This is a genomic window from Cypionkella psychrotolerans, assembly GCF_001294535.1.
Lineage (GTDB): Bacteria > Pseudomonadota > Alphaproteobacteria > Rhodobacterales > Rhodobacteraceae > Cypionkella > Cypionkella psychrotolerans.
On sequence record NZ_LGIC01000088.1, the window covers coordinates 112,755 to 169,019 of the forward strand.

The 56,265-nt window shown below is 60.4% G+C and carries 53 protein-coding genes and 3 pseudogenes (1 of these 56 cut by a window edge); 29 read left to right on the top strand and 27 right to left on the bottom strand.

The genetic code is table 11. From position 1 onward, the window contains the following. On the bottom strand, positions 1-143 hold the 5' end (the start) of the coding sequence (locus tag AKV04_RS23085) for a PspA/IM30 family protein (protein ID WP_054008761.1). Its footprint begins 526 nt before the window's first position; only the first 143 of its 669 coding nucleotides appear in the window; its start codon is at positions 141-143; the stop codon falls past the left edge of the window. Positions 144-249: 106 nt separating this feature from the next. Between AKV04_RS23085 and AKV04_RS23090 the strand changes: the two genes are divergently transcribed. Beyond that, positions 250-864 (top strand): TetR/AcrR family transcriptional regulator, encoded by a 615-nt coding sequence (locus AKV04_RS23090; protein WP_054008822.1) that lies wholly within the window; start codon positions 250-252, stop codon positions 862-864. Here the strand turns inward: AKV04_RS23090 and AKV04_RS23095 are convergent. Together AKV04_RS23095 and AKV04_RS23100 are read right to left on the bottom strand one after the other, a co-directional pair. Continuing rightward, positions 861-1,733, bottom strand: coding sequence for a DMT family transporter (locus tag AKV04_RS23095; protein ID WP_054008762.1), 873 nt, complete (start codon positions 1,731-1,733; stop codon positions 861-863). The two genes, AKV04_RS23090 and AKV04_RS23095, sit on opposite strands and share 4 nt — an antisense overlap. Then, entirely contained in the window at positions 1,730-3,220 is a 1,491-nt protein-coding gene (locus AKV04_RS23100) for a GMC oxidoreductase (RefSeq protein WP_054008763.1), read from the bottom strand. The genes AKV04_RS23095 and AKV04_RS23100 overlap by 4 nt, the downstream gene beginning before the upstream one ends. A gap of 808 nt (positions 3,221-4,028) precedes the next feature. On the opposite strand from AKV04_RS23100, the gene AKV04_RS23105 reads away from it, so the two are divergent. The 3 genes from AKV04_RS23105 to AKV04_RS23115 are packed head-to-tail and all read left to right on the top strand — an operon-like array spanning position 4,029 to position 7,110. Beyond that, a complete protein-coding gene (locus tag AKV04_RS23105; protein WP_054008764.1) occupies positions 4,029-5,225 on the top strand; it encodes an efflux RND transporter periplasmic adaptor subunit in 1,197 nt (398 codons plus the stop codon). Continuing rightward, on the top strand, positions 5,225-6,433 hold the full coding sequence (locus tag AKV04_RS23110; protein ID WP_054008765.1) for an ABC transporter permease: 1,209 nt from the start codon (positions 5,225-5,227) through the stop codon (positions 6,431-6,433). The genes AKV04_RS23105 and AKV04_RS23110 overlap by 1 nt, the downstream gene beginning before the upstream one ends. Then, positions 6,430-7,110: an ABC transporter ATP-binding protein gene (locus AKV04_RS23115; RefSeq protein ID WP_054008766.1), complete on the top strand. Its 681-nt coding sequence runs from the start codon at positions 6,430-6,432 to the stop codon at positions 7,108-7,110. Before AKV04_RS23110 ends, AKV04_RS23115 begins: the two co-directional genes overlap by 4 nt. Before the next feature lie 38 nt (positions 7,111-7,148). On the opposite strand, the gene AKV04_RS23120 is transcribed toward AKV04_RS23115, so the two are convergent. Genes AKV04_RS23120 through AKV04_RS23130 form a run of 3 tightly spaced genes read right to left on the bottom strand, consistent with a single transcriptional unit; the run spans position 7,149 to position 11,895 of the window. Continuing rightward, positions 7,149-8,009, bottom strand: coding sequence for a DUF6920 family protein (locus AKV04_RS23120; protein ID WP_054008767.1), 861 nt, complete (start codon positions 8,007-8,009; stop codon positions 7,149-7,151). 16 nt (positions 8,010-8,025) lie between these two features. After that, positions 8,026-9,222: an Acg family FMN-binding oxidoreductase gene (locus AKV04_RS23125; protein WP_202905673.1), complete on the bottom strand. Its 1,197-nt coding sequence runs from the start codon at positions 9,220-9,222 to the stop codon at positions 8,026-8,028. A gap of 54 nt (positions 9,223-9,276) precedes the next feature. Continuing rightward, the gene (locus AKV04_RS23130; protein WP_054008768.1) at positions 9,277-11,895 is read right to left on the bottom strand and encodes a cation-translocating P-type ATPase; all 2,619 of its coding nucleotides are present in this window, start codon (positions 11,893-11,895) and stop codon (positions 9,277-9,279) included. A gap of 187 nt (positions 11,896-12,082) precedes the next feature. Between AKV04_RS23130 and AKV04_RS23135 the strand changes: the two genes are divergently transcribed. From AKV04_RS23135 to AKV04_RS23155, 5 genes are read left to right on the top strand one after another with little or no spacing between them, the layout of a single operon-like run. Continuing rightward, on the top strand, positions 12,083-13,531 hold the full coding sequence (locus tag AKV04_RS23135) for a YfcC family protein (protein WP_054008769.1): 1,449 nt from the start codon (positions 12,083-12,085) through the stop codon (positions 13,529-13,531). 8 nt (positions 13,532-13,539) lie between these two features. Then, positions 13,540-14,763, top strand: coding sequence for an arginine deiminase (locus AKV04_RS23140; protein ID WP_054008770.1), 1,224 nt, complete (start codon positions 13,540-13,542; stop codon positions 14,761-14,763). 9 nt (positions 14,764-14,772) lie between these two features. Continuing rightward, positions 14,773-15,771: an ornithine carbamoyltransferase gene (argF, locus tag AKV04_RS23145; protein ID WP_054008771.1), complete on the top strand. Its 999-nt coding sequence runs from the start codon at positions 14,773-14,775 to the stop codon at positions 15,769-15,771. Positions 15,772-15,807: 36 nt separating this feature from the next. Beyond that, complete coding sequence (gene arcC / locus AKV04_RS23150; RefSeq protein ID WP_054008772.1) at positions 15,808-16,794, top strand: carbamate kinase; 987 nt, start codon at positions 15,808-15,810, stop codon at positions 16,792-16,794. 59 nt (positions 16,795-16,853) lie between these two features. Next, positions 16,854-17,891 carry a zinc-dependent alcohol dehydrogenase family protein gene (locus AKV04_RS23155; protein ID WP_054008773.1) on the top strand — a complete coding sequence of 346 codons (1,038 nt, stop codon included), beginning with the start codon at positions 16,854-16,856 and terminating at the stop codon, positions 17,889-17,891. Positions 17,892-17,918: 27 nt separating this feature from the next. On the opposite strand, the pseudogene AKV04_RS23160 reads toward AKV04_RS23155, so the two are convergent. Beyond that, positions 17,919-18,644: pseudogene (locus tag AKV04_RS23160) on the bottom strand (Crp/Fnr family transcriptional regulator). Between the two features lie 195 nt (positions 18,645-18,839). Between AKV04_RS23160 and AKV04_RS23165 the strand changes: the two are divergent. Next, positions 18,840-19,079: a hypothetical protein gene (locus tag AKV04_RS23165; RefSeq protein WP_054008774.1), complete on the top strand. Its 240-nt coding sequence runs from the start codon at positions 18,840-18,842 to the stop codon at positions 19,077-19,079. Between the two features lie 12 nt (positions 19,080-19,091). Here AKV04_RS23165 and AKV04_RS23170 read toward each other — a convergent pair whose 3' ends face one another. Both AKV04_RS23170 and AKV04_RS23175 read right to left on the bottom strand, forming a co-directional pair. Next, complete coding sequence (locus AKV04_RS23170; protein WP_054008775.1) at positions 19,092-19,448, bottom strand: hypothetical protein; 357 nt, start codon at positions 19,446-19,448, stop codon at positions 19,092-19,094. After that, positions 19,445-20,383: a DnaJ C-terminal domain-containing protein gene (locus AKV04_RS23175; protein WP_054008776.1), complete on the bottom strand. Its 939-nt coding sequence runs from the start codon at positions 20,381-20,383 to the stop codon at positions 19,445-19,447. The genes AKV04_RS23170 and AKV04_RS23175 overlap by 4 nt, the downstream gene beginning before the upstream one ends. An 832-nt stretch (positions 20,384-21,215) precedes the next feature. On the opposite strand from AKV04_RS23175, the gene AKV04_RS23180 reads away from it, so the two are divergent. The 4 genes from AKV04_RS23180 (at position 21,216) to AKV04_RS23195 (ending at position 25,676) form a co-directional block, all read left to right on the top strand. After that, the gene (locus AKV04_RS23180; RefSeq protein WP_054008777.1) at positions 21,216-22,859 is read left to right on the top strand and encodes a flavin monoamine oxidase family protein; all 1,644 of its coding nucleotides are present in this window, start codon (positions 21,216-21,218) and stop codon (positions 22,857-22,859) included. A gap of 399 nt (positions 22,860-23,258) precedes the next feature. Next, positions 23,259-24,038: an SDR family NAD(P)-dependent oxidoreductase gene (locus AKV04_RS23185; RefSeq protein WP_054008778.1), complete on the top strand. Its 780-nt coding sequence runs from the start codon at positions 23,259-23,261 to the stop codon at positions 24,036-24,038. An 18-nt stretch (positions 24,039-24,056) separates the two neighbouring features. After that, the gene (locus AKV04_RS23190) at positions 24,057-24,797 is read left to right on the top strand and encodes an SDR family NAD(P)-dependent oxidoreductase (protein ID WP_202905674.1); all 741 of its coding nucleotides are present in this window, start codon (positions 24,057-24,059) and stop codon (positions 24,795-24,797) included. Positions 24,798-24,938: 141 nt separating this feature from the next. After that, the gene (locus tag AKV04_RS23195; protein ID WP_054008780.1) at positions 24,939-25,676 is read left to right on the top strand and encodes a GntR family transcriptional regulator; all 738 of its coding nucleotides are present in this window, start codon (positions 24,939-24,941) and stop codon (positions 25,674-25,676) included. A gap of 31 nt (positions 25,677-25,707) precedes the next feature. On the opposite strand, the gene AKV04_RS23200 is transcribed toward AKV04_RS23195, so the two are convergent. The 6 genes from AKV04_RS23200 to AKV04_RS23225 all read right to left on the bottom strand — a co-directional run bounded on the left by AKV04_RS23200 (position 25,708) and on the right by AKV04_RS23225 (position 31,577). After that, on the bottom strand, positions 25,708-26,475 hold the full coding sequence (locus AKV04_RS23200; RefSeq protein ID WP_054008781.1) for an amino acid ABC transporter ATP-binding protein: 768 nt from the start codon (positions 26,473-26,475) through the stop codon (positions 25,708-25,710). After that, positions 26,472-27,440, bottom strand: a complete 969-nt coding sequence (locus tag AKV04_RS23205; protein WP_082351815.1) for an amino acid ABC transporter permease — start codon at positions 27,438-27,440, stop codon at positions 26,472-26,474. Before AKV04_RS23205 ends, AKV04_RS23200 begins: the two co-directional genes overlap by 4 nt. 5 nt (positions 27,441-27,445) lie before the next feature. Beyond that, on the bottom strand, positions 27,446-28,747 hold the full coding sequence (locus AKV04_RS23210; protein ID WP_082351816.1) for an NAD(P)/FAD-dependent oxidoreductase: 1,302 nt from the start codon (positions 28,745-28,747) through the stop codon (positions 27,446-27,448). Positions 28,748-28,824: 77 nt separating this feature from the next. After that, complete coding sequence (locus AKV04_RS23215; protein ID WP_054008782.1) at positions 28,825-29,640, bottom strand: transporter substrate-binding domain-containing protein; 816 nt, start codon at positions 29,638-29,640, stop codon at positions 28,825-28,827. 98 nt (positions 29,641-29,738) lie between these two features. After that, entirely contained in the window at positions 29,739-30,542 is an 804-nt protein-coding gene (locus tag AKV04_RS23220; protein WP_054008783.1) for a PfkB family carbohydrate kinase, read from the bottom strand. A gap of 21 nt (positions 30,543-30,563) precedes the next feature. Continuing rightward, positions 30,564-31,577 (bottom strand): SIS domain-containing protein, encoded by a 1,014-nt coding sequence (locus AKV04_RS23225; RefSeq protein WP_054008784.1) that lies wholly within the window; start codon positions 31,575-31,577, stop codon positions 30,564-30,566. A gap of 365 nt (positions 31,578-31,942) precedes the next feature. On the opposite strand from AKV04_RS23225, the gene AKV04_RS23230 reads away from it, so the two are divergent. Continuing rightward, complete coding sequence (locus tag AKV04_RS23230) at positions 31,943-33,499, top strand: D-aminopeptidase (protein ID WP_054008785.1); 1,557 nt, start codon at positions 31,943-31,945, stop codon at positions 33,497-33,499. 384 nt (positions 33,500-33,883) lie between these two features. On the opposite strand, the gene AKV04_RS23235 is transcribed toward AKV04_RS23230, so the two are convergent. From AKV04_RS23235 to AKV04_RS25810, 8 genes and pseudogenes are all read right to left on the bottom strand, one after another. Next, positions 33,884-34,555, bottom strand: a complete 672-nt coding sequence (locus tag AKV04_RS23235; protein ID WP_054008786.1) for a metallophosphoesterase family protein — start codon at positions 34,553-34,555, stop codon at positions 33,884-33,886. 79 nt (positions 34,556-34,634) lie between these two features. After that, positions 34,635-34,982, bottom strand: coding sequence for a DUF6634 family protein (locus tag AKV04_RS23240; protein WP_328287166.1), 348 nt, complete (start codon positions 34,980-34,982; stop codon positions 34,635-34,637). A gap of 316 nt (positions 34,983-35,298) precedes the next feature. Further along, entirely contained in the window at positions 35,299-36,324 is a 1,026-nt protein-coding gene (locus AKV04_RS23245) for an AAA family ATPase (RefSeq protein ID WP_082351817.1), read from the bottom strand. Next, a pseudogene (locus AKV04_RS27945) lies at positions 36,218-36,583 on the bottom strand (AAA family ATPase); the annotation flags it as partial. The gene AKV04_RS23245 and the pseudogene AKV04_RS27945, both read right to left, overlap by 107 nt. Before the next feature lie 69 nt (positions 36,584-36,652). Beyond that, complete coding sequence (locus tag AKV04_RS23250) at positions 36,653-37,096, bottom strand: hypothetical protein (RefSeq protein WP_156317785.1); 444 nt, start codon at positions 37,094-37,096, stop codon at positions 36,653-36,655. After that, a complete protein-coding gene (locus AKV04_RS23255; RefSeq protein ID WP_156317787.1) occupies positions 37,090-37,641 on the bottom strand; it encodes a hypothetical protein in 552 nt (183 codons plus the stop codon). Before AKV04_RS23255 ends, AKV04_RS23250 begins: the two co-directional genes overlap by 7 nt. 393 nt (positions 37,642-38,034) lie before the next feature. Further along, positions 38,035-38,370: a hypothetical protein gene (locus AKV04_RS23260; RefSeq protein WP_054008791.1), complete on the bottom strand. Its 336-nt coding sequence runs from the start codon at positions 38,368-38,370 to the stop codon at positions 38,035-38,037. 338 nt (positions 38,371-38,708) lie between these two features. After that, a pseudogene (locus AKV04_RS25810) lies at positions 38,709-39,639 on the bottom strand (IS5 family transposase). Positions 39,640-39,845: 206 nt separating this feature from the next. Between AKV04_RS25810 and AKV04_RS23280 the strand changes: the two are divergent. The 4 genes from AKV04_RS23280 (at position 39,846) to AKV04_RS23295 (ending at position 43,425) form a co-directional block, all read left to right on the top strand. Next, positions 39,846-40,643 (top strand): ferredoxin--NADP reductase, encoded by a 798-nt coding sequence (locus tag AKV04_RS23280; RefSeq protein WP_202905675.1) that lies wholly within the window; start codon positions 39,846-39,848, stop codon positions 40,641-40,643. 29 nt (positions 40,644-40,672) lie between these two features. Next, the gene (locus AKV04_RS23285) at positions 40,673-42,169 is read left to right on the top strand and encodes a hypothetical protein (protein WP_054008796.1); all 1,497 of its coding nucleotides are present in this window, start codon (positions 40,673-40,675) and stop codon (positions 42,167-42,169) included. A gap of 90 nt (positions 42,170-42,259) precedes the next feature. Further along, on the top strand, positions 42,260-42,844 hold the full coding sequence (locus tag AKV04_RS23290; protein WP_054008797.1) for an amino acid synthesis family protein: 585 nt from the start codon (positions 42,260-42,262) through the stop codon (positions 42,842-42,844). Then, positions 42,841-43,425 (top strand): amino acid synthesis family protein, encoded by a 585-nt coding sequence (locus AKV04_RS23295; RefSeq protein ID WP_054008798.1) that lies wholly within the window; start codon positions 42,841-42,843, stop codon positions 43,423-43,425. Before AKV04_RS23290 ends, AKV04_RS23295 begins: the two co-directional genes overlap by 4 nt. A gap of 30 nt (positions 43,426-43,455) precedes the next feature. Here the strand turns inward: AKV04_RS23295 and AKV04_RS23300 are convergent, their stop codons facing one another. Both AKV04_RS23300 and AKV04_RS23305 read right to left on the bottom strand, forming a co-directional pair. Then, on the bottom strand, positions 43,456-43,893 hold the full coding sequence (locus tag AKV04_RS23300) for a MarR family winged helix-turn-helix transcriptional regulator (RefSeq protein WP_054008799.1): 438 nt from the start codon (positions 43,891-43,893) through the stop codon (positions 43,456-43,458). Positions 43,894-44,012: 119 nt separating this feature from the next. Continuing rightward, the gene (locus AKV04_RS23305) at positions 44,013-44,540 is read right to left on the bottom strand and encodes a MarR family winged helix-turn-helix transcriptional regulator (RefSeq protein ID WP_054008800.1); all 528 of its coding nucleotides are present in this window, start codon (positions 44,538-44,540) and stop codon (positions 44,013-44,015) included. 100 nt (positions 44,541-44,640) lie between these two features. On the opposite strand from AKV04_RS23305, the gene AKV04_RS23310 reads away from it, so the two are divergent. From AKV04_RS23310 to AKV04_RS23355, 10 genes are all read left to right on the top strand, one after another. Then, positions 44,641-45,285 (top strand): cysteine hydrolase family protein, encoded by a 645-nt coding sequence (locus AKV04_RS23310; RefSeq protein ID WP_054008801.1) that lies wholly within the window; start codon positions 44,641-44,643, stop codon positions 45,283-45,285. A gap of 131 nt (positions 45,286-45,416) precedes the next feature. Further along, positions 45,417-46,508 carry a substrate-binding protein gene (locus tag AKV04_RS23315; RefSeq protein ID WP_235815746.1) on the top strand — a complete coding sequence of 364 codons (1,092 nt, stop codon included), beginning with the start codon at positions 45,417-45,419 and terminating at the stop codon, positions 46,506-46,508. Between the two features lie 9 nt (positions 46,509-46,517). Next, on the top strand, positions 46,518-47,273 hold the full coding sequence (locus tag AKV04_RS23320) for an ATP-binding cassette domain-containing protein (RefSeq protein WP_054008803.1): 756 nt from the start codon (positions 46,518-46,520) through the stop codon (positions 47,271-47,273). Further along, on the top strand, positions 47,270-47,980 hold the full coding sequence (locus AKV04_RS23325; protein ID WP_156317789.1) for an ABC transporter ATP-binding protein: 711 nt from the start codon (positions 47,270-47,272) through the stop codon (positions 47,978-47,980). The genes AKV04_RS23320 and AKV04_RS23325 overlap by 4 nt, the downstream gene beginning before the upstream one ends. 15 nt (positions 47,981-47,995) lie before the next feature. Continuing rightward, entirely contained in the window at positions 47,996-48,850 is an 855-nt protein-coding gene (locus tag AKV04_RS23330; protein ID WP_054008804.1) for a branched-chain amino acid ABC transporter permease, read from the top strand. Beyond that, a complete protein-coding gene (locus AKV04_RS23335; RefSeq protein WP_054008805.1) occupies positions 48,850-49,812 on the top strand; it encodes a branched-chain amino acid ABC transporter permease in 963 nt (320 codons plus the stop codon). Before AKV04_RS23330 ends, AKV04_RS23335 begins: the two co-directional genes overlap by 1 nt. A gap of 121 nt (positions 49,813-49,933) precedes the next feature. Beyond that, on the top strand, positions 49,934-50,266 hold the full coding sequence (gene fdxA, locus AKV04_RS23340; RefSeq protein WP_054008806.1) for a ferredoxin FdxA: 333 nt from the start codon (positions 49,934-49,936) through the stop codon (positions 50,264-50,266). Positions 50,267-50,552: 286 nt separating this feature from the next. Further along, positions 50,553-51,623 (top strand): aromatic ring-hydroxylating dioxygenase subunit alpha, encoded by a 1,071-nt coding sequence (locus AKV04_RS23345; protein WP_054008807.1) that lies wholly within the window; start codon positions 50,553-50,555, stop codon positions 51,621-51,623. A 154-nt stretch (positions 51,624-51,777) separates the two neighbouring features. Beyond that, the gene (locus tag AKV04_RS23350) at positions 51,778-52,839 is read left to right on the top strand and encodes a 2Fe-2S iron-sulfur cluster-binding protein (protein WP_054008808.1); all 1,062 of its coding nucleotides are present in this window, start codon (positions 51,778-51,780) and stop codon (positions 52,837-52,839) included. A gap of 73 nt (positions 52,840-52,912) precedes the next feature. Then, positions 52,913-53,635 carry a cysteine hydrolase family protein gene (locus AKV04_RS23355; protein ID WP_054008809.1) on the top strand — a complete coding sequence of 241 codons (723 nt, stop codon included), beginning with the start codon at positions 52,913-52,915 and terminating at the stop codon, positions 53,633-53,635. 493 nt (positions 53,636-54,128) lie between these two features. Here the strand turns inward: AKV04_RS23355 and AKV04_RS23360 are convergent, their stop codons facing one another. Beyond that, positions 54,129-54,551, bottom strand: coding sequence for a glyoxalase superfamily protein (locus AKV04_RS23360; RefSeq protein WP_054008810.1), 423 nt, complete (start codon positions 54,549-54,551; stop codon positions 54,129-54,131). Next, positions 54,548-55,930: an MATE family efflux transporter gene (locus tag AKV04_RS23365; RefSeq protein WP_054008811.1), complete on the bottom strand. Its 1,383-nt coding sequence runs from the start codon at positions 55,928-55,930 to the stop codon at positions 54,548-54,550. The genes AKV04_RS23360 and AKV04_RS23365 overlap by 4 nt, the downstream gene beginning before the upstream one ends. Positions 55,931-56,265 lie beyond the last annotated feature (335 nt).

Genomic DNA, 56,265 nt, shown 5'->3' on the forward strand with positions numbered 1-56,265 from the left:
GCCACAGCGCGGCGGGCGGCCTCGACACCATCGGCGCAATCGCGCAGCTGTTGGCGCAGGATCGGCAGCGCCAGCGTATCGGTCAAAGCGTCGGCCGCATCGGCGTTGCGACCGCGCAGCAGGGTGACAAACAGTTTGAACATTTCAATCTCCCTTGTTATGAACCGCGTTCATGAACTCTGTATGGCAGAAGCGTGAACGCCGTTCAAGAATATAATGAACATCGTTCATGAAACAATTGAGGGCGAAATGCGCAACAATCGCGAAGAACAGCGCGAAGGACTGAAGCAACGGCTGATCGACGCTGCCGAGGCCAGAATCGCTTTGGGTGGTCTGAACGGGCTGAAGGCGCGCGATGTGACGGCGGATGCGGGCTGTGCTTTGGGTGCGCTCTATACCGCGTTTGAGGATTTGGATCGGTTGATCCTGCAGGTGAACTCGCGAACCCTCGCACGGCTAGGGGTGGCGTTGCAGGCGGCGGTGGTGCCGGGGCATGGGCCGCGCGCGGTGATGGCCGAACTGGCGCAGGGTTATGTTGGCTTTGCCTTGCAGAACTTCCGGCTGTGGGCGGCTTTGTTCACCCATCGCTTGCCGGAAGGCATCGAGGCCCCGGATTGGCACCGGGATGAACATGCGGTGCTGATTGCGCAAATTATAGCGCCGCTGTCAAAGCTGCGCCCCGATCTGGCGGGGGCAGCCCTGCGCCAGCGCGCACTGACGGTGTTTGCCGCCGTGCATGGCGTGGTGATGCTGGCGCTGACTGCGCGCTTTGTCGCCACCCCGCGCGAGCAGTTGCCGGGCGAGGTCGCGGCTTTGGTCGAGGCGATGACGCGGGGGTTGGAGGGTCGGGGGCTGGAGGGTTAAACGCGCTTGGCCCGGATGGCATTGGCGATACCCGAGGTGCAGACCAGCGCCATGCCGACCAGGCTGATCGCATCCGGCGTATGGCCAAAGATCACCACGCCAAACCCTGCCGCCCAGACTAGATGCAGATAGTTCACCGGGGCGAGCAGCGAGGCCGGGGCTTCACGATAAGCGGCGGTGAATAGGAAATGCCCCAGCGTCGCCAGCACGCCCAAAGCTGCCATCCATGCCAGATCGGGGGCTGTGAAATGCAGCTGATCCAAGGATGTTAGCGAACCGATCCCGAAGAACACCGAACCCACCAGTGCGGTGTGAAACAGCATTGCCATCATGCTTTCATGGCCCGCCAGTTTGCGGGTCAGCAGCTGATAGCCGGTGGCAAGGCAGGCGTTCATCAGCGCGAAGGCTACACCCCAAGGGTCAAGACCGCCACCGGGGCGTAGGATCAGCAAAACGCCGGCAAAGCCAAGCGCAGCCCAGAGCCATCCCATCGGGCTGACCTTCTCGCCCAGCAATGGGATCGCCAGCAACATCACGGCAAAGGGGGACAGATAGACAATCGCCACCGTCTCGCCGACCGGCATCAGCCGCAGCGCAAGGCCCATGGTCAGCGAGGCCAGTGCAAGGCAAAACCCGCGCACAAACACCAGTTTGAAGTTTTGCACGCGCCAAAGCTGCGGCCCGATACGGGGATACAGGAACAGCAACAGTAAGCCCAGATTGACCAGATAGCGCACCGCAATCACCACCGGGATCGGGTGGTTTTGCGTCAACCTTTTGGTCAGCACATCAGCACTGGCAAAGGCCAGTGTCGCCAGCACCACCAGCAGAATGCCTTTCAGCGGGCGGGCAGGGCCTAAGCTGTTCACTCCTGCGCCTGCAAGATATGCCGCGCGGTGCGCAACGCCAAAGCCGCAACGGTCAGTGAGGGATTGGCCGCCGCAGACGTCGGCAGCACCGAGGCATCGACGATGAACAGGTTCGCCAGATCATGGCTACGGCAGAACGGGTTGACCACGCTTGTGCTAGGGTCCGCCCCCATCCGCGCCGTGCCGCATTGGTGGCTGGGGGTGCGTTTCTCAAAGGTCTTGGTCAGCACCAGCGGCCAGCCCGCCTTTTTCAGCACAGCTTTCAGCTTGGCGTTCAGCGCCACATGCGCCTGCCAGTTGGAGCGTTGCCATTTCAACACGATCTTGCCATCGCGCAGGAACACCCGGCTTTCGGGGTTCGGCAGGTCTTCCGACATCGTCATCAGATGCACCGAATGATCCGCCAGCCAGCGCGAGATTGGCAAAGGTAGGCCGGATTCCGCCGCCATGATCTCGCCGGTGATCCGCCCCAGCATTTGCACATTGCCCAGAGGCTCACCCTTCGGGCCACCCGTCAGATACCAGTCGTTCATCTGGATGGTCTTTTCATAGACCGAGCGGTTGCGGCGGAACGGGTTGACCCCCAGCACAGCAGTAATATTGTGGTTCATAAAGTTTCGCCCAACCTGATCCGAGCTATTTGCCAATCCAGTCGGATGCGAGCTGTCTGCCGAGGCCAAAAGCAAACAAGCCGATTTCACCGCGCCCGCGCACAGGCAGACAAGCGGGGCCGAAATTCGCAGCGTAGCACCGTCCTGTTCATATTCTACCGCTGTGATCTTGCCGGCCTCAGCGATCAAGCGCGTCACCTTCGCCTTGGTGATCAACGTCACATTCGGGTGTTTCAAGGCGGCGGCAAGCCCAATGGTCTCTGCATCGCTTTTGCCGCCACGGGTGTTGGGAAAGCCGTCAAAGGTCAGCGGGCCTCCTTTGAGCCACAGATCAATATCGACACCCAACGGCAGCGGTCCCGGATGTAAACCCAGCGCTTTCAGACGGTTGCACAAATTGAGCATATCGGGCTCATGCGGCACCGGCGGGAAAGGGTAGGGGCGGGAATGGTGCGGCTCGGTCGGATCTTCACCCATTCTGCCGCGCACTTCGTACATTTCCTCCGCCGCCTGATAGTCGGGCTCAAACTCATCATAAGACATCGGCCAGCCGGGAGCGGTGCCGCCCATGTGCCGCAGGGGTTGGAAATCTTCTGCGCGGTAGCGCATCAGCACCGCGCCATAGAATTTCGAATTGCCGCCGGGATAGTAGTAATTGTTCGGGGTAAACGTGCCGCCATCGGCATCATACCACGTCTCTTTTGGGCTGAAATGCCCCGAGCCAAACACCGCCCAAGGATCGCGTGCCTCGGGGCAATCGGCCAACCAATCGCCGCGCTCAAGGATCACAATCCGCTTGCCCGAGGGTGCCAAAGCCGCCGCCAGCGTCGCCCCGCCCATGCCAGAGCCGATGATCAAAATGTCAGGGGAAGTCATGCGGGCCTTGCCTTTGTTGCGGGACCGTGGACAAAAGCCCGATCCACCGAAACGGCAAGGGTTTGATCCACCCGCATCCGCGTGGTGACAAAGACGACAGCCCCACCGCGCACCGCGTCATCATAGCGAATGTGTCAGAGCTGCCAAGCAGCGTCACCCCAAATCGCCGATGGCTGGGAAAGGAAATCGAGATTTTCGGCTGTGAAAGACGATCGTTACCGCAAACACACAGGAAAATCCGTGGAAATCGCTGAAAACTCAGAAAAATCTATAGGCTGAATGAAGGAGATGCGCCGCGCTCCCACAGCATGAGATCGCGCATATGACCTCTGCATTCTGATAAAAGGCCTCGCCGCGCACTGCCTAACAAACAAGATTGCCCGCCCGGTGCTGCAACAAGGGGGGCAGGCGCACCGGGCATGGCGGTCTTGCGCCAACGCGCCTGGGGATAGACATGCGTTGGCAGGTCGTGGCTGATGATTGCGCAGATGCGCTGTCTCGGCACTGCTTCAGGTTGGTTTTTGACCGCAGGGCAGATATTTTTTAGCGCTTGGCCGTTGTGCCAAACTGAAACGACAGACGGCTACGCATGTGCCCCGCATCCTGCAATGACCGCACCCTCGGTGTTGCGGCGGCGCGCTGATCCAGATCAACGCGCTTCAGGTTCGGCTTAGCTATGCTGCCCAGAGTGCAACTTTCGTTTGCAGGAAAGATCCCGTGAAACCAACTCAGCCATCGTTTCGGTGCTGCCCGTCTGCCGCGCGGATGGTGGCGGTGGAACGTCTTGCGGTGTCGCAGTGGTGGGCGGATGTCTGATACCAAAACACCCAGCAGCGCAGCACTCAGCACGGGCGTCGACCTCGCGACGCCAAACACGGGCGGTCAGTTGACAGTGTCGCCGCAAAAGCCGCCGTCGCCGACGCTCAGCCCGAGGCAAACCCCCAAGCGGTGGATCTGGGCGGGTCTGGTGGCGCTTTTCCTCGTCGCGGCGACGCTTTGGTATGTTCAGCCTTGGGCGAGCAAGGGGCTGGCTGTGACCGTTGAGACGGCCACGCCTGCGCCGCTGATCTTGGTTCTGGCGGTGAACGGGCGATTGGCCCCGCAACATCTGGTCGCTGTGAAACCCACCGCTGCTGGCACGGTGACAGCGGTGCTGGTCGAGGCGGGTGCTGTCGTTCAGCAAGGCGAGATTCTGGCGCAGATGGATGCCTCGGGGCAGCAGGCGCAGGTGCGTCAGGCCATCGCGGGGTTGGATGCAGGCTTGGCCGCGCAAGCGCAAGCCGAGGCCAATCTTGCGCGGGCCGTGGCTTTGGGCGGCAACATCACCCGCACGGCGCTGGGCGATGCCAGAACAGCGCAGCAGACCGCCACGCAAGAGGTGGCCCGCCTGACGGCCTTGCTGGATCAGGCGCAGATCGGTCTTGAAAAATACACGATTGCGGCTCCGGTCGCGGGCAAAGTGTTAAGCCGGAACGCCGAAGTGGGGCAAGTCGTCGATGTCACAACCGCGTTGTTTTCCATAGCTGACCTTGGAAAGCTGGTAGTTGAGACTGATGTAGATGAGGGCTATGCCGCGCGCATCACTCTGGGCTTGCCCGCCGTCTTGCAGTTGAAGGGCGATAGCGCCAAGCGGGATGGCCGCGTCAGCTTTGTGGCGGCGCAGGTCGATGCGGCGACGGGTGGTCTGGCGGTGAAGATCGCCTTTGATGATCCGGTGGCGGCACCCGTCGGCCTGACAGTGACGGCGAATATCATCGTTGAGACGCAGGCGGCGGCAATCGCCGTGCCGCGCGCCGCAGTGATCACCGATGCCACGGGTGCGGCGGTGTTCGTCGCGGTGGCAGGCCGGGCCGTGCGACGGGAGGTCAGCGTGGTGGATTGGCCCGCAGACCGGGTGCAAGTGACCAGCGGGCTTGCGGCGGGCGATGTGGTCATCATCGATGCGACGGGACTTTTGGATGGGTTGGCGATCAGCGTGCCCGCCGCCGCCAAGGTCGATCCCTGATGCTTTACGCGCTCAAAATCGCTTTCCGCTATCTGTTGTCCAGCAAGGCGCAATCCGCGCTGTTGGTGCTGGGAGTCGCCTTGGGCGTGTTCATCTTTATCTTCATGAGCGCGTTGATCGGCGGTCTGGCGAACTTCATCCTTGCCAGCATCGCGGGCGATCTCAGCCATGTCAGCATTGTCGCCGAGGTTGAAGACCCGGTGCTTTTGCTGGATCAAAACTTGGGACACATCCTGCTCGCACAGGAAAAATCCGCCCTCCGGCAGGCATTTCTGCGCGACGCGGCGATTTATGTGCCGATGATTGCCGCCTTGCCGGGGGTGGTGGCGGTATCGCCCCAGATCACCGGCAGCGGTTTCATCACCCGAGGTGGCCAAGTGGCGCAGGTGGCAATCAACGGTGTCGAGCCGGGCAAGGAATCTGCGATTGTGCAACTGGACAGCTACATTGTCGCAGGCTCTGTCCGGCTTGGCACCGGGCTTACCATCATCGGGCAGACGCTGGCCGATGATCTTGATCTGACGGTGGGCGATACCATCCGGCTCGATTCAGCCCAAGGGGTCAACGCTCTGCTGACTGTATCGGGCATCTACAAGATCGGGCAGGGCGGCTTTGACCGTGCGACTGCCTATGTCAGCCTTGATACCGCCCGCACCCTGATGGCGCTGCCGCAGGGGGTGACGCGGATCGAGATCAAGCTTAGCGATCTGATGGCGGCGGATGCCACCGCGCTGCGGATCACCGCGATCACCGGCCTGAAGGCAAAGTCTTGGACCGAGCAAGGAGCGCAAGTGATGTCAGCGCTGCAGGCGCAGGGCCAGACCGGGCTGCTGTTGAAGACATTTGCCATGGTGTCGATCGTGATCGGCATCGCGTCGTCACTGTTGCTGTCGACCTATCGCCGCAAGGCCGAGATTGGCATCATGCGGGCGATGGGGGCCAGCCGTCGCTTCGTGGTGTTCGTTTTCGTCAGTCAGGGCGCGTTGGTAGGCTTGCTGGGCGGGCTGTTGGGTGCGGGGTTGGGCTATGTCGTGCTACAGGCGTTTCCGCCCCGCGATGCGGCCCACCCTTCTGTGATGCCGATTGATATCCACGAAGGCGCGTTCGGGTTGGCGGTGTTGTTGACCGTCACCATCGCCACCTTGGCTGCGATCCTGCCAGCACGCGCGGCGGCGCGGGTGGACCCTGTCACGGCCATCGGACAATGACCGAAGCCCTATTGCAGGTTGAGGGTTTGGTGAAAACCTTCGGCGCGGGTGAGGCCGAAACCCGTGTGCTGCGCGGCTTGTCGCTGCGGATGGACAAGGGCGAGTTGTCGGCTCTGCTCGGGCCGTCCGGCTCGGGCAAAAGCACGCTGTTGACCATTCTGGGCACGCTGATGCAACCGACATCGGGCAGCCACATGATGTTGGGGGTGGATCTGACCACGGCCAATGACCGCGCCCTGACCGATTTTCGCAACCGCCACATCGGCTTTGTGTTTCAGTTTCACAACCTGCTGCCTGACTTTACCGCGCTTGAGAACGTGATCTTTCCCACCGCCGTGCGCGAGGGCCGCGAAACCGCTGCGGCGCGGGCGCGGGGGCGGGATCTGCTGAGTCGGATGGGGCTGGCAGATCGGGTGGATTTTCCGTCAACCAACCTGTCAGGCGGCCAGAAACAACGTGTCGCCGTGGCGCGTGCGCTGATGAACTCCCCCGAACTGGTGCTGGCGGACGAGCCCACTGGCAATCTTGACCGAGCCTCTGCCATTCAGGTGATGGAGCTGATCGGCCAGATCAACCGCGATGAAGGCACCACCTTCCTGATCTCGACCCATGATGAGAAGATCGCGGCAACCTGCTGTCGGCAGATCGTGGTGGGCGAGGGCGTGGTGACGGGGTGACGGCCAGTGTCTTGCGTCAACACCTTCACGCCTGTTGATCATTGCGCGAACGTATAGGCCAACCGCGTGATCTTGCCGCGATAATACGGTTTCTCGCCCTGCGGGGTCTGCCAGATCACTACTCCCGTGACAGGCACTAGCATACCGTCTTGCCGCCGATACTCTGACATCCGGCAGTCCCACGGCATCATCACCACGCTCTTGCCCACCATGCCGCCGCGCGCGTCGGCATGGACCTCGGCCACCAGCCCATCCGCGCCAAACCGAAACAGCAGGGTCAGGCTGACCTCGCCATCGCTGATCGTGGCGCGGGCAGAGCTGTCATCCGCCGCCTGCCAGACCACACCCTGACTGGGCAAAAGTGCTGTCGGATACCAGACCGCTTCGGCGAAATACCGCATCAATTCGCCGCGCGCGATCTCGCCCTTGCCCCGCACTGCCCCCAAGGGAAACAACCCGAGGATCGCGGGGCGCAGCATGCCCTCGCCCGCGATATAGGCATCCACAACCCGGACCGCCACGGCAGGAAACATCAGGATCGTGGCGTCCCAGACAAAGCCGGGGCGGGCGGTGGTGACCTGCTGGCGGGCTGTGAACGGCTTCCACTGCGGGGTGACAAGGCTCAGGTTGAAGGTGCCGCTTTGGCTGAGGTCAACCGCGCGGATGATCGGCTGGCCGTGGCGCAGCGCCCGTTCAAAATAACGGTGCACTGGGGCGGGCAGGCCCACAATCTCTGCCGCATCGTAACGCGTGACCCCACCCTCCAGCCGCCTCGCACCCAGCGCTGCCACAAGCGCCCGCATCGCCGCCTTCCAGCGCCACGCGCCAAAAGCAGTCAGGCCCGCGTAGCTCAGCGTGAGCACGGCAAGGCTGACGGCAAACCATTTCAGGATATCCATGCGGTGTTCCTTTGCATCATGGTGTGGGCTTCCCACTTAGCGAGACCAAGAGGGCCGCAATACCAGACCACCCTTCTGTGCCGGACGCTCCACTGCCCGGTCGCAACAACACGGCATCAACTGACCTGCGCGCCGCATAGGGCATTACGGCCCCCCGCCCGAACCGCATCACCAGATCAGGCCTGCGCCCCGGCACACCGATCAGCGCTGCAAGCTCAGGTCGCAGAGCCGCCACCTCGACCGGCTGGTTCAGGAAAGCCTGTTTCAAACCCATCGCCGTCGCTTGCAAGGCAAAGCGCTGACAGACGCGGCCAGCCTGAACCCAGTGTTCTGCATCCTCTTTGGCCGCCACAAACACCGCCAGCCCGGCAGAGGAGGTGATCTTAGCCGTATTCGTCTTGTTCTCGGCCTCCGCCGTATAGGCCCAATCCAGCACCAACCGGCCCAGCCAATTAGGCATCACCGGATTGCCGCTGGTGGCACTGAACAGACCATCGCCTGGGTCCAAGGCATGGCGCGGAGTGAACCGCATCCACTGTTTCAACTCGGCCATGAAGGCCGGATCGGCGATCTGGGCAGTATTGCCTGTCGCTATCAGATCACCGAGTTGAGCCATCTGGCCGGGGTCCGTGATCAGGATCAGATCAACCCCCGGCATGCGGGCGGCCTCTGCCAGGCGGCTAAGCTCCGCCGGGCTCACGGCTGATCCATCATACATCCCCCGCGTCGATTGCCGCAGCGGGATGGCATCCGACAAGGCGGTGTCGGTCGTCGCTCCGGCAGCGTACGAAAAGCTGAGCGTACCGCCGGCGTCTCGATCAAACCGAACCTCGCCCTGCATCCCGCGTGAGGCGGCGGCGATGCACAGGTTTTCGGCGGCACAGCCCAGACTGACGAACAGGTGGTGATTGTCAGGGTCCACCACCGGTGTTGCGCGGGTAAGATCGGGCAGGAGGGTGATGCTGTTGCCCGCCGCCCGAAAATCCCAAGCTTGGGTGTTGTGGCTGTTGGCGGCCAAAGTGGCAAAGCGGATCAAATCCCGCGCCTCTGGATTGGCGGGCAGCGGCCTGCGCAGGGCGGTCACGGCGGCGGTATAGTCCGCCATCGAGCCGATCTGACGCAGGCCAAACCCCGCAGCGCCTGCTCCGGCAATCAGGGTCGCGCCGCCCGCGATCAGGAGATTGCGCCGCTTTAGCATTGATTGGTTTAGCATGGACGGCCTTCCTGTGCCGTGTTGCGATGACCTGCATCGCGGCGTTGATCAAGATCAGGCAACGGGGCGATCCGCAGAAAGCGGCGGTGCCCTGCGCGCGGCTCCGCTGATCAGGGCCGCGTGCCGCCAGATCGGCTTTAGCATTTCCAAGATCAGCAAAACCAGCACCCCCGCACCTAAGGGCACCACCAGCCACTGCGGCTCTAGCGCGCCAAAGCTGAACAGATCGCGGGCAGGGGCCCAGAACACCGTCACCGCCAGCAGCACCGCCACGATCAGCAAAGCCACCGCCAACGCGCGGTTGGGTCGGGTGATCGCAGTGACAATGGATGATGAAATCGAGCGGTTGACGAAGATCAGCGCCACCACGCAGAGCACAAGCGCATGAAAGCTCAAGGCGCGCACCTGATCGGTATCGAAGCCATAATTTGGGGCAAGAAACAGGATCGTGGTGACAATCCCCAGCACCAATGTGCCTTGCAGCAGGCCCCACAGAATTGTCGGCGGCGAAAACAGCGGCTCGGCCACCGGGCGGGGTGGGCGGGTCATCACGTTATCTTCCTCGGTTTCCGCCTCGAACACCAAGGAACACACCGGGTCGATGACCATTTCCAGAAAGGCGATATGCACCGGGCCGAACAGCAGCGGCATGCCGAATGCCAGCGGGATCAGGGCTAGGCCCGCAATCGGCACATGCACCGCCAGAATGAACGCCATCGCCTTGCGCAGGTTGTCATAAATCCGCCGCCCCAGCCGCACCGTGGTGACGATGGCGCCGAAATCATCGTCGAGCAGCACGATCGCCGCAGCCTCCCGCGCCACATCAGTGCCCCGTCCGCCCATCGCAACGCCAATATCGGCGGCTTTCAGCGAGGGCGCATCATTCACCCCGTCACCCGTCATCGCCACAATCGCGCCACTGGCCTGCAACGCGCGCACAATGCGCAGCTTTTGCTCTGGCTGGATGCGGGCGAAAACGGTGGCGGTCTGTATGGCCATGGCGAGATCGGTGTCGGTCATCGCGACGAGTGCGGTGCCGTCAATCACCGTATCCCCACCAATCCCCGCAGCTTGCGCAATCGCGAGTGCGGTGGCCGGGTAATCTCCGGTGATCATGATCACTTTGATCCCTGCTGATTTGCATTGCGCAACGGCTGCGGGGGCCGAAACCCGCAACGGGTCGGCAAGCCCGACAAGCCCCAGAAAGCGAAAGTTGAAATCATGCTGATCGGCAGGCAGGTTTGGGCCTGCAAAGCCCGCCTCCGCCACGCCGAGGATGCGCAGGCCTTTGCCGGCCATGCTGTTCACGGCCTGCATCATCGCTTGCCGCGCTGTCGCCGACAGATGGCAGAGATCAGCAATCGCCTCGGGCGCGCCCTTGGCGGCGACCATGTGGCTGCCCTTGCCATCAGCACGGTCCCACACTTGCGACATTGCCAGCAGTTTGGCCGACAGCGGATAGGATCGGATCAGCGTGCGGCCCTCGCCGGGCAGAGTCTCGCCCTTGCGCAGATCCCTTGATGCGAGACTGTGAAACGCCTTTTCCATCGGGTCATGCGGCTGCGGTGACGAGGCCATCACCCCCGCCGCCGCCAGTTCGCGAAAGGCATCTGGCACAGGGTCAGGCCCGATCAGAAACGCTTGGCCCTCTGGCAGATGCAGCGCCGTCAGCGTCATGCGGTTTTCGGTCAGCGTGCCGGTCTTGTCGGTGCACAGCACCGAGGCCGCCCCGAGCGATTCAATCGCCGAGGCCCGGCGTGTCAGCACCCGCGCCTTGGAAATCCGCCATGCCCCCATCGCCATGAACACCGCCAGCACCATCGGAAATTCTTCCGGCAACATCGCCATGCCGACCGCAATCCCCGCCAGAACCCCGTCCAACCAATCGCCGCGCTGCCAGCCGTACAGCGCCACGACCAACAGCGCCACCGCCCCGCCGATCAGTGCAAAGGCCAGCACCAAGCGCCGCGTCTGGCGTTGCAAATGCGGCGTGCCGCTTTCCAACCGGTCCAGCGCCGTGCCGATCTTGCCGATTTCGCTCGCAGCACCCGTTGCGGTGATCTCGGCCAGCCCCTGACCCCGCACGATCAACGTGCCGGAGAACACCAGCGGTTGATCCTCGCCGCCCGGACGGGCGGTGGCCCCCGCAGCGCCCACCGCCTTGCGCACCGGCACCGCCTCCCCCGTCAGCAGGGATTCGTCCGCTGACAAGTCTGCTGCCTGCAACAGCCGCGCATCGGCGGGCACTCGGTCGCCCTCGGCCAACACGATCAGATCGCCGCGCACCACATCGGTGCCCGCGATGCGCAGCCGTTCGCCACCGCGTATCACCAGCGCGCGCGGGCTGGTCAGATCGCGCAGCGCATCGAGCACACGTTCCGTGCGCGCCTCTTGCACGACGGTGATGGTGATCGACATGCAGGCGAAGGCCAGCAGGATCAGCGCCTCGGCCCGGCTGCCCAGCAACAGATAGACTACGCCGCCGCCCAGCAGCAGCGCCAGCATCGGTTCGCGCAGCACATTCAGGATGATGCGCAACGGCGCGCGGCGCTTGGCGCGGGGCAGGGCGTTGGCTCCTTCGGCGGTCAGGCGAGTGGCGGCCTCAACCGGGGAAAGCCCTGACAAAGCGGCGGGGTTTGGCAAAGTCGCGGGGCTCGGCAGGGCGCTGTCCATAGATCGTCTCCGCGAAGGGCGGCCACCGACGCGTCGGACATGGGCGGCATCGCGGCGAGCCATGCGCGTTTTTTGCAGGCCACGCATTGATCTGCATCAGGGCGGGCCGGGATCAGCGGCCCTATGGCTCAAAGCAGCGTCAAGGCGGGCCAGTTGGCGCTGCGCGGCGCGCGAAAGGGGCGACCTCATGCCACTGACATCTGATCCTGCACCCGTTCCAGCGCCGCCCGCCACGGGCTTCCGCTTTCCCTCTGCCTTCACCATCCTATTCGCGCTGATCATTCTGGTGGCGGCGCTGACTTGGATCATCCCGGCGGGGCAATATGCCCGCGTCGCTTCCGAGGCTTTGGGCAAGGATGTGCCCGTGGCGGGCACATATGCGCTCACGGAGGCAAATCCGCAGGGCGTGTTTGATGTGATCCTCGCTCCCATCGCCGGGTTTTACGACCCCGACAGCTATGCGGCCAACGCCATCGACGTGTCGCTGTTCGTGCTGATCATCGGTGGCTTCATCGGCGTGGTCACAGCCACTGGAGCGATAGATGCAGGCATCGCGCGGGCCATGATCAAGCTCAAGGGCCGCGAGAACTGGATGATCCCGTTCCTGATGGCACTGTTTGCGCTGGGCGGCACCACCTATGGCATGGCCGAGGAGACACTGGCGTTTTACGTCCTGCTGATCCCGGTGATGATTGCGGCGGGCTATGACGCCGTAGTGGCGGTGGCGGTGATCCTGCTGGGCGCGGGGGTTGGCGTGCTCGGCTCCACCATCAACGCATTCTCGACAGTGATTGCGTCGGATGCGGCGGGGGTGACCTTTGCCGATGGCCTGGCGCTGCGGCTGATCATCCTAGGGCTGTGCTGGCTGGTCACTGTGGCGTTCGTGATGCGCTATGCTGCACGGGTGAAGGCGGACCCATCCAAGTCATTGGTCTATGACAAAAAGGCCGCGAACGAGGCGCATTTTCTGGGCGGCAAGGCCGCAGCGGGAACCGCGTTCACCGGGCTTCATCAGATAGCCCTGATCCTGTTCGCGCTGACCTTTGCAGTGATGATCTGGGGCGTCTCCAGCCAAGGCTGGTGGATGGCGCAGATGTCAGGCCTGTTCCTGATCGCCGCCATCCTGATCGGCCTGATCGCCCGTCTCGGCGAAGCTCGGCTGGTTGAGGCGTTTCTGAACGGCGCGCGGGACCTGCTGGGCGTGGCGTTGATCATCGGGCTTGCGCGCGGTATCGTGGTGGTGATGGATGCAGGCCATATCACCGATACCATCCTGCACGCGGCGGAAACCACGGTGGCCGGGTTGCCAAAGGTCGCCTTCATCAATGTGATCTACTGGATCGAGGTCGGCATGTCGTTCCTTGTGCCCTCCACCTCGGGCCTCGCCGTGCTGTCGATGCCGATCCTTGCCCCGGTCGCCGATTTCGCGGGTGTGAAACGCGACTTAGTGGTGACAGCCTTCGCCACCGGCAGCGGCATCGTCAACCTGATCACCCCCACATCCGCCGTCGTCATGGGCGGCCTCGCCATCGGCCGGGTGCCCTATGAACGCTGGCTGCGCTTCATCGCACCGCTGCTGCTCGCCCTGACCGTGATCATCATGGCGGCGCTCAGCCTCGCCGTCGTTATAGCATAGGAAACCGCATGGCACTCACCTACGGCGTTCATTCCGAAGCCGGCCCGTTGCGCCGCGTCATGGTGCATCGTCCGGGCACCGAGATGGCGCGGCTGACCCCGGAAAACCGCGAGGAACTGCTGTTCGACGATGTGATCTGGGTGAAACAGGCGCGGGTCGAACATATGACCTTCTGCGATGTATTGCGTGAGCGCGGCGTCGATGTGGTCTTTCTGCGCGCCCTGCTGACCGAAACCTTGCGCGATATGGAAGCCCGCAGATGGCTGCTGTCGGCGCGGATCAATGACAATACCGTCGGCGTCGGTCTGTCGGAGGATCTGTTCGCCTGCCTGATGGAAATGGAGGCGGATGCGCTGTCGTCGATCCTGATCGGCGGCATGAACCGCGCTGAATTGCCGATCCCGCGCGCAGGCGTGCTGATCCCGATGCTGCGGCCGCAGGATTTCGTGCTGGCCCCACTGCCGAACCATATCTTCACCCGTGACACCACCTGTTGGATTTACGGCGGCGTCACGCTGAACCCGATGCACTGGGCGGCGCGGCGGCTGGAGACGCTGAACCTAGCCGCCATCTACAGGTTCCACCCGGATTTCAAGGATGCGGGCTTTCCGATGTGGTGGGGCGATCCGCTGTTGGATCACGGCCCGGCTACGTTGGAGGGCGGTGATGTGATGCCGATCGGCAATGGCGTGGTGCTGATCGGCATGGGCGAACGCAGCACGCCGCAGGCGGTGGGGCAGGTGGCGCAGGCCTTGTTTGCGCAGGGGGCGGCGAGCCGGGTGATTGCCTGCCAGTTTCCGCGCAGCCGATCTGCGATGCATCTGGATACGGTGTTCAGCTTCTGCGACCGCGATCTGGTGACGGTGTTTGCCGAAGTCACCGATGCGATCCAGAGCTATTCCCTGCGCCCCGGCAAGGCGGGCAAGATCGACGTCACCGAGGAAACCCAACCGTTTCTGGCCGTGGTGGCCGAGGCTTTGGCTCTGAAATCCCTCCGCTCTGTGCCGACAGGCGGCGATTCGTATGAGTCGCAGCGTGAACAATGGGATGATGCCAACAACCTGCTCTGCCTCAGCCCCGGCGTGGTGGTCGGCTATGAACGCAACACCCATTCCAACACTCTGCTGCGCAAGGCGGGCGTCGAAGTGATCACCATTCCTGGGGCCGAATTGGGTCGGGGCAGGGGAGGCTCGCATTGCATGACCTGCCCGCTGATCCGCGACGCGGTATAGGAGGAAAACATGCCCGAAAACCTGCATGGTCGCAGCTTTCTGAAGCTGCTGGATTTTACCCCCAGCGAGATTCGCCACCTGTTGCAGCTTGCCGCCAGTCTCAAGGCGGCGAAGGCGGCGGGCACCGAACAGCCACGGCTTCGCGGCAAAAACATCGCGCTGATCTTTGAGAAAGACAGTACCCGCACCCGCTCAGGCTTCGAGGTCGCGGCCTATGATCAGGGCGCGCATGTCAGCTATATCGGCCCCTCTGGCAGCCATATCGGCCATAAGGAAAGTATGAAAGACACCGCCCGCGTGCTGGGCCGGTTCTATGATGGCATCGAATATCGTGGCTTTGCGCAAAACGATGCCGAAACCCTCGCCGCATTTTCCGGCGTGCCGGTTTACAACGGGCTGACCGATGATTTCCACCCGACGCAGGTGCTGGCCGATCTGATGACGATGCATGAATTCACCCATAAGCATCTGTCGGATATCAGCTTTTGCTTCATGGGCGATGTCGGCGGCAATATGGCGGCGTCTTTGATGGTGGGGGCGGCGCTGATCGGGATGGATATCCGGCTTTGCGGACCGCACAGCCTGTGGCCGGACAAAGCGCTGCTGGAACAGTGCGAAGCCATCGCCAAAACCAACGGCGGGCAGATCACCCTGACCGAGGATGTGGCGCAGGCGGTCAAGCACTGCGATTTCATCTACACCGACGTTTGGGTCTCGATGGGCGAGCCGGATACGGTCTGGGCCGAGCGGATCAAACTGCTCACACCTTACCGCGTCACCGCCGCCGTGATGGCCGCCACTGGCAATCTGCACAGCAAATTCATGCACTGCCTGCCCGCGTTTCACAACCGCGATACCGAGGTGGGTGAGGCGACGTTCCAAGCCCATGGCATCGACTGTATGGAAGTGACGGACGAGGTGTTCGAATCGCGCGCCTCGGTGGTGTTCGATCAGGCGGAAAACCGGATGCATACGATCAAGGCGGTGCTGGTCGCCACGTTGGGATAGTAAGATTGGCCCAATAAAATTGGAAGGAACCTGAAAATGCGCATCGTTGTAGCTCTTGGTGGCAATGCCCTGCTGAAACACGGCGAGCCGATGACCTATCAGGCGCAGCGCACCAACGTGCGGATCGCGGCACTGGCTTTGGCGGATCTGGCAAAGGATCACCAGATCATTGTGGCGCATGGCAACGGCCCGCAAGTGGGCCTGCTGGCTCTGCAGGCGGCCTCTTACGCACCGCAAGCTCTGTGGCCGCTGGATGTGCTGGGGGCGGAAACCGAAGGCATGATCGGCTATCTGATCGAGCAAGAACTGATGAACGCCCTGCCTGCGGGGGTGGAATGTGCGACCTTGCTCACGCGGGTCGAAGTCGACCGCGCGGACCCTGCCTTTGATCAGCCGACCAAACCGATCGGGCCGATCTATACTGCGAAAGAAGGCAAGCTGATCAAAGCCGAACATCTATGGTCGATGGTGGCAGACCCGAAAGGTGGTCTACGCCGCGTGGTGCCATCGCCGCTGCCGCAGCGGATTTTGGGGCTGGCGGCGATTAAGCTGCTCGTCGAGGCGGGTGTCTGCGTGATTTGCGCGGGCGGCGGCGGTATTCCAGTGGTCCGCAATGATACAGCTGGGATGGAAGGCGTCGAAGCGGTGATCGACAAAGACCGCACCGCCGCTTTGTTGGCGCAAGAGTTGAAGGCCGATGCCCTGCTGATGCTGACCGATGTGGTCGCGGTGATGCGCGACTGGGGCACCAAGGCGGAGGCCGCGATCCGCACGATCACCCCCGACGCGCTGGACAAGATGAACTTTGCGCCCGGTTCGATGGCCCCGAAAGTCGCCGCTGCCTGTGCCTTTGTGCGGTCGGGCGGCGCAATGGCCGGGATCGGCACCTTGCAAGATGCTCGCGCCATTCTGGAAGGCCGGGCTGGCACCCGGATCACGACAGTTTCACCGATAACCCGCGCAAGCGCCAAGGATGCAACACACCAGCAGCCCGCAGACCAACCTGGATCAGTGCGGGCATAGGCCGCTTGCGCGACACCTGTTCAAGCGCAGCCCACCGCGCGATATAAAAGGACGCTACGATGAAAGCTCTGATCTATACCGAAAAAGGCAAGATGGCGCTGCAAGATCGGCCCAAGCCGGAAATCATCGCCCCCACCGATGCAATCGTGCGCGTGACCAAGACCACGATCTGCGGCACCGATCTGCATATCATCAAGGGCGATGTGCCCACCTGCGCGCCGGGGCGGATTCTGGGTCATGAAGGCGTTGGCGTCATTGATCAGGTCGGACCAGCCGTGACATCCTTCAAGAAGGGCGACCATGTGCTGATCTCTTGCATCAGTGCTTGCGGGAAATGCGACTATTGCCGCCGCCAGATGTACTCGCATTGCACCACCGGCGGCTGGATCTTGGGCAACAAGATCGACGGCACGCAGGCCGAGTTTGTCCGCACGCCCCATGCCGACCTTAGCCTTTACCACATTCCCAAAGGGGCTGATGAGGAAGCGCTGGTGATGCTGAGTGACATTCTGCCCACAGGTTTTGAATGTGGCGTGCTGAATGGCAAGGTGGCCCCGGGTTCTGCGGTGGCGATCATCGGCGCTGGGCCGATCGGGCTCGCCGCTTTGCTGACCGCGCAATTCTATTCGCCCGGCCAGATCATCATGATTGACCTGGACGACAACCGCTTGGAGGTTGCCAAAAATTTTGGTGCGACCTCGACCATCAACAGCGCCGATGGCAAGGCGGTAGCGGCGGTGATGGCGCTGACCGAGGGGCGCGGCGCGGATACAGTGATCGAAGCGGTGGGTATCCCCGCCACGTTTGAGCTGTGTCAGGACCTGATCGCCCCCGGTGGCATCATCGCCAACATCGGCGTGCATGGCAAAAAGGTCGATCTGCATTTGGAAACCCTGTGGGATCGCAACATCGCCATCACCACCCGTCTGGTCGATACCGCGACGATCCCGATGCTGTTCAAAACGGTGGCGGCCAAAAAGATCGATCCGACTCTGCTGATCACCCACCATTTCAAACTGGCGGATATTCTGGAGGCCTATGCCACCTTCGGCAATGCCGCCAAGACCAAGGCGCTGAAGGTGATCATTACAAACTGATCAACTATGCCATGGCGGGCTGTCGCCTCAGCGTAGCAACAGCCCGTCCTGATCCAAATACGTCTTGTCGAAATCGGCCAAAGCCACCAGCCCATCAAAATCATCGAACGTCACACGGCCTTTTTGAAGGGTAAGAAGCCCTTTCTCACGCAACTGGCGCAATACGCGGTTCACCTGCACGGCACTTAGCCCCAGCGCATCGGCCAGCATGTATTGCGAAAGCGGGCAATCGTAACCATTTTTAGTCGCCAATCCCATTCGTTTCATACGCGCGCCAAACTCCAGCAGGTAATGCGCGGTACGTTCCAGCGCAGCTCTCCGCCCGATGCCGACCAGGTGTTCAACCGCCATCGCCTCGTCGCGCGAGGCCGCCCACAACACGGCGGTCGCCAAACGCGGGTGTTGGCAAAGGCGTCTAGCAGGTCGGCTGCAATCACCTCCGATGCTTCGACCGGCGTGAACGGCTCAATATTCCGGTCAGCGGCGCGAAACAAACCGAGCGCAGGCCGAGAAAATCACCCGGTATCTGGAAATCGACAATCTGGCGGTCGCCATCGGGCGTATTTTATGCGAGCAAACCCACCCCTTGGCCAAGATGTAGGCTGCCTGATCGACCTGCCCCTGATGCACCAGATCAACCCCGGTCACAAATCGGCGACGGCGTTGGTGCAGGCGCTCAAGCGTGCTCAGGCCTTCATTTGACAACACGACGAAAGCCGCAAGTTTGCGCGCAAGGGGGCTGGTTTTGATCATTGGTTAGGTCTCATCCGAGCTCTGAGGCAGACTCTCACATTTTGTCCATTTAAGCGTCCCATTTTGACGGTTGAAGCGCGCGGCAAAGCTGATGTTGATCAGTCCGCAATAAATTAATTCTGTCAGATTGAAGGAAGTGCCCGCATCCTTGGCGTCCCTGTCCGGGGCAGCGCAACATTGGAAAGATAATCTCAGATGGCCCAACCGAACGATGTTTCCGGCACTGCAGCGCTTGCTATATGCGAATCCCTGCTGCTGGCCCTGAATGACCGCAATATCCTGCCGGAATCCGAGATCATCGGCATCCTGAAAGACGCAGCGGCGGCACATCATCACGCGCCAAAAGGCGAGAATGGCATCTCTGAATTGCACGCTGCCGTCGCCAATTTGATCAACGGCATCCTTGCCGGCGGCAATTCGGTGCGCAGACGCTAGCGGCCAGCCGCCTCACACAGCAAGTAAACCGATAAACCGCGCACCGACCCGCGCACGCAGATCTTGCGGTTCAACTTCCAGCGCCTGCGCCATGGCGCGCAGGTGTTGGCGGGTGGAGTGCAACTGGTCGATCAACTCGATCACCACAGCCAAAGCATCGCCTTCCAGATCGAAATGCTCGGCAAGATCACACAGCAGAGCAAGACGCGCCACATCGACGGCGCGAAACATTGCACCTTCGGGCGAGGGGTGAGCGGCAATAAGCCCCTCTGCCAGAAACACATCAAGTTGGGAATGTGACAGACTTGGTACAGCGGCGAGGGTTTGAGTTTCGCTGAAATATTGCGTTTCGTTGAAATACTCGATCATTCTGCTGCCTCCTGCATCATCGCCTTGCGCGGATCATTGGCATGGCTCTTGCGCCATTCAGCCAGAAAATCGGAAAGTGCGGCGTCAATGGCGGGCGGCGTCACGATGCGCAATTCGATCAGCGCATCCCCTGCAGGACCGCTCGCGCGCGCAACGCCGCGCCCGCGCAGGCGCAGGATACGCCCGCTGTTTGCTCCCTTGGGAATGTTCACACTGACGGGCCCGTCGATGGTCGGCGCGGTAACTTTGCCGCCCAAGACAGCCTCATCTATGGTGATCGGCAGCGTGATCAGAATGTCATCGCCCTCCCGCCGGAACACCGGATGCGGGCGGATTTGCACTGTGACAAGCGCGTCCCCCGCAGGGCCGCCGTCATAGCCCGCGCCGCCGCGCCCACGCAGCCGCAGGCTTTGGCCGTCTTGCATGCCTTTGGGGATACGCACCTCAAGATTGCCGCCTTCGGGTAGGCTGATCCGGGTCTTGCTGCCAAGCACCGCATCCAGAAACGCCACCTCCAACGAATAACGCAGATCCGGGCCGGGTTGCGGGTAACCGCCATCACCGCCACGGGCGCGCTGCCGCAGGATATGGGCGAAAATATCAGATGGATCGCCGAAATCGCCAAAGCCCGAAGTTGGCCCCGACCTTTGGCCAAACCCTTGTCCCCCCGCATCGGCATGATCTCGGTAATACGTGCGGGGCGGACGCTCCGCCCCGGTCGCATCAATCTCGCCCGCATCAAACCGGGCGCGCAGTGCCGGGTCCTTCAGTAGATCATGCGCTGCAGTGATCACCTTGAACCGCGCCTCGGCCCCGGCATCATCGGGGTGCAGATCAGGGTGCGACGTGCGCACCAGCTTGCGGTAAGCCTTCTTGATCTCCGCCGCCGAGGCGGATTTGCTCAGACCAAGGGCAGAATACGGATCGTCGCTCATCTGGTCCCCGAAACGGAATTTTGCCTGAGCCTACAACAGTTCCAGCGATGCACCTTGACCCAGATCAGCCTGGGCCCCAAACGGGCCTGCATCTTTGACAAGCCAGTGCGAAGCCACGTCCGTAGCTTGTAAGGTGCGTACACCGGGCGGATAAGAAATGAATAAGGGGTCAGCTATTTCGAGCTAACCCCTTGATTTTTCGGCTCCGGCGGTAGGGATCGGGGTCAATTTTTAAACGCCGTAACACATTGAAATATATAGGGAGAAGCTTTGTCTGTCCGTGGGTTTATGCCACAGTATGATGGAATACTTTTAGGCCCACTAATTCGGTCTGGCAATTCCGTTTACGGGACAGTTCGATGAGTCCGTCAGGGGAAAGGAAATACCAACCTCGGGCTAGTTCTTGCAGAGACGGATGCGCACTCACGGAGCGCGCCGTCATCCCGCAACGTGGTGCAAAACGCCAAACCTTGGAGACCATGGGGCGGTGTTCATATTTCTCCACCACGCCACAGAATGAGCGCACCCGCGATTTCCTCAGCAAGGTATTGCAGCATTGGTCGCGCCAAATTTTTGCGATTTCGAATGAAATGATGTGCCGCAACAGCGCGTAAACGACGAAGGTTTTTCTGTCGCGCGTGTTGGTGCGGACGCGCGCGCGCGACGATGGTGGTCTGGTTGGCCGCAAACGGCTTCTCCGAGGTCCGAAATGGGACCTTAGGAACTGTCGAACTTTTAGCGTGGCTATTCATAAGTTTTTTTCATAGCACTGCACCAACTCCATGGCGCTGTGTTAGTCATGGCCCAAGATTATTTCCAGTAGGCAGCCCGAATGACAGAACTCTCCGCCTTTGGCCCCGACTTTCCCTTTGCCTATGACCAATGGTTGGCCCACCCAGCGGGCCTCGGCAAGATCCCCGCAAACCGTCACGGCGAAAACGTCGCAATCATTGGCGCAGGGGCGGCGGGCGTCACGGCTGGGCATGAGCTGATGAAGCTGGGCCTGCGCCCGATCCTGTATGAATCGGGGAAATTCGGGGGCCGCCTGCGCTCCGAAATCTTTGAAAGCACCGAAGACGTTATCGCCGAACTGGGCGGGATGCGCTTTCCGGTGTCGTCCAAGGCCTTTTATCATTACGTTGACCTCGTCGGCTGCGAAAGCGCGCCCTTTCCAAATCCGCTGACCGAGGCCGCAGGCTCGACCGTCATTGATCTGGAGGGGGAAACGCTGTTCGCCCGCACGCTTGCGGATCTGCCAGAGCTCTACCGCGAGGTCGCGCAGGCCTATGATGCGGCGCTGCAAGAGGGCGCGCGCTTTTCCGATCTACAAGCCGCGATGAAGGCAAAGGATGCCAAGCGCGTCAAGGAAATCTGGGATCCGCTTGTTGCGGTCTGGGATGAACGGACCTTCTATGATTTCATCACCTCATCCAAATCCTTCGGCGCCTTGTCATTTCGCCACCGAGAGGTCTTTGGTCAGGTTGGTTTTGGCACTGGCGGCTGGGACAGTGATTTCCCGAATTCAATGCTGGAAATCCTGCGCGTCAACCTTTGCGGGCTGGACGACAATCAGCGCTATATCAAGGGCGGTGTCGAGACGGTTTTGCAGCGGCTGTGGCGGCAATCCGCCGCTTGCGCGCATTGGCCTGAGGGCACAACACTGGCCGGGCTGAATGGTGGCGCGACACGGGCGCGCGCGGTCAAAATCGCCCGTGATCCTTCCGGGGCGATTGCGGTGACCGATTGCTGGGGGCGCAAGGATCTCTACGATGCCGTGCTGGTGACCTGTCAAAGCCACCTGTTGACCACCTCGATCGAGACGGACGAGTCCCTTTTTGCGCAACCTTTGTGGATGGCGCTCGACCGCACGCGGTATATGCAAGCGGCCAAGACCTTTGTTATGGTGGACCGGCCGTTCTGGAACGACATCAGCCCCGAGACCGGCCGCCCGCTTTTGTCGATGACGCTGACCGACCGTATCACCCGCGGCACTTATTTCTTCGACAACGGCCCCGACAGGCCCGCAGTGATCTGCCTGTCCTACAGTTGGATGACGGATGCGCTGAAGGTGCTGCCGCACGGTGCGGAAAAGCGGGTCAAGCTGGCGCTTTCGGCGCTCGGGCAGACCTATCCAAACATCGATATCGCCAGCCATATCCGCGGCAATCCGATTTGTGTCAGCTGGGAGGCGGACGAGAATTTTCTCGGTGCGTTCAAAGGCGCGCTGCCCGGTCATTACCGCTATAATCACCGCATGTATGGGCATTTTGTCCAGGATGACCTGCCCGCGCAGCAACGCGGCATCTTTTTGGCGGGCGATGGCATCAGCTGGACGCCGGCCTGGGTCGAGGGCGCCGTGCAGACGGCGTTGAATGCTGTCTGGGGGATCATGCACCATTTCGGCGGCACATCTTCAGAGGCAAACTGCGGACCCGGGGATGTCTATGCGGATCTGGGGCCCATTTCACTGGACTAGAGTTAGGACTTTGGTAACGGGCATATCACTCATCCCCATCGATCTTGATCGGTCGCGCTATGGAGCGCTGCAACAACGGTTTGAGGCGGCCAGATGAGCTTCGCTTTCTTGGCTAAAATGCTGTATTAACAGTGAAATTCAGGAATTCAATGCAAAGATCGAACGCTTGGAACTTGTCGTTGCGAACACAGATACACTGAGCTAATGGGATGAACTGCCTTGCTACCCAACCGCAGCTATCGTTGCGCAGATCGGTTTCAGAGAAAAGAGTAGTCCGATGGACATCACCGTTCTTGGGATTGCTCTGGTCAAGCCTGTCTGCAGCCTGGCGTGCACCATTCTGTCAAAGACGTTGGTAGCGGGTATGGTAATAATCGAGACAACCGAAGGATCCGACGGATGAATGAACAAGACGAGCGGCCGGTTGCTTTGATCGCTGGGGGGGCTGGCGGCATGGGGAGTGCTATCTCCGCGACATTTGCCCGACAGGGCTATCGGGTCGCAATCGCGGATTTGGCCTCGACAGCGCTTGATCAAGCTATTCTCCGGCTTGGCACTGACACCCGGAGCGCGCTTGCGGTGTCGCTCAATCTGCGCCAACCGGGGTCTTGTGAAGATGCAGTCTCGCAAGTGATCGCTTGGGCGGGCAGGGTGGATGTGCTGGTCAATGCTGCGGGTGTCTGGCGCGAAGGCGATGCGGTCAACGTGACGGAAGCCGATTGGGATCTGGTGATGGACGTGAACCTGAAGGGCGCGTTCTTTCTGATCCAAGCTGTTTTGCCGCATCTGCAGGCGGGCGCATCAATCATTAATATTGCATCGGATGCAGGCTTGGTTGGCAATGCGGGGGCCGCGCTCTATTGCGCATCGAAAGGCGGGCTGGTGCTTTTGACAAAGGCGCTAGCGCTGGAGTTGGCACCGCAGCAAATCCGGGTGAATGCGGTATGTCCGGGCGATGTTGCAACCCCGATGATCGAATTCCAGGCTCAGCAATATGGCATGGGCGATCCAGAGGGCTACAAACGCCGGTTGCTGTCGCATTATCCGCAGGGTGCAGCGGCACGATTCATTACCGCTGATGAAGTAGCGCGGTTTGTTGCCTATCTTTGTGCGCCGGAAGCCGCCCCTATTACCGGTGCGGCGTTGTCGATGGATTTTGGCGTCACGGCTGGGTATTAAGCGATGGCGGGAGATCTGATGACTGCCGTGATTACTGGCGCCGGGGCTTTGGATGGCATTGGCATGGCGTGCGCGCGCGGGCTTGTTGCCGAAGGCTTTGACGTGCATCTGGTGGCAACCAGCGACAGAATTTTGGATCGGGCGGCCGAATTGCGGTCCGAGGGACATCGCGCCACTGGGCATCTTTGCGACTTGACCGATGGCGCGGCGGTGTTGCGCCTGCGCCAAGCAACTGGGCCTGCAACAGTCTTGGTGAACAACGCTGGAATGGGAAATCAGAGCCAGCCAGCTTTGCAGCGATTGTTCGTCGATCTCGCGGAAGCCGACTGGGATCGCGGCATTTCGGTCACCCTGAAGACGACCTTCCTTGCCACCCGTGCCTATCTGCCCGACATGATCGCGTCAGGTTATGGCCGCGTGGTGAATGTGGCTTCGGTGACCGGCCCCTGCGTCGCCAATCCGGGCGAAACGGCCTATTCGGCGGCAAAGGCGGGCATGGTCGGCCTGACAAAGGCTTTGGCGTTGGAGGCGGGTCCGCATGGTGTGACAGTCAATGCCGTGGCCCCCGGATGGATCGAAACCGGCGCGTCTACGCAAGACGAGCGGCGGGCGGCGACCGCCACGCCGCCTGGCCGCGCGGGACGGCCCGAAGAGGTTGCCGCGGCCGTGGTTTTTCTGGCATCTGCCAAGGCAAGTTACATCAATGGCGCCATGCTGGTGGTAGATGGCGGCAACATTTTGCAAGAGCGCAAGGCCTAGGCGGTGCTGGTGCATATTTTCTAGGCATCGATGCTGATTTTGCGGCGCGGCAAGCGGTTCGGCCCGCCAGTGCGCTTGCCGGAGGCTTCTCGGCTGTTGTAAGATGACTGACAAAAATGTGGTCACCGGGGTAGGGGCGCAATGCTGACGACCAAACCGCTGCGGTCAAAGAAGAAAATGGCCGAGCAGGTGCGCGACGCGGTCAGCGACTATATCCGCGAACATGGGCTGAAAGCCGGGGATCGGATTCCCACCGAGGCCGAGTTATGCGCGGCGTTTGGGGTGTCGCGTCCTTCCGTCCGCGAGGCGTTGCGGCTTTTGGAACAGGAAAGGCTTGTCGTCACCGCGCATGGACGCGGGCGATTTGTCACCGCAGTTGCGGCCCTGAATGTGGCGCGCCCGATCACTGTGTTTGAAAGCATCACCAAGATGTTGGCAGCGTTGGGCTATGCGGCCAATACCCGGGTGCTTTCTGCCAAGACCATACTTGCCGCGTCTGACCCTTTGGCGGCGGTCGCGCTTGGCCTGCAACCGGGCGCGCAGATCTTTGTGCTTGAACGGCTGCGCGAGGCCGGAGGGCAGGTTCTGGTCTATTCCATTGATGTGATACCGCAGGCGCTGCTTGGCGAGTTGCCGGGTGGGATGGAGTTGGAAGGCTCGGTCAATGAGTTTCTGGCCAGTGCTGACCAAAAACCGGTGATGTCGAGTGCCAATGTCGCGGCGGTGTTCCTGCCGGAAGGCGTGTTGAGCGGGCCTGCGGTCACCGAGCCGTGGTTGCTGGTTTCGGAGACCTGCCTGTCCGAGATTGGCACCCCGGTGCTTTACGCCCGGGATTATCACCGCGGGTCGCTGATTTCATTTAATTTCTCGCGCCAATAGGCGTGACGGCCCGATAGCGGCGCGACCCGGTTCAGTGCAGCACTTGCTGCAGGAACGCCTTTGTCCGCTCGCTTTTCGGCGCGGTGAAGAAGGTGGAGGGCGGACCTTGTTCCACGATCCGGCCTGCATCCATGAAAATCACCCGATCCGCGACTTGGCGGGCAAAGCCCATCTCATGCGTCACCACCGCCATCGTCATGCCTTCTTCGGCAAGCGTCACCATCACGTCGAGGACTTCCTTGACCATTTCCGGGTCCAGCGCCGAGGTCGGCTCGTCAAACAGCATCACCTCGGGCTGCATCGCCACGGCGCGGGCGATGGCGACGCGCTGTTGCTGGCCCCCCGAAAGCTGGGCGGGGTATTTCAAAGCCTGTTCGGGGATGCGCACTTTCGAGAGGTAATGCATCGCGCGGTCCCGCGCCTCTGCCGCAGACAAGCCGCGCACCAAGCGCAAAGGAAGGGCGCAGTTTTCCAGCACCGTCAGATGCGGAAACAGGTTGAACTGCTGGAACACCATACCGACCTTGCGGCGAATATCCTCGACCACCTGCTGATCCCGGTTCAGCGTGATGCCCGCCACCTTGATCTGACCGTTCTGGAAGCCTTCCAATGCGTTGATCGTGCGGATCAGCGTGGATTTGCCAGAGCCAGAAGGGCCGCAGATCACCAGTCTTTCGCCCTGCGCAATCGTCAAGTTGATGTCATGCAGCACTTGCAGGCTGCCATACCATTTGTTCAAGCCGGTGATTTCAATGGTCGGGGCGGCGGTTTCGGCTGCCGGGGCTTTTGCAAAGGTCATCGCGTTGCCGCCTTGTTGAAATGGGTCTCAATGCGTTTTTGCGCCAATTCCAGCACGATCGACATCAGCCAGTAGATCAGCGAAGCCGTCACCATCATTTCGATATGGCGGAATTCGGTCTGGCCTTGGGTGCGCGCCAGATACATCAGCTCCCACACTCCGACGACAGAGACGAGCGAGCTGTCTTTCAGCATCGAGATAAACTGGTTGCCGGTCGGCGGAATGATCACCCGCATGGATTGCGGCAGGATGATCCGGGTCATCACCGAGGTGGGCCGCATGCCGAGGGCGCGGGCGGCCTCCCACTGGCCCTTGGGAATGCTTTCGATCCCGGCGCGGAAAATCTCGGTCATATAGGCACCATAGCACAGCGACAGCGCCGCGATCCCGGTCGGCACCGCATCGACGACGTAGCCCAGTTGCGGCAGGCCCAGATAGATCATGTAAATCTGCATCAGCAGCGGCAGGCCGCGAAACAGCGAGGTGTAAAAGTGCGCGATGCCCTGCGCGATGCCGTTGGAGGACAGTTTCGCCACCGCCCCCATCAGCGCCAATACCGTGGCGATGGCGATCGACACTGCCGAGATATACAGTGTGGTCACCAGACCTTGGGTGATCAGAAAGCCGATCTTGCGCTGAATGAAGGCAAAGCTGAGATCAAAGGAATAGAAGAACAGCAAGATCAGGGCTGCCAATTCTCCCCAGACCAGCCAGACCTGCTGGCGCAGCGGCAGCCGCATCACCACGAAGATGTTAAAGCCAACCAGCACTGTCACAAAGGCGGCGGTCAACAGGTTCAGCGGGTTGCCCTCGGCCCAGGGTGCCATACCCAGAACCAGCCGCCCGATGGCGCTGTTGCCCGCCTGAAACCACCATAAGCCGCCAAAGATCGCGGTCAGCAGCGGCACGAACACCGTTGGCCGGGTCAACATCGGGGGATAGTCGATATTGTCTCTGAAATGCATCTCGCTTAGCCTTTGCGTTCGCGCCAGGCATCCATTGCCTGATACCGCCAATACGTCAGTTGCACCGCCGCCATGCCGACGATGCCGCCGGTCCACTCCAGCCCGAACGGGGCAAAGCTGCGGTAGCGCTCGGATTGGCCAAGGATGCCCTCGGCAACCACACGGCCACCGATTGCGGTGGCGTTCATGCCATGGCCGCCAAACGCCGTGCAGTGCCATAGACCAGAGGGTAGCTTGCCGATCTGTGGCATCCGGTGGCGGGCGTAGGACATCAGCCCGGTCCAAACCGTGTCGATTTCCAGCCCGGCAAGCTGCGGATAGGTATCGGTCATGGTTTGGTGCAGAAGCTTGCCCAGATCGCGCGGCTCGGTGGTGCGGGTGGTGATCTTGCCGCCCCACAACACGCGCTTGCCATCATCGACCAGCCGATAATAATCGCCAGCCCGGCGGTCATCGCCGATGGCCGAGCGGGTGTGGATGGCGCTGGCGATCAGTTCGGGGGCTGCGCGGCTGATCATCACATAGGTGGCAATCGGCAGGAAGGCGCGGTGCAGGTCAGGCACCAGCCGGTCGGTATAGCCGCCAGTGGTGACAACCACCTCGCGCGCCGAAATCCGGCCCTGCGGGGTGGTGACGGTCCAGCCGCCTTTGGCCGCCTCGATCTTGTCAGCGCTGGTGGTTTCATAGATCACCGCACCTGCCGCCTCTGCCGCGCGGGCGACGCCAAGGCAATAGGCCAGCGGATCAAAATGGAAGGCGTTCTGATCATGCAGCGCCTGATGGTAGCGCGGCGAGCTTAGATGTTCGGCAAGTGCTGCGCGATCCAGATGTGCCACCTGATAGTCAAATTCCCGCGCCAGCCAGTCGCGGTGATCTGCAAGACCCCGGCCTGCATTATAGCGCACAGCACCAAGGATGCCGGGGCAGGGGTTGGCGGCGGTGATGCCAAGCGCGCGGATATTGTCAGCCACGATCTGCACGCCTTCTACCGACATGCGAAACAGATCTTTCGCGGCAGCCGCGCCGACGCGGGCGGCGATGCCTTCATAGCCGAGCGAGAAACCGGGGCTGCAAAATCCGCCGTTACGCCCCGATGCGCCCCAGCCAATGCGGCGGGCCTCGACCACAGCCACCTGACGCCCGGCCTTGGCCAGATGATACGCCGTGGTCAGTCCGGCAAGCCCGCCACCGATGATGCAGACATCGGTTTCAATCCGCTGGTTCAGGGCAGGTTGGAGCGGAATGTCGGAAGGGGCTTGGCGGCGATACCAGACATCAGCGTAATCGGTCGAAGGCGTTGTGATCATTGCGGTCTCTTGGGAATACACGGGTCTGGGCGGGGATGAAGAACGGCGCGCGGGGTCTGCTGCGCGCCGTTCGTGGATTATTTGCTGTAGTCTTTGCCATACCATTTGGTGGTCAACTGACCCAAAGTGCCATCGGCTTTCATCGCATCAATCGTCGCGCCAATTTTGGCGGTCCAGTCCGCATCGCCCTTGTCGGCGACAATCGCCAGCGGCTCGCGGAAGGCGTAATCGCCCGGCAGAATCTTGATCGGATAGCCGTTCTTGATCGCACCCAGAACGGTCTGCTCGCCTGCAATTACCGCATCAACCCGCACGCCATCGCCCAGACGCAGATCGTCAAACGGCAGCATCGAATCGGCGTAGGTTTTCACCTCGCCGGGTTCCAGCCAGTATTCGACAGGTGCCACGCCCGGCGCGTCGATCACCAGACTGCGGTTGACGTATTCTTCCGAAGTGGTCGCGGTTTCGACGCCGATCTTCTTGCCATTCAGCTGTTTCGGATCGGTAACTTTGCTGTCGGCATTCACCGCGAAAACATAGGGCGTGTAATAATAGATCGCGGCGAAATCCAGAACCTCTGAGCGTGGCTTGGTCGGCGTGATCGAGCCCACGGCCACATCCCAACGTCCGCCCCAACGCCCGCCGGTCATCACGCCCCATTCCGGAGTGTCGAATTCCGCCGTCACGCCAAGCCGCTTGGCAATCTCGTTGGCGACATCAATGTCAAAGCCGACAAGCTGGTTGCTGTCATCAAGATAGCTTTGCGGAGGCCAGCCAGCATTGGTGGCCACCTTCAGCACTTTGGTCGAATCGACCCGGTCCAGCGTTTCCCCTGCAAAGACGGCAGGGGCCATCAACACGGCGGCAAGCGCGCCGATCAAAGCCAGTTTCATCTCAGTCTCCTCCTCGTGAAATTTCTGCGGACTCCCGCAGCCTCGGCTTCAGTGGACACATGTTGTCATACGTCTGTCAACATTGATCTGGCGGCGGGTCATAGCGCCCGCAGGGTCTGGGGAAAGCCACCGACATGGCCGCAAGTCCGCGCCGCGGAATCGCGTCCAGAGGCGAGGCAAGCGGCGAGAGGTTGCGCGCGTTTCCACGCCGAAAGAAAGCTCGCGATAAAAGTATCACCTGCCCCAGTGGTATCCACGACAGACGGCAAAGCGCGAATACCGGTTGCCACCACATCGCCGCCGTCGCTGGCCATGCTGCCCATCGCGCCACAGGTCACCACCGCCACCCGACAGCCCAAGCCAAGCAATCGCTGCAATGCCGCCCGCGCCAAAACCTCGGATGGGCCGACGGATTCAAAGCCGATCTCCAGCCCGGAGGCATCGGGATTGACGGCAACGTCCTGCGAGAAACTCACGCCACTTGCCGCCAGCACCTGACGCAGCGCGGCCGCGCCTTTGAACCAGCCGATATGGATGTGATCCATCTCCGCCAGCGCCGAAATATCCTGCGGCGTTGGGTAGTAAAGCGCCGAGGTGCCGAATTCTTCAAAGCCGATGATCCGCTCCCCCGTCGTATCGACATCAATGTTAGTATAGGCAGTGGGCGCGTCCAACTCTTGCAGATGACGCACGTTGACGCTGTTGTCGATCAGCGCTTCGCGGGTCCAACGTCCGGCCTGATCCCGGCCCACCGCGCCGAAATAACTGCAATGCTCACCCGCCAGCGCCAGTTGCACCGCGACATTGATCGCATTGCCGCCCACCGTCGCCTGCGCCAGCGGCAGATAGCGGTCAATGCAATTGTCGCCCAAACTGGCAAAGCGGGGAGATATTTGGGTCATGGCAGGCTCCCCTCACTGGCCTTAATAGGCGACGCGCTTGTAGTAGCGCCGGGTCACCAGCGGGTGATTGCGCATCACCTCCAGATGGGCCGAGAGCCGCTCCAGGATCGTTGCCATGAAAGCCGGAGAAAGCAGCGCCCGCAAGCGGGGAGAGGTCGCTTCGGGCACGAAGTCTGCGGTGTCGAGCACGGTGAAATGGTCGGTATATTGCGGCGCAAAGCTGGCCACCCGATCAGCCAACGCGCCCGCTTCATCCTCGCCGCGCAGCAGGATCAGGCTGACGCTTTTGTCGATCAGCTCCAGCGGGCCGTGGAAGAAATCGGCGGCATGGACCGGGCGGGTGCGGATCCATTGCATCTCTTCCAGAATGCAGGTCGCGTAGTAGTTGGTGGCTGGCCACATGTTTCCGGCGGCGGTGAACATATGGTAATCGGCCCTGGCGATGATGCGGGCGAAGTCATCGGCCTTCGGCTCAAAGCCGCGTTTGGTGGCCAAAAGTGCTTGCGGCAGGCCCTGCATCTCGGCCAGCACCGCGTCGTAATCGTCGATCTCAGCCCGGGCTTTCATGACTGAAAGCGCCACCAGCAGCGCCTGAATGTAGAACGATTCGCTGGAGGTATCATCCGCCGCAAAGTTCACCAAGGCCGGATTGCCGCCCAGACCCAGCGGGGTGTCGGCATGACCGATCAGGGTGATCACCTGCGCGCCAATCTGTTTCAGCTGGTTCAGCATCGCCACGCTTTCCTTGGTGGTGCCGGACAGCGACGGCATGATAACGATCGAACGCGCCGTCAGATTGCGATTGCCGGACACCAGCAGTTCTGCGGGGTAGTCGCGGAACACCGGAAAGCCCGAGTTGCGCTGCAAAAGCTGGATGGCGGGTTCCATCAGGTAAGCAACACCGCCGGTGCCGAGAAAGAACAGATTCTCCGCCCCCGCGGCAATCGCCGCAGAGATCGCGGCGTCGATGCGAGGGGCAAGGGCCACGGCGCCCTGCTGGATGTTCAGAAAGCGGGTTTCGTCGAAATTGAGCATGGCTGGTCCTGCTGATGCTGCCCCAACGGGGCTGTTTCATGTTGTCTTACAACAATGTTGTCTGACAACATGAAACACCAACAAATTAGTCTGTCAACGGGAAAGGCCGCCCAGATTTACCAACGGATGAGGCTTGAAGGCGGCGAGCGCGCCAGCTTGTACGCACCGTAGAGCAAGTGCTGTTTGGTGCTTTATATCTGTTCAAGGTCAGCATCGTCCGCAACCGACCCAATGCGAACGGTTAGAAGTTGCTGCTGCGGACCAACATGGGGCCTGGAATTATGATTAAGTAGCCAAACAGCAATAGCCCCAATGGGTTTCATCTCAACCCCAACCCACTGCCGAACTGGAACAGGTGACGTGCCATGACGAAGATCGACCTTGATGCCGTGACTGCGACGCTTGATAAGCTGCCAAAGCTCTATTCCGGCCCGGGTGGTGTGGCGGGGGTGATGCTGGATGGCAAGGTGATTGCTGCCCGCGCGTGGGGGTATGTGAATGTTGATACCGCGCAGCCGATGACCATCGGCACGCGGCTGCCGATCTGCTCGATCTCCAAGCAATTCACCTGTCAGGTGCTTTTGGCCACTCTGGGCGAGCCTGCTAGGCTGGATGGCAAAGTGTCTGCGTTCTTGCCGCAGTTCACCGGACCACTGCCAACTGTCAAACAGATGTGCGACAACCAGTCTGGCCTGCGCGATTATTGGGCCTTGACGGTCTTGCAGGGCGCTTTTGCCGAACAGCCGTTCCGGCGCGAGGATGCGCTGCCGCTGATCGCGCGGATGAAGACCGGGCATTTCCCGCCCGGCACGCAATACTCCTACTGCAATTGCAACTTCCGCATCTTGTCCGAGATGCTTGAGGCCGAAACCGGCTTGGCGCTGGATGTGCTTTACAAGCAGCACATCTGGGGTCCGGCACAGATGAAAACCGCCGTGCTGACCGCCGACACCAGCCGCCCAGAAGACGGGGTGGTCGGCTATGAGGGCAGCGACGCGACCGGGTTTTTCCCCGCCGAGAATGCAATCTATTGGGTGGGTGATGCGGGGATTTCCGCCTCGCTCTCGGACATGCTTGCCTATGAGGCTTGGATTGATGCCACACGCGACGATGAAAACAGTCTTTATCGCCGAGTTTCGGCCCCCCCATGTTTCGCGGATGGTACGCCCGCCGCTTATGGCTACGGGCTTTCGCGTGAAATGATCGCCGGGCTTGAGTTCAGCGGTCATGGCGGGGCCTTGCGCGGGTTCCGGGTGCATCGATTAAATGCCCGCACGGCGCGGTTGTCAGTGGTGGTGATATTCAACCACGAGGCCGATGCCCATGGCGCGGCAGAAGCTTTGGTTCAGGCGGCGATGGCCCAAAATCCTCCGGCAGAGCCGCCGTTGCCCGATGGCTGGGATGGCCAGTGGATCGGTCCCAATGGGCTTCTCACGCGCTTGGAATGTGGACGCAACTTTGCCAAATTACGCCATGCCAGCGGGGTCGAGCGACTCACGCTGGCCGCGGACGGCGCGCTGTCTTCGCCGGGGGCGGTGCTTGCGCGCGGGGCGACGGGCGTGACTCTGACGCGCCCGAAGGACAACACCGAAGCCATGTTAACGCCTTTGGCGGTTCTCGACAGCGCCAACGCAGCCGAGATTGCCGGGCACTACCATTCGCCCGAGTTGGACGCCTCGATGGAAATTGAGGCACGGGATGGTGCTGCTTATGCGCGGTTCACTGGCCTGCTGGGCAGCGGACGGATGGAGCGGATGGCACCCGCAGGCCTTGATGTGTGGACAGTTGCCACCCGCCGTTCCATGGACGCGCCCGCACCGGGTGACTGGACGATGGTGATACAGCGAGATGCCAAAGGTGGGGTTGGCGGGCTCACTTTAGGCTGCTGGCTAGCCCGTGAAGTGGCCTATCTACGTGTCTGAGCAAATTTGATTATCCCGATGTCGCAAGCCTCTGGCGCAGGGATGGCTGTACGTTCGAGTTTGCAACATTGCATATCGCAAGAAGGCGGTGCTGATGCCGATATTGCGATGTCTATGACGTGTCAAAACGCGTCCTCTTGAGCGATTCTGGCCTATTCCTGCGGTCCTTTGCGAAATGCTATAGGGCAACATTCGCCCCCTGCTGAGATGATCGGTCGAAAACACTGCTTCCGTCACTGTCGTTGTAGCTCGCTCTTTGCGCTTTATTATTGTGCCATTTCCCCTCTGCTTGTGTTCTCGTTGAATCCTTGGCCCCCGGGGCTGGCTTGCGATCCGCCCCGTAGCTTGCGCTTTTCTTCACAGGCCAAACCTTTGGCCCTGCATTTATGCTGTGATCGCGACCAGCCCGCGCAGAACGTGCGCGGCTTCCGTGCCATCGGCGATCTCATCGGGGTAGCCGAAGGAGATATTGTTGATCGGCACGCCGTGAATTTTGCCGCTGAACTGGCGATGAGTGTGGCCGAAGAACCAGCCGTCGGGGCGACGCGTGCCGATCCAAACCTCCAGATTGGAGGCAAATGCGGCTGAGAGGCCGTTGAGCGGCGCTGCGGCAGCGGCGCATGGGGCGTGATGGGCGATCACGAGGCGCTGTCCGTCCCAAGGTTTGGCCATGGCTTGGCTGAGCCAGTCCAGATGGTCTTGATGGACATTGATGGTGTTCTCAGGACCGATCTGGCCGCTCGCCATATCTTCGTCGCAGCGGATGCGCCTATGGTCTGGCATTGTCATGCGACTGCGGCGCATGGCGGCATCGCCGTCCAAGTGTCCGTTCCAGTAGTCATGATTGCCCGGAATGATCCAAACCCGCGCAGGATCGATCAAGCGGCCGATGCGCGATAGCGCGCGCGGCCACTGATACATCGGATTGTTGGCGAGATCGCCAGCGATGATCAGGCCGTCAAGATGACTGATGATCGGCGCGGTGGATGCGAATGGATCGCGGCTCTCGCGCATCCAAGCATTGAGATGCAGATCGGCGGTGATCAGGATAGTCATAGCGGCACTCCGATCGAGTGAATCCTGCCAAAGGGCACCAAGGCCACTGCGCGGAGCTTTGCGCGATCAAACATTGCCATCACAGCCCCCGATCCCCTGCGCGGGCCTGCGATATGAAATCAGCCAGAATGCAGTCCAACAGCGTCGTGTCATCAAGCGGCACGAAGATGTCAAACTGGGAAGCGCAGGCGCGGCGCTTGGCTTCCGACAGCGTGGCAGACGGTTGGCCGCTCATCCCGCCGCCCGGAATGGCGTCTGCAAGGCGAAACCAGCGACTGATGCTGCGTGCCCATCCCGCCTTATAGTCAATGGCGATCAGGCGTGACGTGGCCATCATCGTGTCACCAAAGCGCAGATGGCCGCTGACCAGTCCCCAAATCACCGGGCTGCGGTGGCGGCTGAGCAATATGCGCCAGTCCCTAAGCAGGGGGCCTCAGCCATCCCTGCTGGCGTGGGGCCAGCTTCGGCGGCGCGGATGGCGATCAAGACGCGTCTAAGATCATGCTTCAATTCTGGTACCATGAATGTTCTCCTGAATGCGAAAGGCTAGAGTTTGGGCGCGCGCCGCGCGCGCGGCCGGTTTTTGTTTGAGAGACGCAGCACGGGTTGGCGCCAGGGATCTGCAACCGACATTGGCGGCTGTCACACATCAACTGCCGCCTCGGAAGCCTGAGGCAAAGCCGGGCGGCGCAGCTGATCCGGCCAGAGCTTGGCCTCTGGTTCCTGAATCTCGCGCGCGATTATCAGCTGTCGTGCCACCGCCTCCAGCAAGTCGCGGTTGACGCTAAGGACATGCAAGGCACGAGCTTCTGCTGCCTCGAGATATTCGCGCACCCCGACCGCCAAGTGGGATCGAGCAGCAGCGCTTTGTCGGCGTCCCCGATCCAGACCGGACCACAGGCACCGAGGCCATATTGCGTGTGGATTGCCAGCGCCATCGCGGTCGCTTTGGCGAGATCGGACGCCGCACTGCCACCCGCACCGCTCGAGATATTGCCGAGCACGAGGTATTCGGCGGCCCGACCTGCCATGTGCTGGGCAAGGATGGCCTCGATATCGATCATCAGGCCCGACTTGGCATCCGGATCCCACTGGACGAACCCGCCGCCCGTCCGCTCAAGGAAAATTCTGCGCACAACTCCCGTCTCAAGTGCCGCACAGACAATGGCATGGCCACATTCGTGAACCGCCACACTCCAGTCGATGCTGGGATCACTCTGGACGCTAAAGATGACCTGCAGATCCTTGATCGTGACGGCCCGATCGTGCGCGCGCACGCCAGCCCGCAGCTGGCGGATTGCGGCGTCGACATCGGCGGCGCTGGAGCCCACCGCGCGCTGACCGAGATCGCGCAGATCAGCATCCGGCCATGCCGGAAAGTGCCGCTGGAACACAGCGAGCAAAGAGTCTGCATCGGGAAGCGGCATTTCAATTTTGATATCAAATCGGCCCGCCAGCAGAATGGCCGCGTCGATGGTCGCCGGATGGTTGCAAGCGCCAATGATGATCACGCCTTCTTCGCGGGCAAGCGTGTTCATCTCTCCCAGAAACGCGTTGATCACTTGCTGTTGATAGTTGCGGTTGCGCGCGGATCCTTGGTCTTCGCGGGAGCCCACGGCATCGATCTCGTCGATAAACAGCGAAGATGGGGCCGTGTGCGCGGGCTTCCTTGAATGAGGCCTGCATTGCCCGCAGCATATCGCCAAGGTGTCCGGAACCGGCAGCCTGCCAATCGGCGAAGGTCGCCTCAATGAAGTGAAGTCCGGCACTGTTGCTCACAGCTCGCGCGAGCCATGTTTTGCCTGTGCCTGGTGGACCAAAAAGCAGCATGGAACGGCTCAACTCATGCCAGCCGATCTGCCCAGCCTTCCACATCTGGATGTCGCGCACGGTCTGGCGTGCCGCTTGCAATGCCAAGCCATCACCAGTTAAATCCTCGAGGCGCGGGCTATCGGCCGCAGGCGGGCTATCAGGCGAACACAGGGCCGACAGCCGTTCGGCAACAGCGCGCGCGGTCGGGGCCCGCATAGCGAGGGCAAGTGCGATCGGATCGATTTGGCTCAACTTGTTGTTGTGCGGCACGCCGTCAAGGACCGCCTACTCGTTGATCGGGTCGGTGGCCGAATGACGCGCGCGCAGGGCCGCGATCAGGATGTCATGAGTGATCGGTACGAGGCCGATGCGACAAATCTGGTCGAGTGGAAGCATCTTGGACGGCGCGACCAAGTCAGGCAGCAAGATCAGGATGGGGGCATCAGAGTCGATTGCGGCCAGCACATCTTTGGCAAACTCGCGGGTGCCATGATCCGAGAGCTTACCGTCGGTGACCAGCGGTCTGATCAAGGCGAGGGAGAGTGGCGCGCCGAGGTTGTGTCGGCCCAAGCACAGCGACCAGCCCGCCGGCAGCAGATGGGTCAGTAACTGAGCGATGAGATCCAGATCGTCGGAGGGGATGTCGTCCAGCGCGGTGATAGCACCGGGGGCGAGCAGTTGAGCGATTGCTGCTGTGTCCCCAAAACTGGCCGCGAGCCGGATCAGCAACAACAGCTTGCGCGGCGAGATATGCAGTGTGGCGGCCTCGCCATGAGCAAGCGTCGCAGTGGGGTCACCCCCAGCGTCTGCGACGGCTTGTCGGGGCAGAAAGTATCTGAGAACAGAAGGCCCCGCATGCGGTAGATCTGCCCCGTGCCGATGTCCGTAAAGGTAACGCTGTCGGCTCTTCTACTCCGTTTGATGATGTCCTGATCGGCGAGTTCGGGTTGCATCCGAATGATCAAGGTGTCCCGGTCGGATATATTTTCCCAATCCACAAGACATTCTGCAAACGCTGCGATGTTCTGGCGAAGTTCCGTGGGCAGCTTCTGGCCATGACGCGCACCTTCACGGCGCTGTTTCAACAGCCAGTTGGGCTGTGCCGTCAGGCGACTATGGCTATAGTCGAGCGGGTCGGCCCAGCCAAACCGATGGTTCGCGCAATTGCGGAAATTGTCCCACAGCTCCCGGCTTATTTTGCCCAGCGGGTGCGGATTATAGGCCCTTATCTTGCCGTCGTTTGTCAGAACGGCACGCGGCATCAGGATGTTCACTTCGAGCCGTCCTGTGTGCGTATGGGTTCCCACCAGTGGTTGCAGCCGGGCCAGTTTTGGCACGCCGGCATAGGCGCATTCGAAAAACAGTCCTATCGTTTGGCTGATCTGCCGCCGTAAAACAGGACCCCCGACATTGAAGGCTTCGACAGAGATATCTGTGTTTCGCAAAGGATAAGGTCGCAACGCTATACCGGTGTTTGGTCCGCAGGACGTTCAACTGCGCGAACGTGAGGTGTGAAACACCAAGCAGCAGCTCAGGTGCAGGATTGTGCGCAACCCCAACATGCCAAGCGACGATCATCTTGCCGATATCGTGGTTCATCAGGTATTCGATGACCGCTTGCGGCGAAGTGTTCTTGCTTGCGCCCGTATGGGGTGACCACCCAACGATCATTGCGGATGCACCTGATCCAAGAGCCGGGTGATCTGCCGCTCGATCACGATCAGTCGCAGATGGGCACCGATCATGCGAATGTCATTTGCACAGGCAAAACCCCTCGCGATGCGGTCGAGAGCCAGATGGATGGTTTGCAGTTTTTCGATCAGCCGGACGATAAGATCCGGTTGTATCGGCGGGTTGCCTGCCATCCTATGCCGGGTCAAATAACGGGAAACGGACAGGTAGGCCTGCTCTGCCTTAACCTTGATTGCGGCCCAGGTTCTGTCGTCAACATAGATTTCTCGCCCTTTGGCTTTTTCTGAATCTGCTTTGCGTGGTCTTGCCATCGGTCATCCATTTCCTGTGCCCAACTGCGCCAACTGGGGTTTACACCCGGTGTGCGAGGAGCCTTGATTAACAGAGAGTCGCCGACTTCAGTTAAAACCCAAAATGGTTTAAGCAATGGCTCGATAATAGAAAAATGACCACTTGGTCCTATCGCTTCGACATTCTAAAAAGCAGGCGAAGACAGGATCCGAAGAAAAGGGCATGGCAATTTTGAAAGTGTTTCCACATGTCGCTGTCCGGATGCTATTTGGAAAATAGAGGATCGACATGTGCAAGTGCCTTGGGCTCTGTTGCATAAATCAGCCCCGGGACGAGTTGCGCCTTTCCTTGGATAGCCTCATCCCACGCGTTGAGTTTGGGGCGTTCCAATCGCCGTGAAGCGGTTCAGGATTGCGGCCCTGATCTGTATCTCGGCCACCTGCCTGTCGAAGTCGCGCGCCATCACGCGTTCTCCGAGCAGCTTGAAGCACCGCACTTTGTTTCGATCAGGCTTCGTCGGTGGCAGCCGCTCCACCGCCTGCAGATCGTGCGGCCAAGGCGGCGGGTGGCACGGACAGTTTCATTCCTGGCCTGCGCGCCCGGTGTGTTCTCCAGCCATGGCCGTGCATTCTTGCGCGCGGGAATGTCGGCACAGGCGCTGCGCGCCGCGATGGCGGCGTGGCACGCCCGGGTGTCATAAGCACCATCGGCGCTCACCTTGCCGATGGGCTGATCAGTGGGGATCTGGTTCAGCAATTCGGGCAGCATTGGCGCATCCCCAACCCAGCTACCGGTCACCTCGATGGCGCGGATCTCCAGCGTATCTGCGTCAATCCCTAGGTGAACCTTGCGCCATTGGCGTGGCTTGGAGAGCCCATGTTTCTTGGCGAACCACGCGGCTTCGCCTTCGGCCTTGATCCCGGTGCTGTCAATCAAGAGGTGCAGCGCACCTGTGCTTGGCCGGTAGGGAATGGCGACATCCAGACCCTACCGGCGACGGGACAGCGTGCCGAAATCCGGCACTGGCCAATCCAGGCCGGCCAGTTCCAGCAGGCTTGCAATCAGCCCTGTGCTTGCCGCAGCGGTAGGCCAAACAGCGCCTTTAACGTGAGACAGGCTTGGATCGCGGCATCGGTAAAGGTGGCCGAGCAACCGCGCTTGCCGCTCGGGACAGCCAGCCAATCCGTCTCAGGATCGAACCAGACCAGCAGCGACCCGCGCCGCTTGAGAGCTGCGTTGTAGCTGCGCCAGTTCGTCGTGCGGTATGCCGGAGGTGTGGGTTTGCTCATCCATGACGACTAACACCTGGAAGTCGTGCAGGGAATCCGTCGCGATTTGTGCAACAGAGCCACTGTTGCACGCTGTTTTACAGGCACAAGATTTATCGCTCCTCACGACCGCGCTTTCCTCCAAGTGCAGAAATTATTCTTGACGCAAAGTTGTTAGTATGCGAACAAATAGTCAGCAAGCTAGCGAGGTGCACATGAACGTTTCTATGCTGCCGGGTACGTCATTCCCGATTCCTGACGGAGTCTTTGCCGAGCGCGTGACCTTGGTGGAGCACTATAATGATCGCTTGTTCCGCTTTCGCATCACCCGTCCGGCCTCGTTCCGGTTTCGCTCCGGTGAATTCGTGATGATCGGGCTTCCAAACAGTGATCGTCCGGTTTATCGCGCCTATTCTATCGCCAGCCCCTCTTGGGACGACGAAATCGAGTTCTATTCGATCAAGGTCCCCGATGGGCCTCTGACCGAGCATCTTCAGAAAATCCAATCCGGTGACACGGTTCTCCTGCGCAAGAAGGCTACCGGCACGCTGGTCAATGACGCGCTGCTTGCGGGGCGACGCCTTTACATGTTCGCGACTGGCACCGGCATCGCACCATTCGCCAGCCTTATCCGCGATCCAGAAACCTATGAGAAATTCGAGCAGGTCATCCTGTGCCATACCTGCCGCGATGTAGAAGAACTTGCCTACGGCAAGCAGATCGTAGCCGCTCTGCCCTCGGATGAGATCGTGGGTGAAATGGCGCGCGGTCGATTGCTTCACTACACCACGGTTACGCGCGAAGACTATCCTTGCAGAGGGCGTCAGACCGATCTGATGGCATCGGGCAAGCTCTTTGCCGATCTCGGCGTGTCGCCGATCCATCCCGAAACGGACCGGGGAATGATTTGCGGATCGATGGCTATGCTGCGTGATACCAAAGCGGCACTAGAGGCTTTCGATCTTGTCGAGGGCAGCAACAATGCTCCCGCGACTTTCGTTGTCGAACGTGCCTTCGTCGACTGAATCCACCCCACCCGCGCGAGTATAATCCCATGGCCGAAGCCGCCGACCCCTCCAGCAAGATCCGCTGTGACGCATGTCCGGTCATGTGTTACATCGCCGATGGCAATGCTGGTGCCTGCGACCGATATGCCAATCATGCTGGCACGCTGGTCCGGCTTGATCCGATCACCATTCTTCAGTCGGGTGCGCCCTCAGTGGCTTTCCTTGGATCCGACGCTGATCCGGCGGACTGGAACGGCGACATCATCCGCGGCGACCGGACGTTCCTGACCGCAGTTGGTGCGGGCACGACCTATCCCGATTATAAACCCGCCCCCTTCATCGTCAGTCAGTCCGTGCAGGGTGCGGACATGATCACCGTCGTGACGGAAGGGATTTTCAGCTATTGCGGCGTGAAGGTGAAAATCGACACCGACCGCCATATCGGCGACGAGTGCGCCGTTATCCGCGTCGACGGCGAACCGATCGGGCATGTTATGACCGGGGAATATGGCTCGCGGATGTTGTCGCTGGGCGGCGTGGACCACCTGACCGGCGGATCGAAGAAAGAAGGCCGTGTCACCTGTGACGCTCTTTTGCGGTTGTGCAATCGTGCGGCCGTTGAGTTGTCCATCGACGATGGCGTCACCATCGTGGTGCAGGCGGGCAAGCCGCCAATCATCAACGGCGTGCCCGAGCGGCTGATGCGTGTCGGTTGCGGCTCTGCAACGATTGGGATCTTTGCCAAACAATGGGCGGATCTTGTCGACGAGGTCGTTGTGGTCGACGACCATATCACCGGGGTGCTTTCAGAGCATCAGGCCGGGAAATTGCTGGATGTCCGTCCAACGGGCATTCGGCTGAAGGGCCGGCGCTCTACTCCCGGACGCTACTTTCAGGTGGCGGACTCGGGCGATGGCTGGGGCGGCACCAGCATCAAGGACGCGCTAGAAATCCTCAATCCCTTCGATCTAAAGGTTGCATGGCCGGGCCTGCGGCTTTTGATGGTCTCGACCACCGGAGAGCAGTGGGCCTATTACGAACTTGACGACACGCTGGTGCCGCGTCCGGCAGAGGCCCCCGCGGCTATTCAGGCGACGGCAGAGCGGATTGCGGAAAATTGCGAACCCTCGGTCTGCTCGGTGCTGTTCATGGGCGGCGCTGGTGGCTCGCTGCGGGCGGGCGTAACCGAGAATCCGGTGCGGCTGACGCGATCGATCAAGGAGGCCTTGACGCATGTCACTTGCGGCGGCGCCGAAACCTACATTTGGCCGGGCGGCGGGATCACCGTCATGGTTGATGTGCTGGACATGCCGGAAAACTCGTTCGGATATGTGCCGACGCCAGCGTTGGTTGCCCCTATCGAGTTTACGCTGTTACGCCAAGATTACGCCGAGATGGGCGGACATGTTTCGCAGATCATCCCGATCGAAGACGTGCCGCGAAATGGCTTGCGCCGGGTGCGGCACGATCCGTCTGCACAGCATCCCCATGATGCGCAGAATTTTCGCTGGCATCGGCTTGGCGACAAAGACGAGGCCGGATGACACCCGGCGCCGCGCTGTTCTTGCGGCGACGGAACGTGGCGGTCGGGCAGAACGAATTTTGTTTGATATCATCTGTGAAGGAGGCTGAACTTGCCTGAAGTACGCATTCGGAAGATCGCAACTGTGGTCGAGGAAATCAGACATGAGGGCGGACCGCTGGCCAGCGTTCCCTTGTTGCGCGGCGCGGCGATGGCGGTCATCGAAAATCCCTTTGCCGGTCGCTATGTCGAAGAGATTCAGCCTTTCATGGAAGACTTGAAGCCGCTGGGCCTAGAGCTCGCCAACCGGCTTCTGGCCGTACTTGGCGGCGATGCCAGCAAGATCGAAGGCTATGGCAAAGGCGCCATCGTCGGCGCGGGCGGCGAGCTTGAACATGGCGCGCTTTGGCATGCGCCGGGCGGCTATGCGATGCGTGAGGCCCTTGGCGGTGCCAAGGCCATCGTTGCCTCGACCAAAAAAGTGGGCGGCGTCGGGGCGCGGCTCGACATTCCGATCACGCATATTCATGCCTCGTATGTGCGCAGCCATTTCGACTCTATGGAGATCGGGCTTTCCGACGGGCCGCGGGCGAATGAAATACTTGTCGCCCTCGTTATGACGACAGGACCGCGCGTGCACAGCCGGTCTGGCGGTTTTACCACCGCCGAGATCATCGGCGAGGATGGTCTGCGATGAAGTGCGAAATTAGGAAGATCGCCGTATGGGTCGAAGAAACCCAGCGTGAGATGGGGCAGCAACTTGCCCATCCCACCCGCAAGGCAGTGGCGGTTGCGGTCATTGCCAATCCGTTCGCCGGACGGTTTGTCGAGGATCTCTCTGCCCTAATGGATATCGGGGCCGAGCTTGGTGGCTTGCTGGGCGCGCGCTGCGTGGCGGCGCTGGGCATCGCGCCGGATGACGCGCAGAGCTATGGCAAGGCGGCAATGGTTGGCGAAGCGGGTGAGTTGGAACATGCTGCCGCAATCCTGCACCCCAAACTTGGCGCACCATTGCGGGTTGCCGTCGGCAAAGGTGCCGCCCTTGTTCCGTCTTCGAAGAAGATGGGCAGCGTTGGCCAAGTGCTTGACGTGCCGCTCGGACACAAGGATGCGGCCTATGTCAGAAGCCATTTCGACGGCATCGAAGTGCGCTTGAACGATGCGCCGCGCGCGGGCGAAATTATGGTCGCCGTCGCGGTCACCGACAGCGGCCGCCCTCTCGCCCGGGTTGGTGGATTGACGCATGATCAGGTCGAAGGCAAAGACGGCCTTCGCTGAATAAAGCCTCCCCGCCCGTGCGGGGAGGCTTTATTCGATGAGTTTGTCCAACAATGACAGTAATTGCTGCTCTTCGCGTTTGCTCAGCCGCCGCGTTGTCAACTTCGAGATATTGCGGGCGCTGACTATGGCAGAAACCAGAAAAGCGGATCCTTCCTCGGTAAGCGAAACATCTAGGCGCCTGAGATCTGTCTTTGATGGATGTGTCTGGACGAAGCTCCGCTTTTTCAGACGGTCAATAACTCCCTTGACGGTTGCGGCATCGCTCGCCACCTGCCTGCCAAGTTCGTTCTGCGACACCGACCCGCATTCGTGCAGTTTCCAGAGCAAAGAAAACTGCGTCGGCGTCACGTCGGGAAGAGTCAGCGCAAAGGTTTCGGCGTGCTTCTGATGGGCGAGGCGCAGCTTGAACCCGATCTGATCTTCAAGGACGTAATCGGACGCCGAATCGCTGGAGAAGTCATTCATTATCTTGACCTGTCACATTTCTGATCCGGTCGAACGTTCATATTGGGTGGCCTTTTGTGCGCAGCTCGCAGCGTATCTGTGGCTAAAGGCTAAGTGCAACTTGTCAGCTTGCCGCGACATCAGTCGGACCGATGCGCCAAGATCAATCGGTCAAGCAGATCAAGCAGATGTTCGCGGTCTGGTACACTAAGCGGCGCAAGAACCTGTTCGGAAACCAGATGCGCCTGCGAGCGCAGGTTTTCGGCCAATGTCTTGCCTTCTGGCGTAAGGCTGATCACCCGGAACCGTTTGTCATCTTCTGCCACCGCCACATCGACCAGCTTGCGGCTTGTCAGTCGTTTTAAGACACCGTTAAGCGTCGGCATATCCATGGCCGTCTGCAGTGCCAGTTCAGACTGCGCCATCCCGGGGCGAACCCACAGAGCAGAAAGGACAGCAAACTGCCCGGTGGTCACTTTTGATGACCCGATCTGCGCCCCAAGAACGTCAGAAAAAATCTCAACCGCGATCTGATTCGCAACGCGAAGCCGATACCCAATCTGCGCGTGCAGATCGTAATCTTGTCCGATTATCTCAGTCGACTCGTTTTTACTGCCGTCCTGTTGCCAAAAACTGTCGTTGATTTCTACGGGTTCGATTTTCTGCATTTTTTATACGTCTTTCCTGCGCATATGATAACCGCGGCGTTGACACTTAGTACACTAAGCAATAGCCTGATTCCATCATAGAATAGCTTTGGAGTGTAGTATGGTTCACTTCTCTGCCTACCACGAAACGGCTTCGGAAATCGCTATCAGGCCGACATCCACGGCTGTTCTCGTCATCGATATGCTTGCTGACTTTTGCCTTCCCGGCGGAGCAATGGTGCTGCCCGGTTATGAGGCACTCGTTGGGCCGCAAAACGAGGTGATCCGGGCGCTGCGCAATGCTGGTGCCGTTATTGTATTTATCGTCGATGCACATCGCCCACAGGCCAGAAGAGACCGCGAATTTCTGAAGAGGATGCCTCACTGTATTGAGGGCACGCCCGGCGTGCAGGTCATTCCAGAGCTTGATCAATCTCCTTCGGACATCACGGTTATAAAGCGTCGCTATTCCGGGTTCTTCAATACGGACCTCGACGTAACGCTGCGTGATATGATGGTGGATACCGTCATTGTCATGGGTGTCGTTACCAACATTTGTGTGCGCTCGACGGTCCATGACGCATTCTTTCACGGCTACACCGTAATCGTGCCCCAAGACTGCTGCGCGGCGACCGGTCCTCGTGAGCAAGCCTCGACACTCCACGATATCTCGACCCACTTCGGGGTCGTCAGTGATGCCCGCAGTATCGTGGAAAGCATTTGCACATGTAAACCTCTGCCCGTTCAGGACGGCAACAGTTTCTAAATAAACAAAAACCACAACAGGGTGAGAAAATGAAAACGGATCAAAAACTGATAGGTTCCACGACCCGCCGCAGCCTGCTCAAAGTCGGCCTTGGCGGCGTCGCTTTGGCATCTTTAGGGATGCCGACAATTTTGCGTGCGGCAGAGCCGATCCGCATCGGCGTGCTGCAGCCGTTCTCCGGCGGCCTCGAACTGCTGGGCGAGCAAGGCGCGCAGGGCATCGAAATGGCGTTGCTCGAAGCCAATGCCGCAGGCGGCATTCTTGGCGGGCGGATGTTTGAAATCATCCGTGCTGACACCAAAACCGACCCTAAAACCGCCGTCGAAAAGTCCAACGAACTCATCCGCGCGCAAAAGGTCGCGGCCGTGATCGGCCCGGTCACCAGCGCCGAGCGCGATGCCATCCGGTCGACCTATGAGCGTTTCAAGACCCCGTTGATCTATGCAACGGACTATGAAGGCGGCGTTTGCAGCCAATATATCACCTGCTACAGCGCACTTCCGCAACATTCGGTCACCCCGCTTGTGCCATACGCTGTCGAGAATGTTGGCAAGGCGTTCTATTTGCTTGGCAGCGACTACATCTGGCCACAAAAGATGAATACGGCTTTCCGCGCCGAAGCGGAAAAAGCCGGCGCGACAATCACAGGCGAAGAATATGGGGCATGGGGTTCCAAAGACTACACGCCGACGCTGCGCAAGATCGAGAGTTCGGGAGCCGATACGGTGGTGCTGACCATCGTTGGTGGTGATGCCGTCACGTTCGTTAAGCAGTTCGCGGCATCGGCACTTAAGGGCAAAGTGCGAATCATCTTCTTTGGTTTCAGCGAAAACTATCTGTCGGGCCTGTCGGTGGAGGAAGCAGAAGGCATCGTCGGCACCGCAAACTTCATCGCCACGCTCGACAAACCAGAAGCCAAGGAATTTGTCGCCAAGGTCAAGGCCCGTTATGGCGACGCCGCAATCGTTTCAAATACGGTGGACGCCCACTATACCGCGACGCGCTTCCTCGTCGAAGGCCTGAAGAAGGCAGATTCTGACCAGACCGATGCTTTCTCTGCGGCGATGCTCGACATGCCGATGATGTCTGGCAACGGCGAGGTACAACTCAGGTCCGCAGATCGGCATGCCGACCTCAACATCCTGATTTTCGAAGCACGCGGCGGCAAGATGGAAGTGCTGAAAGATCTTGGGCGCATCATCGCACCCAGCCAGTGCTCCTGAGCGGTTTGCATGGAAACTACCCCTCAAATCCTTGAGGTCAAAGAGGTCACGATGCGCTTTGGCGGCATCGTGGCCTTGGACGGCCTTAATCTGTCGCTGCGGGCCGGAGAGTTGCGCTGCATTCTTGGTCCCAACGGCTGTGGAAAGACAACCTTGTTCAACGTCCTGACAGGCGCGCTGCGCCCGACCTCAGGAACCGTGAGCTTCCAAGGCGCAATGATCAGCGGAAAAAGTCCAGCAGCGATCGCGCGGCTCGGCATCTCGCGCAAATTTCAGGTGCCGGGGATCTATCCCGAGCTTTCTGTGATAGAAAATATCGCACTTCCGCTGGCGGCGGCGAACCGTCATCCCGGCGTGTGGTCCTTGCTTCGTCAGCGCCCAGACCGCGCCCGGATTGCAGAACTGATGGGCTTTGCAGGCCTGTCCCAGAAGGGGCATGTGACGGCTGCCGAATTGTCGCATGGCGAAAAGCAAAAGCTGGAAGTGATGATGCTTCTGGCCACCGATGCCGACCTTCTGCTGCTGGATGAACCGACCGCCGGGATGTCAAAGGGGGAAACCTCGGCCATTGCAGCGCTGATCCGCAAACTGACGTCGGAACTCGGAAAAACGGTGCTGGTCATCGAACACGATATGAACTTCGTACGCGAGCTTGATTGCCCGGTCACGGTCATGGCGCGCGGCACTGTTATTGCCGATGGCAGCTATGACGAAGTGCGCCACGATCCACGCGTGATCGAATGTTATCTCGGGCGGGCGGCATGATGCTTGAAATCAATGGTTTGCACGCTGGATACCTTAAAGGAAGCCAGGTTCTCGATGGCCTGTCGATGAAAATTGGCAAGGGCGAGTCGGTTGCCATTCTGGGCCGCAACGGGATGGGAAAGACCACCCTGATGCGCACCCTGACCGGCCATCTTAAACCCACGGCAGGCTCCATCCGCTTTGCAGGTGCCGACATAGCAGGTAAGCCGCCCTATCGCATCGCACGCGCCGGGATTGGCTATGTACCGCAAGGTCGGGATATTTTCAGTGATTTTACGGTCGAGGAAAATCTGCGCATGGGCGTGCTAGGCAAGCCGGGGCTCGGTTCGACTGTCCCTGACCTCGCCTTTGAGCTTTTCCCCATCTTGGCAGAGCGTCGCAACCAACGGGCAGGCACCATGTCAGGCGGGCAGCAGCAGCAGCTTGCTATCATGCGTGCCTTGCTTGGCAAGCCGGACCTTCTGATCCTCGACGAGCCCTCTGAAGGGATTCAGCCTTCGATTGTGCACGACATCGGCACCACGCTGCGGCGGTACGCCGACACCCATGGCCTGACGATCCTGCTGGTCGAGCAGAACCTCGATCTGGTGAACCTGCTCGCGCATCACGCATTGTTCATGGAGAACGGCACGATCGTCGAGCGGGTGGATGACATTGCGCGCCTTCAGACCGACGCCGATCTCATCAACCGCTATCTGACCGTTTGACCCAAAGGAGCGCGAATGGAACTCGTATTAACAATCGGCCTCGATGCTCTCAGCTTCGTACTGACGCTGCTTCTGGTCACGCTTGGCCTTGTGATCGTGTATGGCATGATGAACGTGATCAACATGGCGCATGGCGAACTCTTTCTGCTGGGGGCCTATACTTTGGTGGCGGCGCAGTCGGCCGGGTTGCCATTCTGGGCCGGCGTTCTACTGGCCATGCTTGTGGTGGGGCTCGCCGGGTTGCTGATTGAGGAATTGGTGATACGGCATGTCTATGGCAGGCCAATCGACACGATCCTTGCGACCTGGGGCTTGTCAATTGCCATCAAGCAACTGATCATTATTGTGTTCGGGCCAGCCGCGATCAGCCTCACAAACCCGCTGCCGGGATCGGTCTCGGTGCTGGGCATAGATTATCCCGCCTATCGGCTGGTGATTATGGCAGTGTCGGCATTTCTGGCTGCCACCGTCTATCTGGTGTTGTTTCGCACCTCGATCGGGCTTCAGATCCGGTCCGTCATTGCCAATCGTGGCATGGCCGGATCATTGGGCGTGAACACCCGCTTGATGGATCGCGGCACCTTCGCGGTTGGCGCAGCACTGGCCGGCATAGCCGGCGCTGTGATGGCTCCGATCATGAGCGTTGATCCCCAGATGGGTGTCGGTTTTCTGATCCCCGCTTTCCTTGCCGTGCTTGTCGGGGGGCTGAATTCGTTGCTCGGTGCCGTGATCGGGGCCGGGATCATCGGCGGCGCCTCCACCACGCTTTCAAGCGGTATGGCGCAAGCCACCGCCCAGATTTGCGTCTTCGTCATCGCCATTGTCGTCATCCGGCTGTTTCCGAATGGCTTGTCGAAGGGATTCCGTTAATGACTCGCCGCTTGCCACTGTTCTTGACCATCGGCATCTGGGTCTTGTTGCTACTTGCGCCTTTGGCCCTTGACGACTGGCGCATCAGCCAACTCGCGCAATTTTTGACCTATGGGCTCTTTGCGCTCAGTCTGGCGTTCATCTGGGGGCAAGCCGGTATTCTTTGTTTCGGCCAGGCGATTTTCTTCGGCATCGGCGCTTATCTGATGGCGCTGATCACCTTGGGCAAGCTGCCACTGCTGGGAGAAAGCCAGTGGACGGGTATCATCCTAGGTGCTGTCGGGGGCGGAGTCGGAGCCTTCGGCTTGGCACTTTTCATGCTGGGCGGGCGCGGACTGTCCGGCGCGCATCTTGCAATCGTGACCCTCTGCGCCGCCGTTGTGGCCGAAGTTGCCGCCCAACGCTGGGATTTCATTGGCGGTTTCAATGGCTTGCTTGGCGTGCCGCCACTCGTAGCGCCCTACACACGCGACGACATGTTCCTTAGCTCGAACGAGACTTACTTCCTCGTGCTTGCAATCGTCATGGCCGTCTATCTGTTGCTGCTTCTAATCAGCCGATCATCATTTGGAACTCTACTTGCGGCGATCCGCAGCAACGAAAACCGGACGCGCTACTTTGGCTTTGATGTAACAGTCGCAAAACTGTTCGCCTTTTCGTTGGCGGGGATGATTTCCGGGCTGGCAGGGGCCTTGTTTACGGCGCAGTTCGGCTTCGTGTCGCCTCCGCTTGTCGGTTTTGGTCTTTCTACCGAAGTGCTGATTTGGGTCGCTGTCGGGGGGCGCGAGGTTTTGCTTGCGGCCTTTGTTGGTGCCATATTTGTGCGCTGGGTCGAAAACCTGCTGTCGGACAAGCTGGGGCAATACTGGCTGCTGGCGATGGGCCTGATGTTCATCTTCGTGGTCATTCTTGCGCCGCGCGGTTTGTTCGGGCGCATCCTGAATCTGTCGAAATCCCGCTAACAGCCCGGCCTAAGGGCACACCCATCTGTACAAATCATCGGGTCAGACCATGACCTGATGGCTTGCTTCTACATGCCGATTTTTATCGGCGCTGCACTTCCACGAAGAGGGACCATTCAAGATGACATATGTTGTCGCAGAGGCCTGCATCCGCTGCAAATATCAAGACTGCGTTGAGGTCTGCCCCGTCGACTGCTTTTATGAAGGCGAAAATATGCTCGTCATCCACCCGGATGAATGCATCGATTGCGCCGTGTGCGAGCCGGAATGTCCGGTGGATGCGATCAAACCGGATACGGAAGCCGACATGGAGTATTGGCTGGCGATCAACCGACGTTTCGCCGAGCTTTGGCCGAACATTAACAGCAAAGGCGCGCCTCCGGCCGATCATGATGTCTGGGCAACGGTCAGCGGCAAACGCGAAGAATTAAGCAGTCTTCCCGCCGCACGCTGACACGGGCGGCATGGAATGGCGATGCAAAGCCCGGCTGTGCGCAGCAAGAGGGTAGGCACAATACGTCACGGCGCCAGCGCGCAAAACAACAGCTGCAGAAAAGTGGGGCGCAATCTGAGTCGATGCCTCGCCGCGCATTCTTCACCATTTTCCGCGTTCAACTGTTGCACGAACGCGATTTTTGTTGACCGAATCAGCAATCAAGAAAATAGTTCGTTCACTAACTATAGTATTTCGCCCACTAACTATATGGTGTCGGCAACCGACAAGCCTGGAGGAAAAGCATATGACGACACTTGTCCGCAACGCATGGTACGTTGCCGCCTGGTCATCGGAAGTCGACGAACAACTGCGTCGTTTTGTAATCTTGGAAGATCCCGTTCTGCTTTTCCGTCGCACCGACGGACGTATCGCGGCTCTGGCAGACCGTTGCCCGCACCGCCTTCTGCCTCTGCACAAGGGCAAGCGGATCGGCGACACTGTGCAATGTGGCTACCATGGGCTTACGTTTGATGCCGACGGCAAATGCGTGCGCGTCCCGGGGCAAGACAAGGTGCCGACTGCCGCTTATGTCGACGCCTATCCTGTGGAAGAGCGTCACGGCATCGTCTGGATCTGGATGGGCGACAAAGAGCGCGCGGATCCGGCCACGATCTTCAGCCTTCCCCAATTCGACGACGCAGCTTGGCATATGCACCACGGCGGCGCGTTGCATATCAAGTCGAACTATCTGAACGTGGCGGAAAACCTTGTCGATCCGGCCCATGTCAGTTTTGTCCATCCGACAACATTGGGCAACTCGGCCTCAGAAAATGTTCCGGTCCATATCTCGACCGATGGCGATGCCATCGTCGCGTGGCGCTGGATTCGCAACTCTGAACCGATCGGCTTTTTCAAGGCGTTTGGCGGCTTTACCGGCAATGTCGATCGCTGGCATTACTATTACCTCCACCTACCCTGCACCGCCTACATTGATTTCGGCTCGGCGGATGCCGGGCTGGAGATTGCAGAGGATGAACGCGATCGTGGCAACCGCGTTTTCGCCCTGCACTTCCTGACACCGGTGGATGAAAACTACACGATTGACCGCTGGATGCACCTGCGCAACACAGCCATTGATACCGAAGAAGCCTCGGTCAAGATCGACCGGATGTTTGAGATCGCCTTCTCTGAGGACAAGGAAATCCTTGAGGCGGTTCACGCCGAAGAACAGCGACCGAAAAAACGCCGCCCGATCCGCATCGCTATTGATCGCGGACCAATGGTCTACCGCAAGCGCATTGCCGAAATGCTGGAGCGTGAGCGCACCGAAGATGCCTCGGCACCCGGCAATGGCGCCTATGTTTTCCACGACTGAACGCGGCAGGGGATGGGCCGACATCTGTTGGTCCATCCCCTGCGGATACAGAAGATTGCGCGCGCAACTGTGGCATACGAAGGCCCGCCGCGCAGACAGGGCCAGCTCAGGCGGGCGCTTCCCGCCGCTGCAGCTCTCATCCAGAGGAGTTGACATGACCACATCCGCGCCAGCACAGAATGCAGGACGCAACGACTTGAACCTTGTGGTCGCCGACCGCGTCCAGGAAAGCCGCAATGTCGTGTCCTTTGTGCTGCGCGCCACTACGGGCGAGCCATTGGCATCGTTCCGGGCCGGACAACATTTGCCGCTGCGGCTGGGTCTTCACGGTCGCAATATTGCCACCTACACGCTGTCTTCTGCCGAAGATGCGACCGACAGCTATCGGATCAGCGTAAAGTTAGAGCCGAACGGCCTTGGCGGCTCTCGCTTCCTGCACCAACAGGCCCAGATCGGAACCGTGCTGCGCACTGCCGCGCCGCGTGGCAGTTTCGTTCTGGAAGCCGCGCCAAACCCGGTCGTGCTGATCACCGGTGGGATCGGGGTCACCCCGGCCATCTCGATGCTGCACGCCTTGGCGCGGCAAGCCGGGCGCGAGGTCTATTTCATCCATGCCTGCAATGACCGCAGCGAACATTCGTTTGCCGATGAGGTTCAAGCCCTCGCCGCGAACCGCCCTTGGGTGCGCGTATTCAACGCCTATGCGACGGGCACCGAGAAAGATATCCGATCCGGCCATTGCCATCATCTTGGCTTCGTTGACCGGAATGTCCTGCGCCGTCTGCTGCCGCTTGACGATTATCACGTCTATCTTTGCGGTCCGCCCGGTTTCATGACCGCGATAGAGACCGCTTTGCAGAGCCTTGGCGTCACAAAAGCCGCGGTCCGCCGAGAGGTGTTCGGACAAGCCGCGCTCAACCCACCCGTTGCCGAAACCCCAGCCACCAAAAGTGATGCACGCGGGAAAACCATCGAATTCACCCGGTCGGGCCTGAAGGTCGCTTGGAGCGACAGCTTTACCAGCCTGCTCGATTTTGCCGAAGCACAGGGGCTTGAGCCAGAGTTCAGCTGTCGGGCCGGTGTTTGCGGAAATTGCGCCTGCCGTTTGCTCGCGGGTGAAGTCGATTATGCCACCGAACCACTTGATTGGCCCGCTGATGGTCAGGTGCTTCTGTGTTGCTCCCGGCCAAACGGGCATATTGCTCTCGACCTTTGACGAGGGCGGGCACAGAATATGAGCAGCGTTTTTCTTGCCGTCCCCCCCATCTTCGCAGCCAATGGAGCCTTCGATGCAGAACTATAACTTCGACCTTGATATAGTGTCTCGCATTCAAGCGACACGCGGCACCACCCGGTTGATGGATCGGCTTGATCCATCAACCACTGCGCATGTGGTCATTGATTTGCAAGCGGGTTTCATGCGCGAGGGGGCCCTGCTTGAAGTGCCCGATGCCCGGGGGATCGTGCCAGCGGTCAATGCCATCTCTAAGGCGCTGCGCGCCGCAGGCGGCTTGGTGGCATTCACGCGCTTTGCCTTTTTGAAGGATGAACCCGCCTATTGGAACGTATTCTACAGCCGCTTTCTGGACGGCAAACGTGCCGCCGCCCAGATGGAGGCTTTCTCGCCGGGCTCGCCGGATCTTGAACTCTGGGCAGGGCTTGACGTGGGCAAGGCCGATCTGGTGGCAGACAAGACCCGCTACAGCGCGTTCACCCATGGCACCTGTGATCTTGATGCAGCCCTTAGAGCGCGCGGGATCAAGACGCTTATCATCACGGGAACGATGACAAACTGCTGCTGCGAATCGACCGCACGCGATGCGATGCAGTTGGGCTACGACGTGATCTTCGCCTCTGACGCCACCGCAACCCTCACAGCCGCAGAGCAGAAAGCTACCCTGATGAATATGGCGATGCTCTTTGCAGAATTGGCAACGGCCGCAGAAATCGTTGCCGTCCTTCGGGCGCAAGTGGCGGCTAAAAGCACCATCCCGGCATCTGCTGAAGCGTGATCTTCCCGTCGCCGGCAAGCCCGCTCGATCTTCGATCGCAATGCGCTGATGGATCAGGCTTCATCCTCTGACCAGCTTCGGGCGAAACGAGCAGATCTCGCCTGAAGCTGGCACGACATCTCGTCCGATTAAAATCGGCATCCGGTGGATCTCGGAGAACTACAGCATGGCTCTGTTGCACAAATCCCCTGAGGGATTCATCTGGTGAATCCAGCGTGGTAGCTGGGCGGCATGAGCAGACCCACACCCCGCCTACAAGACCCAGAACTGGCCGAGCAACAACGAAGCGCTCAAGCGCCGCGGCTCGCTGACGATCCATTGGCCGGTAGGCGATTGCCTGCAATCGGCGTAAGGCTGGTTCGATCCCGCCATGACCTGGGAAGAGGCACCGACTGGCATCCTATGCGAACATGCCCTGTCCGTTGTCGATTTGCCGGAAATTAGGAGCCTGGACACCTAGTTTGGGCTGCGGAGCAGAACTGATCATTCCTTTTCACCCACCCTCTCTCCCGACGATCAGCTGTGGCACGCCGTCCGACGTCTGGCGATGCGAGCGGCCGTTTTCGTCGATCACAGACCGGATCTGGCTGCGCACGTTTGAGAAACTTTCGAACCGCACCACATCGACCGGGTGGTCGAAGCGGATTTCGATTTGCCGATGGGTGGACGGGCCCGACAGACCAACCACCCGGCCAGAAAAAGCCTGGCCGAGGTAGTGGCCACGCACCCGGTCGCCAAGCGCAAGTTCCGGTGGCGCATTGCGCAGCGCCAATCTGGCATGCAGCGTGTTCCAGTCTTTGGCGCCGTGCTGGCGGGCAATCAACTCCAGCGCCTGGGCATGGCTGACGGCGTTGCCTTGGGCCTGAAGAGCTGCGCGCAGGGCTTTTGCCTGCGCTTTTGCCTCATCGATGGTCATGCCGCATCCTCCATACCAGACGCTTTCCCAGTAAGCAGGATGCCCCGTCCGATGACCAGCGCAATGAGCAGAACAACCCCGTCCGCCATGGGAAAGGCCAGCCAGATGCCTTTCACCCCCAAAACGGCGGAAAGTCCAAGGATCATCATGGGCATCAGCAACCAAGGCTTCGCCAGGGTCAGCGCGGCCGTCCGTCCAGGTTGACCGAGCGCCTGGAAATACATGGCCAGCACAAGGATCGGGCCAGCGAATACGTAAAGCGCCAGCATGGGCCGAAGCATTGCGACAATCGCGATGGCCACCTGCGGATCGCTGCTGAACCAGCCGCCGACCATGTGTCCCGCGAGGAGTCCGGTCAGCGCCACCACAACACACCACAAGAAGGCTGCAGCCATTGCCAGCCGCAGCGCCGCCATGGCCCGGTCGTCCCGCCCGGCCCCGGCGTTCTGGCCCGCGATGCCTTGCAAAGCCAACGCAATCGCCAACTGCGGCAGAAAGGCCAGGCTCATAAGCCGTGTTACCCCGCCATAGGCCGCGATCAGCCTGTCATACTCTGCCGCGTGATGCCGCAGCGCCAGCATCGCTACGCTGGCGACCAAAGCGATTCCGAGGAAACTCAGACATAGGGGCAAGCCGAGGGTGATGATCCGGCTCCAGTTTGCAGCCCAGCGTTCTTGCCGCAGGATCCCGAGCGGCAACAGCCCGCGTCCTCGAGATCGCAGACCAAGAACCAGCGCGAGGCCAAGGACCTGCGCCGCCACCGTTCCCAGGGCGGAGCCTGCAATCCCGAGGCCAAGGATGACGATCCCCAGCCAATTCGCACCGATGTTGACCAGGTTCACCAAGACTGAAAGCGCGGCAACCGCGCCAGCACGGCCCTCGACGCGCAGCGCGTCCGCGTGCAGGCCAAGGATGAGCTGAACTGGCGCAGCCAAGATCAGAATGGACAGGTAGGTCCACGTCGTCTCGGCGACCTGCGCATTACCTGCGGCCAGCTCGATAAGCAGCGCCCGGCCGAAGACCGCCCAAAGCACCACCAGAAGGGCCGCAATCAACAACGCCAACCCATGCGCCCCGGCAAAGACCCGGGCCGCCGCGATGCGATCCCCCGCGCCCAGAGATCGCGCCAGCAAGCTTGACATGCCGCCGCCCGCCAGTGTCGCCAGCGCAGACATCAGCATCACCGCCGGAAAGGCAAGGCTGACAGCCGCCAGCGCTTCGGCCCCGATGAAGCGTCCGACGAAGACGCCGTCGACCACGTTCAGAATACCACCCATCGACATGACCACGGCCATGGGAAGGACGTTCAATAAAAACAGCCGCCCGATGGGGGCGGTCAGAAACGGATTGTCCTGTGGGACAGCGTGCCGGACAGACATCGCTCACTCCTCTGATGAGGCATTTCAATATGGATGGGAGCCTGCATTGCCCACCACGCGAAATGCTTCGAGGGTGAGATGTCGTCGTGATCCGGGCTTCACCGTGACTTGCGTCCGCAGGCGGCAGGTGCCCGGCACCTAGCGCGCCATTTAACGCACCGGGGCAAGCGAGTCAATTGGATGAGGTCCGAGGTCGCGGCCACCGTTTCATCGCTTGGTGGTCCGGCAAGCGAAGTCGTCCGAGGAAACCTGCGCCGCTGAGCTGTCTCTGCCGCAAGGCACTCCCGTCCTATAGGCGCCACATCCCCGCCTGACCGCGAAATGCGGCACCATTT

Bases quoted from the DNA above. Each gene is read 5' to 3' on its own strand.
- AKV04_RS23165 (WP_054008774.1), top strand. From the start codon at position 18,840: ATGGCCCAACCGAACGATGTTTCCGGCACTGCAGCGCTTGCTATATGC.
- AKV04_RS23130 (WP_054008768.1), bottom strand. From the start codon at position 11,895: ATGGACAGCGCCCTGCCGAGCCCCGCGACTTTGCCAAACCCCGCCGCT.
- AKV04_RS23090 (WP_054008822.1), top strand. From the start codon at position 250: ATGCGCAACAATCGCGAAGAACAGCGCGAAGGACTGAAGCAACGGCTG.
- AKV04_RS23330 (WP_054008804.1), top strand. From the start codon at position 47,996: ATGGAACTCGTATTAACAATCGGCCTCGATGCTCTCAGCTTCGTACTG.
- argF (WP_054008771.1), top strand. From the start codon at position 14,773: ATGCCCGAAAACCTGCATGGTCGCAGCTTTCTGAAGCTGCTGGATTTT.
- AKV04_RS23110 (WP_054008765.1), top strand. From the start codon at position 5,225: ATGCTTTACGCGCTCAAAATCGCTTTCCGCTATCTGTTGTCCAGCAAG.
- AKV04_RS23230 (WP_054008785.1), top strand. From the start codon at position 31,943: ATGACGAAGATCGACCTTGATGCCGTGACTGCGACGCTTGATAAGCTG.
- AKV04_RS23120 (WP_054008767.1), bottom strand. From the start codon at position 8,009: ATGGATATCCTGAAATGGTTTGCCGTCAGCCTTGCCGTGCTCACGCTG.
- AKV04_RS23310 (WP_054008801.1), top strand. From the start codon at position 44,641: ATGGTTCACTTCTCTGCCTACCACGAAACGGCTTCGGAAATCGCTATC.
- AKV04_RS23115 (WP_054008766.1), top strand. From the start codon at position 6,430: ATGACCGAAGCCCTATTGCAGGTTGAGGGTTTGGTGAAAACCTTCGGC.
- AKV04_RS23345 (WP_054008807.1), top strand. From the start codon at position 50,553: ATGACGACACTTGTCCGCAACGCATGGTACGTTGCCGCCTGGTCATCG.
- AKV04_RS23360 (WP_054008810.1), bottom strand. From the start codon at position 54,551: ATGACCATCGATGAGGCAAAAGCGCAGGCAAAAGCCCTGCGCGCAGCT.
- AKV04_RS23355 (WP_054008809.1), top strand. From the start codon at position 52,913: ATGCAGAACTATAACTTCGACCTTGATATAGTGTCTCGCATTCAAGCG.
- AKV04_RS23280 (WP_202905675.1), top strand. From the start codon at position 39,846: ATGCTGCCGGGTACGTCATTCCCGATTCCTGACGGAGTCTTTGCCGAG.
- AKV04_RS23235 (WP_054008786.1), bottom strand. From the start codon at position 34,555: ATGACTATCCTGATCACCGCCGATCTGCATCTCAATGCTTGGATGCGC.
- AKV04_RS23225 (WP_054008784.1), bottom strand. From the start codon at position 31,577: ATGCTCAATTTCGACGAAACCCGCTTTCTGAACATCCAGCAGGGCGCC.
- AKV04_RS23205 (WP_082351815.1), bottom strand. From the start codon at position 27,440: ATGCATTTCAGAGACAATATCGACTATCCCCCGATGTTGACCCGGCCA.
- AKV04_RS23350 (WP_054008808.1), top strand. From the start codon at position 51,778: ATGACCACATCCGCGCCAGCACAGAATGCAGGACGCAACGACTTGAAC.
- AKV04_RS23260 (WP_054008791.1), bottom strand. From the start codon at position 38,370: ATGGCAAGACCACGCAAAGCAGATTCAGAAAAAGCCAAAGGGCGAGAA.
- AKV04_RS23135 (WP_054008769.1), top strand. From the start codon at position 12,083: ATGCCACTGACATCTGATCCTGCACCCGTTCCAGCGCCGCCCGCCACG.
- arcC (WP_054008772.1), top strand. From the start codon at position 15,808: ATGCGCATCGTTGTAGCTCTTGGTGGCAATGCCCTGCTGAAACACGGC.
- AKV04_RS23190 (WP_202905674.1), top strand. From the start codon at position 24,057: ATGACTGCCGTGATTACTGGCGCCGGGGCTTTGGATGGCATTGGCATG.
- AKV04_RS23335 (WP_054008805.1), top strand. From the start codon at position 48,850: ATGACTCGCCGCTTGCCACTGTTCTTGACCATCGGCATCTGGGTCTTG.
- AKV04_RS23325 (WP_156317789.1), top strand. From the start codon at position 47,270: ATGATGCTTGAAATCAATGGTTTGCACGCTGGATACCTTAAAGGAAGC.
- AKV04_RS23300 (WP_054008799.1), bottom strand. From the start codon at position 43,893: ATGAATGACTTCTCCAGCGATTCGGCGTCCGATTACGTCCTTGAAGAT.
- AKV04_RS23155 (WP_054008773.1), top strand. From the start codon at position 16,854: ATGAAAGCTCTGATCTATACCGAAAAAGGCAAGATGGCGCTGCAAGAT.
- AKV04_RS23195 (WP_054008780.1), top strand. From the start codon at position 24,939: ATGCTGACGACCAAACCGCTGCGGTCAAAGAAGAAAATGGCCGAGCAG.
- AKV04_RS23175 (WP_054008776.1), bottom strand. From the start codon at position 20,383: ATGAGCGACGATCCGTATTCTGCCCTTGGTCTGAGCAAATCCGCCTCG.
- AKV04_RS23100 (WP_054008763.1), bottom strand. From the start codon at position 3,220: ATGACTTCCCCTGACATTTTGATCATCGGCTCTGGCATGGGCGGGGCG.
- AKV04_RS23295 (WP_054008798.1), top strand. From the start codon at position 42,841: ATGAAGTGCGAAATTAGGAAGATCGCCGTATGGGTCGAAGAAACCCAG.
- AKV04_RS23285 (WP_054008796.1), top strand. From the start codon at position 40,673: ATGGCCGAAGCCGCCGACCCCTCCAGCAAGATCCGCTGTGACGCATGT.
- AKV04_RS23305 (WP_054008800.1), bottom strand. From the start codon at position 44,540: ATGCAGAAAATCGAACCCGTAGAAATCAACGACAGTTTTTGGCAACAG.
- AKV04_RS23185 (WP_054008778.1), top strand. From the start codon at position 23,259: ATGAATGAACAAGACGAGCGGCCGGTTGCTTTGATCGCTGGGGGGGCT.
- AKV04_RS23140 (WP_054008770.1), top strand. From the start codon at position 13,540: ATGGCACTCACCTACGGCGTTCATTCCGAAGCCGGCCCGTTGCGCCGC.
- AKV04_RS23215 (WP_054008782.1), bottom strand. From the start codon at position 29,640: ATGAAACTGGCTTTGATCGGCGCGCTTGCCGCCGTGTTGATGGCCCCT.
- AKV04_RS23220 (WP_054008783.1), bottom strand. From the start codon at position 30,542: ATGACCCAAATATCTCCCCGCTTTGCCAGTTTGGGCGACAATTGCATT.
- AKV04_RS23170 (WP_054008775.1), bottom strand. From the start codon at position 19,448: ATGATCGAGTATTTCAACGAAACGCAATATTTCAGCGAAACTCAAACC.
- AKV04_RS23105 (WP_054008764.1), top strand. From the start codon at position 4,029: ATGTCTGATACCAAAACACCCAGCAGCGCAGCACTCAGCACGGGCGTC.
- AKV04_RS23200 (WP_054008781.1), bottom strand. From the start codon at position 26,475: ATGACCTTTGCAAAAGCCCCGGCAGCCGAAACCGCCGCCCCGACCATT.
- AKV04_RS23365 (WP_054008811.1), bottom strand. From the start codon at position 55,930: ATGTCTGTCCGGCACGCTGTCCCACAGGACAATCCGTTTCTGACCGCC.
- fdxA (WP_054008806.1), top strand. From the start codon at position 49,934: ATGACATATGTTGTCGCAGAGGCCTGCATCCGCTGCAAATATCAAGAC.
- AKV04_RS23210 (WP_082351816.1), bottom strand. From the start codon at position 28,747: ATGATCACAACGCCTTCGACCGATTACGCTGATGTCTGGTATCGCCGC.
- AKV04_RS23180 (WP_054008777.1), top strand. From the start codon at position 21,216: ATGACAGAACTCTCCGCCTTTGGCCCCGACTTTCCCTTTGCCTATGAC.
- AKV04_RS23125 (WP_202905673.1), bottom strand. From the start codon at position 9,222: ATGCTAAACCAATCAATGCTAAAGCGGCGCAATCTCCTGATCGCGGGC.
- AKV04_RS23320 (WP_054008803.1), top strand. From the start codon at position 46,518: ATGGAAACTACCCCTCAAATCCTTGAGGTCAAAGAGGTCACGATGCGC.